Annotated in this window: 50 protein-coding genes and 15 tRNA genes (2 of these 65 running past the window's edge); 37 read left to right on the plus strand and 28 right to left on the minus strand. The window is 58.2% G+C overall.

Annotated features, from left to right (window positions below; translation table 11 throughout):
* The 9 genes from thrS to GQF02_RS01775 all read left to right on the plus strand — a co-directional run.
* Positions 1 to 340 carry the 3' end of a threonine--tRNA ligase gene (gene thrS / locus GQF02_RS01735; RefSeq protein ID WP_124734189.1) on the plus strand. Its footprint begins 1562 nt before the window's first position, so only the last 340 of its 1902 coding nucleotides appear in the window; the start codon falls outside the window, past its left edge; its stop codon occupies positions 338 to 340.
* A 36-nt stretch (positions 341 to 376) separates the two neighbouring features.
* A complete protein-coding gene (gene infC / locus GQF02_RS01740) occupies positions 377 to 901 on the plus strand; it encodes a translation initiation factor IF-3 (protein ID WP_124734190.1) in 525 nt (174 codons plus the stop codon).
* Between the two features lie 170 nt (positions 902 to 1071).
* The gene (rpmI, locus tag GQF02_RS01745; RefSeq protein WP_124734191.1) at positions 1072 to 1269 is read left to right on the plus strand and encodes a 50S ribosomal protein L35; all 198 of its coding nucleotides are present in this window, start codon (positions 1072 to 1074) and stop codon (positions 1267 to 1269) included.
* Between the two features lie 10 nt (positions 1270 to 1279).
* The gene (gene rplT, locus GQF02_RS01750; RefSeq protein WP_124734192.1) at positions 1280 to 1636 is read left to right on the plus strand and encodes a 50S ribosomal protein L20; all 357 of its coding nucleotides are present in this window, start codon (positions 1280 to 1282) and stop codon (positions 1634 to 1636) included.
* Positions 1637 to 1750: 114 nt separating this feature from the next.
* Positions 1751 to 2734, plus strand: coding sequence for a phenylalanine--tRNA ligase subunit alpha (pheS, locus tag GQF02_RS01755; protein ID WP_124734193.1), 984 nt, complete (start codon positions 1751 to 1753; stop codon positions 2732 to 2734).
* A gap of 19 nt (positions 2735 to 2753) precedes the next feature.
* Positions 2754 to 5114 (plus strand): phenylalanine--tRNA ligase subunit beta, encoded by a 2361-nt coding sequence (gene pheT / locus GQF02_RS01760; protein ID WP_160794384.1) that lies wholly within the window; start codon positions 2754 to 2756, stop codon positions 5112 to 5114.
* Between the two features lie 86 nt (positions 5115 to 5200).
* A complete protein-coding gene (locus GQF02_RS01765; protein ID WP_124734195.1) occupies positions 5201 to 5497 on the plus strand; it encodes an integration host factor subunit alpha in 297 nt (98 codons plus the stop codon).
* Positions 5484 to 5831 carry a MerR family transcriptional regulator gene (locus GQF02_RS01770; RefSeq protein WP_124734196.1) on the plus strand — a complete coding sequence of 116 codons (348 nt, stop codon included), beginning with the start codon at positions 5484 to 5486 and terminating at the stop codon, positions 5829 to 5831. Before GQF02_RS01765 ends, GQF02_RS01770 begins: the two co-directional genes overlap by 14 nt.
* Before the next feature lie 29 nt (positions 5832 to 5860).
* Positions 5861 to 5937, plus strand: a tRNA-Pro gene (locus GQF02_RS01775).
* Positions 5938 to 6000: 63 nt separating this feature from the next.
* Here the strand turns inward: GQF02_RS01775 and murI are convergent.
* Complete coding sequence (gene murI / locus GQF02_RS01780; RefSeq protein ID WP_160794386.1) at positions 6001 to 6783, minus strand: glutamate racemase; 783 nt, start codon at positions 6781 to 6783, stop codon at positions 6001 to 6003.
* Between the two features lie 69 nt (positions 6784 to 6852).
* Positions 6853 to 8004: an iron-sulfur cluster carrier protein ApbC gene (gene apbC / locus GQF02_RS01785; protein ID WP_235930013.1), complete on the minus strand. Its 1152-nt coding sequence runs from the start codon at positions 8002 to 8004 to the stop codon at positions 6853 to 6855.
* Between the two features lie 269 nt (positions 8005 to 8273).
* Here apbC and GQF02_RS01790 point away from each other — a divergent pair, with 269 nt between their 5' ends.
* The 5 genes from GQF02_RS01790 (at position 8274) to GQF02_RS01810 (ending at position 13764) form a co-directional block, all read left to right on the plus strand.
* Entirely contained in the window at positions 8274 to 9551 is a 1278-nt protein-coding gene (locus GQF02_RS01790; protein ID WP_160794388.1) for an MFS transporter, read from the plus strand.
* Positions 9552 to 9653: 102 nt separating this feature from the next.
* On the plus strand, positions 9654 to 11714 hold the full coding sequence (metG, locus tag GQF02_RS01795) for a methionine--tRNA ligase (RefSeq protein WP_160794396.1): 2061 nt from the start codon (positions 9654 to 9656) through the stop codon (positions 11712 to 11714).
* A 208-nt stretch (positions 11715 to 11922) separates the two neighbouring features.
* A complete protein-coding gene (locus GQF02_RS01800) occupies positions 11923 to 12114 on the plus strand; it encodes a hypothetical protein (protein WP_235930014.1) in 192 nt (63 codons plus the stop codon).
* A gap of 275 nt (positions 12115 to 12389) precedes the next feature.
* The gene (locus GQF02_RS01805) at positions 12390 to 12665 is read left to right on the plus strand and encodes an acylphosphatase (protein WP_124734200.1); all 276 of its coding nucleotides are present in this window, start codon (positions 12390 to 12392) and stop codon (positions 12663 to 12665) included.
* A gap of 103 nt (positions 12666 to 12768) precedes the next feature.
* A complete protein-coding gene (locus GQF02_RS01810; RefSeq protein ID WP_160794412.1) occupies positions 12769 to 13764 on the plus strand; it encodes a 2-hydroxyacid dehydrogenase in 996 nt (331 codons plus the stop codon).
* Here GQF02_RS01810 and yaaA read toward each other — a convergent pair.
* Positions 13759 to 14541: a peroxide stress protein YaaA gene (gene yaaA, locus GQF02_RS01815; protein WP_160794414.1), complete on the minus strand. Its 783-nt coding sequence runs from the start codon at positions 14539 to 14541 to the stop codon at positions 13759 to 13761. The genes GQF02_RS01810 and yaaA overlap by 6 nt on opposite strands.
* Positions 14542 to 14631: 90 nt before the next feature.
* Here yaaA and dtd point away from each other — a divergent pair, with 90 nt between their 5' ends.
* Positions 14632 to 15084 carry a D-aminoacyl-tRNA deacylase gene (dtd, locus tag GQF02_RS01820; protein ID WP_160794416.1) on the plus strand — a complete coding sequence of 151 codons (453 nt, stop codon included), beginning with the start codon at positions 14632 to 14634 and terminating at the stop codon, positions 15082 to 15084.
* Positions 15085 to 15086: 2 nt separating this feature from the next.
* Here the strand turns inward: dtd and GQF02_RS01825 are convergent, their stop codons facing one another.
* The 3 genes from GQF02_RS01825 to GQF02_RS01835 form a co-directional block, all read right to left on the minus strand.
* The gene (locus tag GQF02_RS01825; RefSeq protein ID WP_160794418.1) at positions 15087 to 17009 is read right to left on the minus strand and encodes a lytic transglycosylase; all 1923 of its coding nucleotides are present in this window, start codon (positions 17007 to 17009) and stop codon (positions 15087 to 15089) included.
* Positions 17010 to 17164: 155 nt separating this feature from the next.
* Positions 17165 to 17926 (minus strand): hydroxyacylglutathione hydrolase, encoded by a 762-nt coding sequence (gloB, locus tag GQF02_RS01830; protein ID WP_160794421.1) that lies wholly within the window; start codon positions 17924 to 17926, stop codon positions 17165 to 17167.
* A gap of 4 nt (positions 17927 to 17930) precedes the next feature.
* Positions 17931 to 18632 (minus strand): cysteine hydrolase family protein, encoded by a 702-nt coding sequence (locus tag GQF02_RS01835; RefSeq protein WP_220789273.1) that lies wholly within the window; start codon positions 18630 to 18632, stop codon positions 17931 to 17933.
* Positions 18633 to 19005: 373 nt separating this feature from the next.
* Here GQF02_RS01835 and eptB point away from each other — a divergent pair, with 373 nt between their 5' ends.
* Entirely contained in the window at positions 19006 to 20691 is a 1686-nt protein-coding gene (gene eptB / locus GQF02_RS01840; protein ID WP_160794423.1) for a kdo(2)-lipid A phosphoethanolamine 7''-transferase, read from the plus strand.
* Between the two features lie 26 nt (positions 20692 to 20717).
* Here the strand turns inward: eptB and GQF02_RS01845 are convergent, their stop codons facing one another.
* Both GQF02_RS01845 and guaB read right to left on the minus strand, forming a co-directional pair.
* A complete protein-coding gene (locus GQF02_RS01845) occupies positions 20718 to 21602 on the minus strand; it encodes an alpha/beta fold hydrolase (RefSeq protein WP_160794425.1) in 885 nt (294 codons plus the stop codon).
* A gap of 107 nt (positions 21603 to 21709) precedes the next feature.
* Positions 21710 to 23170, minus strand: coding sequence for an IMP dehydrogenase (guaB, locus tag GQF02_RS01850; protein WP_124734208.1), 1461 nt, complete (start codon positions 23168 to 23170; stop codon positions 21710 to 21712).
* Positions 23171 to 23311: 141 nt separating this feature from the next.
* On the opposite strand from guaB, the gene GQF02_RS01855 reads away from it, so the two are divergent.
* From GQF02_RS01855 to GQF02_RS01875, 5 genes are all read left to right on the plus strand, one after another.
* Entirely contained in the window at positions 23312 to 23722 is a 411-nt protein-coding gene (locus tag GQF02_RS01855; protein WP_124734209.1) for a DUF4124 domain-containing protein, read from the plus strand.
* Positions 23719 to 25518, plus strand: coding sequence for an excinuclease ABC subunit UvrC (gene uvrC, locus GQF02_RS01860; protein WP_328698583.1), 1800 nt, complete (start codon positions 23719 to 23721; stop codon positions 25516 to 25518). The genes GQF02_RS01855 and uvrC overlap by 4 nt, the downstream gene beginning before the upstream one ends.
* A gap of 16 nt (positions 25519 to 25534) precedes the next feature.
* Entirely contained in the window at positions 25535 to 26116 is a 582-nt protein-coding gene (pgsA, locus tag GQF02_RS01865; RefSeq protein ID WP_124734210.1) for a CDP-diacylglycerol--glycerol-3-phosphate 3-phosphatidyltransferase, read from the plus strand.
* A gap of 79 nt (positions 26117 to 26195) precedes the next feature.
* Positions 26196 to 26271, plus strand: a tRNA-Gly gene (locus GQF02_RS01870).
* Between the two features lie 32 nt (positions 26272 to 26303).
* Positions 26304 to 26373 (plus strand) — tRNA-Gly (locus GQF02_RS01875).
* 34 nt (positions 26374 to 26407) lie between these two features.
* Here the strand turns inward: GQF02_RS01875 and GQF02_RS01880 are convergent.
* A tRNA-Gly gene (locus GQF02_RS01880) sits at positions 26408 to 26480 on the minus strand.
* A 23-nt stretch (positions 26481 to 26503) separates the two neighbouring features.
* Between GQF02_RS01880 and GQF02_RS01885 the strand changes: the two genes are divergently transcribed.
* The 6 genes from GQF02_RS01885 (at position 26504) to GQF02_RS01910 (ending at position 27086) form a co-directional block, all read left to right on the plus strand.
* A tRNA-Gly gene (locus tag GQF02_RS01885) sits at positions 26504 to 26582 on the plus strand.
* 19 nt (positions 26583 to 26601) lie between these two features.
* Positions 26602 to 26677, plus strand: a tRNA-Gly gene (locus GQF02_RS01890).
* A gap of 19 nt (positions 26678 to 26696) precedes the next feature.
* A tRNA-Gly gene (locus GQF02_RS01895) sits at positions 26697 to 26772 on the plus strand.
* 19 nt (positions 26773 to 26791) lie between these two features.
* Positions 26792 to 26867: transfer RNA gene (locus tag GQF02_RS01900), tRNA-Gly, on the plus strand.
* A 30-nt stretch (positions 26868 to 26897) separates the two neighbouring features.
* Positions 26898 to 26973 (plus strand) — tRNA-Gly (locus tag GQF02_RS01905).
* Positions 26974 to 27012: 39 nt separating this feature from the next.
* A tRNA-Cys gene (locus tag GQF02_RS01910) sits at positions 27013 to 27086 on the plus strand.
* Between the two features lie 692 nt (positions 27087 to 27778).
* On the opposite strand, the gene GQF02_RS01920 is transcribed toward GQF02_RS01910, so the two are convergent.
* Positions 27779 to 28597, minus strand: coding sequence for an EAL domain-containing protein (locus GQF02_RS01920; protein WP_160794429.1), 819 nt, complete (start codon positions 28595 to 28597; stop codon positions 27779 to 27781).
* A 38-nt stretch (positions 28598 to 28635) separates the two neighbouring features.
* Complete coding sequence (locus GQF02_RS01925; protein WP_160794431.1) at positions 28636 to 29628, minus strand: sulfate ABC transporter substrate-binding protein; 993 nt, start codon at positions 29626 to 29628, stop codon at positions 28636 to 28638.
* A 586-nt stretch (positions 29629 to 30214) separates the two neighbouring features.
* On the opposite strand from GQF02_RS01925, the gene GQF02_RS01930 reads away from it, so the two are divergent.
* The gene (locus GQF02_RS01930) at positions 30215 to 31153 is read left to right on the plus strand and encodes a dihydroorotate oxidase (protein ID WP_160794433.1); all 939 of its coding nucleotides are present in this window, start codon (positions 30215 to 30217) and stop codon (positions 31151 to 31153) included.
* A gap of 243 nt (positions 31154 to 31396) precedes the next feature.
* Here the strand turns inward: GQF02_RS01930 and GQF02_RS01935 are convergent, their stop codons facing one another.
* Both GQF02_RS01935 and GQF02_RS01940 read right to left on the minus strand, forming a co-directional pair.
* Positions 31397 to 32827 (minus strand): catalase, encoded by a 1431-nt coding sequence (locus GQF02_RS01935; RefSeq protein WP_328698584.1) that lies wholly within the window; start codon positions 32825 to 32827, stop codon positions 31397 to 31399.
* Between the two features lie 217 nt (positions 32828 to 33044).
* Positions 33045 to 34049, minus strand: a complete 1005-nt coding sequence (locus tag GQF02_RS01940; protein ID WP_160794437.1) for a recombination-associated protein RdgC — start codon at positions 34047 to 34049, stop codon at positions 33045 to 33047.
* A gap of 87 nt (positions 34050 to 34136) precedes the next feature.
* On the opposite strand from GQF02_RS01940, the gene GQF02_RS01945 reads away from it, so the two are divergent.
* The 5 genes from GQF02_RS01945 (at position 34137) to GQF02_RS01965 (ending at position 34720) form a co-directional block, all read left to right on the plus strand.
* Positions 34137 to 34213 (plus strand) — tRNA-Pro (locus GQF02_RS01945).
* 31 nt (positions 34214 to 34244) lie between these two features.
* Positions 34245 to 34321: transfer RNA gene (locus GQF02_RS01950), tRNA-Pro, on the plus strand.
* A 32-nt stretch (positions 34322 to 34353) separates the two neighbouring features.
* Positions 34354 to 34430, plus strand: a tRNA-Pro gene (locus tag GQF02_RS01955).
* 83 nt (positions 34431 to 34513) lie between these two features.
* A tRNA-Pro gene (locus GQF02_RS01960) sits at positions 34514 to 34590 on the plus strand.
* 54 nt (positions 34591 to 34644) lie between these two features.
* Positions 34645 to 34720, plus strand: a tRNA-Thr gene (locus tag GQF02_RS01965).
* Positions 34721 to 34865: 145 nt separating this feature from the next.
* Here the strand turns inward: GQF02_RS01965 and GQF02_RS01970 are convergent.
* The 8 genes from GQF02_RS01970 to GQF02_RS02005 all read right to left on the minus strand — a co-directional run bounded on the left by GQF02_RS01970 (position 34866) and on the right by GQF02_RS02005 (position 42961).
* The gene (locus GQF02_RS01970; RefSeq protein ID WP_160794439.1) at positions 34866 to 36239 is read right to left on the minus strand and encodes an EAL and HDOD domain-containing protein; all 1374 of its coding nucleotides are present in this window, start codon (positions 36237 to 36239) and stop codon (positions 34866 to 34868) included.
* 31 nt (positions 36240 to 36270) lie between these two features.
* Positions 36271 to 37626, minus strand: coding sequence for an EAL and HDOD domain-containing protein (locus tag GQF02_RS01975; protein ID WP_160794441.1), 1356 nt, complete (start codon positions 37624 to 37626; stop codon positions 36271 to 36273).
* 23 nt (positions 37627 to 37649) lie between these two features.
* Positions 37650 to 38756, minus strand: a complete 1107-nt coding sequence (gene aroC / locus GQF02_RS01980; RefSeq protein WP_160794443.1) for a chorismate synthase — start codon at positions 38754 to 38756, stop codon at positions 37650 to 37652.
* A gap of 94 nt (positions 38757 to 38850) precedes the next feature.
* The gene (locus tag GQF02_RS01985) at positions 38851 to 39480 is read right to left on the minus strand and encodes a 2OG-Fe(II) oxygenase (protein WP_160794445.1); all 630 of its coding nucleotides are present in this window, start codon (positions 39478 to 39480) and stop codon (positions 38851 to 38853) included.
* Between the two features lie 69 nt (positions 39481 to 39549).
* On the minus strand, positions 39550 to 40476 hold the full coding sequence (locus GQF02_RS01990; RefSeq protein ID WP_124734221.1) for an alpha/beta hydrolase family protein: 927 nt from the start codon (positions 40474 to 40476) through the stop codon (positions 39550 to 39552).
* A gap of 76 nt (positions 40477 to 40552) precedes the next feature.
* Entirely contained in the window at positions 40553 to 41482 is a 930-nt protein-coding gene (locus GQF02_RS01995; RefSeq protein WP_160794447.1) for a GlxA family transcriptional regulator, read from the minus strand.
* Positions 41479 to 42369 carry an EamA family transporter gene (locus GQF02_RS02000; RefSeq protein WP_124734223.1) on the minus strand — a complete coding sequence of 297 codons (891 nt, stop codon included), beginning with the start codon at positions 42367 to 42369 and terminating at the stop codon, positions 41479 to 41481. Before GQF02_RS02000 ends, GQF02_RS01995 begins: the two co-directional genes overlap by 4 nt.
* A 31-nt stretch (positions 42370 to 42400) precedes the next feature.
* A complete protein-coding gene (locus GQF02_RS02005; RefSeq protein WP_124734224.1) occupies positions 42401 to 42961 on the minus strand; it encodes an isochorismatase family protein in 561 nt (186 codons plus the stop codon).
* Between the two features lie 158 nt (positions 42962 to 43119).
* Between GQF02_RS02005 and GQF02_RS02010 the strand changes: the two genes are divergently transcribed.
* Both GQF02_RS02010 and GQF02_RS02015 read left to right on the plus strand, forming a co-directional pair.
* A complete protein-coding gene (locus tag GQF02_RS02010; protein WP_160794449.1) occupies positions 43120 to 43542 on the plus strand; it encodes an acyl-CoA thioesterase in 423 nt (140 codons plus the stop codon).
* Positions 43543 to 43674: 132 nt separating this feature from the next.
* On the plus strand, positions 43675 to 45561 hold the full coding sequence (locus GQF02_RS02015; protein ID WP_160794451.1) for a methyl-accepting chemotaxis protein: 1887 nt from the start codon (positions 43675 to 43677) through the stop codon (positions 45559 to 45561).
* 81 nt (positions 45562 to 45642) lie between these two features.
* Here the strand turns inward: GQF02_RS02015 and mnmC are convergent, their stop codons facing one another.
* Entirely contained in the window at positions 45643 to 47622 is a 1980-nt protein-coding gene (gene mnmC, locus GQF02_RS02020; protein WP_160794453.1) for a bifunctional tRNA (5-methylaminomethyl-2-thiouridine)(34)-methyltransferase MnmD/FAD-dependent 5-carboxymethylaminomethyl-2-thiouridine(34) oxidoreductase MnmC, read from the minus strand.
* Positions 47619 to 48662, minus strand: coding sequence for a tRNA 2-selenouridine(34) synthase MnmH (mnmH, locus tag GQF02_RS02025; protein WP_160794455.1), 1044 nt, complete (start codon positions 48660 to 48662; stop codon positions 47619 to 47621). Before mnmH ends, mnmC begins: the two co-directional genes overlap by 4 nt.
* A gap of 18 nt (positions 48663 to 48680) precedes the next feature.
* On the opposite strand from mnmH, the gene selD reads away from it, so the two are divergent.
* A complete protein-coding gene (selD, locus tag GQF02_RS02030; RefSeq protein WP_407924820.1) occupies positions 48681 to 49724 on the plus strand; it encodes a selenide, water dikinase SelD in 1044 nt (347 codons plus the stop codon).
* Positions 49725 to 49851: 127 nt separating this feature from the next.
* Here selD and GQF02_RS02035 read toward each other — a convergent pair whose 3' ends face one another.
* Positions 49852 to 50469, minus strand: coding sequence for a LysE family translocator (locus tag GQF02_RS02035; RefSeq protein WP_160794457.1), 618 nt, complete (start codon positions 50467 to 50469; stop codon positions 49852 to 49854).
* 129 nt (positions 50470 to 50598) lie between these two features.
* On the opposite strand from GQF02_RS02035, the gene GQF02_RS02040 reads away from it, so the two are divergent.
* Positions 50599 to 51045, plus strand: coding sequence for an Lrp/AsnC family transcriptional regulator (locus GQF02_RS02040; protein WP_160794459.1), 447 nt, complete (start codon positions 50599 to 50601; stop codon positions 51043 to 51045).
* Positions 51046 to 51202: 157 nt separating this feature from the next.
* Here the strand turns inward: GQF02_RS02040 and GQF02_RS02045 are convergent, their stop codons facing one another.
* The 4 genes from GQF02_RS02045 to GQF02_RS02065 all read right to left on the minus strand — a co-directional run.
* On the minus strand, positions 51203 to 52120 hold the full coding sequence (locus GQF02_RS02045; protein WP_220789275.1) for an SDR family NAD(P)-dependent oxidoreductase: 918 nt from the start codon (positions 52118 to 52120) through the stop codon (positions 51203 to 51205).
* Between the two features lie 89 nt (positions 52121 to 52209).
* Positions 52210 to 53961: an alginate export family protein gene (locus GQF02_RS02050; protein WP_160794461.1), complete on the minus strand. Its 1752-nt coding sequence runs from the start codon at positions 53959 to 53961 to the stop codon at positions 52210 to 52212.
* A 223-nt stretch (positions 53962 to 54184) separates the two neighbouring features.
* Positions 54185 to 54694, minus strand: a complete 510-nt coding sequence (locus GQF02_RS02055) for a DUF4440 domain-containing protein (RefSeq protein ID WP_220789276.1) — start codon at positions 54692 to 54694, stop codon at positions 54185 to 54187.
* A gap of 389 nt (positions 54695 to 55083) precedes the next feature.
* Positions 55084 to 56197, minus strand: partial view of a tetratricopeptide repeat protein gene (locus GQF02_RS02065; protein ID WP_160794465.1) — the 3' portion only. It continues 323 nt past the right edge of the window; the window shows 1114 of its 1437 coding nt (coding positions 324-1437); the start codon falls outside the window, past its right edge; its stop codon occupies positions 55084 to 55086.

Here is a 56197-nt window from a genome sequence, read left to right on the forward strand (position 1 = left end):
CGGCATCCTGATCGAAAACCATGCCGGTGCATTCCCTCTGTGGCTGGCGCCAGTGCAGATGGTGGTGATGAATATCACCGAAGCGCAGGCCGATTATGCGACCGAAGTGGTCGAAACATTGAAGAAGCAAGGCTTCCGCGTCGATCTTGACTTGAGAAACGAGAAGATCGGTTATAAAATCCGCGAGCACAGCCTGCAGAAGTTGCCGTATCAGATTATTGTCGGCGACAAGGAAAAGGCAGAAGGACTGGTGGCCGTACGGGCACGTGGCGAAGACTTGGGGCAACTCACGCTTTCCGCGTTTATCGACCGGCTTAAGGCAGAGATGCCAGCAGCCTGAATCGGCACCAGCACGATAGATTAATGTATAGGAGATTTGGCCATAGCTCAGGAACGCGAACCACGGATTAACGGCGAGATTACCGCTCGCGAAATTCGTTTGGTAGGTAATGAAGGTGAGCAGCTCGGTATTGTGAGTCTGCGCGAGGCACTGGCACTTGCTGAAGAGCAGGATGTTGACTTGGTAGAGATTTCTCCCAATGCGCAACCGCCGGTTGTGAAGTTGATGGACTACGGCAAGTTCAAATACGAGCTGTCCAAAAAGCGTCAGGAAGCCAAGTCCAAGCAGAAGCAGATCCAGATCAAGGAAGTCAAATTCCGTCCTGGCACCGATGATGGCGACTACAACGTCAAGATGCGTAACCTGATTCGCTTCCTGGAAGATGGTGACAAGGCCAAGATTACCTTGCGCTTCCGCGGTCGCGAAATGGCGCACCAGGATATCGGTCTTGCGCTGTTGCGCCGTGTCGAGGCAGATTTGCTCGATATTGGTGTGGTTGAGCAGTTTCCGCGCCTTGAAGGTCGTCAGATGGTCATGATGATTGCCCCGAAAAAGAAATAATCGGGTATAATCATCACCTTGACGCGACAGGCTAGTCCTGTCGCGTTGGTTTTATAGCCCCCTGCGGGCTATTAAAAGCGTGATGTATGGGTTCCCAAGTGTCAGGCAGGCTTAGGTTTGCCGGTCCACCTTGCATCTAATCTAACTCAGTTTCAGCAGGAGTCTTCCTAATGCCGAAGATGAAAACCAAGTCGGGCGCCAAAAAGCGTCTGAAGGTTCTGGGCAATGGTGGTGTCAAGCGTTCTTACGCTTTCAAGCGTCACATCCTGACCAAGAAGACCACCAAGACCAAACGTCAATTGCGCGGTACTACCATGGTAGATGCCAGCAATATGCCGTCTGTTCGTGCAATGTTGCCCTACGCCTAAGGAGTTATAAATGCCACGTGTAAAACGCGGTGTCACCGCTCGCGCCCGTCACAAGAAAATCCTCGCTCTGGCGAAAGGCTATCGCGGCCGTCGCAAGAACGTCTACCGCGTTGCCAAGCAAGCGGTAATGAAAGCTGGACAGTACGCTTATCGTGACCGTCGTCAGAAAAAGCGTCAGTTCCGCCGTCTGTGGATTGCCCGTATCAACGCCGCTGCGCGTGAATGCGGTCTGTCCTACAGCAAGTTCATGAACGGCCTGAAGAAAGCCGCTATCGAGATCGACCGTAAGGTTCTGTCCGATATGGCTATCTTCGACAAGCCGGCTTTTGCCCAGATCGTCGAGATCGCAAAAACCAAGCTTGCTTAATCGTCAGATGATTTAAAGGGAGGCTTAAGCCTCCCTTTTTTTCGTAAAACTTTCCAAGAACGCTGACCAGACGCCCAAGCGTGTGGTCAGTTTTCTTCACATTGGATCCCGATAATGAACAACGTGGATGTGATTCTCGAGTCGGCACTGTCGGCGCTGGCGACGGTGGCTGATCTGGTCGAGCTGGAGCAGGTCAAGGCGAAATATCTGGGTAAAAGCGGCGAGCTGACCGGCTTGCTCAAGCAGTTGGGTGCGCTGGCACCTGACGAGCGCAAGAGCGCCGGTGCGGTGATCAATGCCGCCAAGCAGGCATTTGAAGCCGCGCACAATGCGCGCCGCGATGCGATCAATGCCGCCAAGCTCGAGCAGCAGCTGGCTGCAGAAGCGCTGGATGTCACCATGCCCGGTCGCGGCATGGGTACGGGTGGTCTGCATCCGGTGACGCTGACGCTGGAGCGTATTACCGAGTTGTTCCGCTCCATGGGCTTTGAAGTGGCCGACGGCCCGGAAATCGAGACCGATTTTCACAACTTCCAGGCGCTGAATATTCCGGAAGACCACCCTGCGCGCGCCATGCAGGATACCTTCTATGTGGAAGGTGGCGATGTGCTGCGTACCCACACCTCGCCGATCCAGGTGCGTTACATGCTGGACAACCAGCCGCCGATCAAGATTATCGCACCGGGCCGTGTTTATCGCGTCGACTCCGATGCCACGCACTCGCCGATGTTCCACCAGATGGAAGGTTTGTGGGTGGATGAGGATGTCAGCTTTGCCGATCTGAAAGCCACCATCACCGACTTCCTGCGCCGCTTCTTCGAGCGCGAAGACCTGCAGGTGCGCTTCCGTCCATCGTTCTTCCCGTTTACCGAACCGTCGGCCGAAATCGACGTGCTGGGCGAGAAGGGCTGGCTGGAAGTGGGCGGCTGCGGCATGGTGCACCCGAATGTATTGGCCAATGTCGGTATCGATGCCGAGCGTTATACCGGCTTTGCCTTCGGTATCGGTCTGGACCGCTTTGCCATGCTGCGCTATGGCGTGAACGATCTGCGTCTCTTCTTCGAGAACGATCTGTCCTTCCTTAAACAGTTCAACTGAGCGCGGAGCCGACAAGACTATGCAATTTTCCGAACAGTGGCTGAGAAGCTGGGTCAATCCGTCGATTTCCAGCGATGAACTCTCTTATTTGCTGACCATGGCCGGCCTCGAGGTCGAGGAAACCACGCCTGCGGCACCGGCGTTCTCTGGTGTGGTGGTGGCCGAAGTCAAGGAAGTGGTCAAGCACGAAAACGCCGACCGTCTGCGCGTGACCAAGGTCGATGTGGGTAGCGGCGAACTGGTGCAGATCGTTTGCGGTGCGCCCAATGTGGCCGTCGGCCTGAAAGTGCCGTGCGCCATGTCCGGTGCCGTCCTGCCAGGCGACTTCAAGATCAAGCCGACCAAGATGCGTGGTGTCGAGTCCAACGGTATGTTGTGCTCGGGCAAGGAGCTGGGTGTGCCGGACGAGGTTGACGGCTTGCTGGTGCTGCCGGCCGATGCGCCGGTAGGTAGCAGTATCCGCGACTATCTGGGGCTGGACGACACCCTGTTTACCCTGAAAATCACCCCTAACCGTGCCGACTGCTTGTCGATCAAGGGCCTGGCGCGCGAAGTGTCGGCGCTGACGGCAACGGCGCAGCAGCCGTTTGCCATTGCTCCGGTTGCGGCCGTTCATGACGAAGTGCGCGCGGTGAAACTGGCCGCCGGCAAGGCTTGCGGTCGCTATATCGGCCGTGTGCTGAAAAATGTCGATGCGGCCGCGGCGACGCCTGAGTGGATGCGCCGTCGTCTTGAACGCTCCGGCTTGCGTTCCATCTCGGCCATTGTCGATATCACCAACTATGTGCTGCTTGAACAGGGTCAGCCCATGCATGCTTTTGACCTGGCCAAGGTCGATGGCGGCATTACCGTGCGCTTCGCGCAAGCGGGCGAAACGCTGGTCTGTCTGAATGAAAAAGAAGTCGCGCTTGCGTCTGACACCATGGTCATTGCCGACGACAGCAAGGCGCTGGCGATTGCCGGCATCATGGGGGGGCTGGACAGTGGCGTGACTACCGCCAGCCGCGACATCTTCCTCGAAAGCGCATTCTTTGCGCCGGAAGCCATTGCCGGCAAGGCGCGGACGCTGGGCTTTGGCTCGGATTCTTCCTTCCGATACGAGCGTGGGGTGGATTTCGAACTGCAGCGCGATGCGATGGAGCGTGCGACGGCACTGGTGCTGGAAATTTGCGGCGGCGAAGCCGGGCCGCTGACCGAAGCGGTGGGCGAATTGCCGGTGCGCAATGATGTGATGGTACGTACCGCGCGTGTAGCGCGGGTGCTGGGCATTTCGCTGTCGGCTGACGAAATCGGCCAGACCCTGTCGCGCCTGGGGTTGCCATATCAGGCGACGGCGGAAGGCTTTGCCGTTGCCGCGCCTAGCTTCCGTTTCGATATCGAGATCGAAGTCGATCTGATCGAAGAAATTGCCCGCGTCTATGGCTACGATGCCATTCCGTCCGATGCACCACGCTCGCGCCAGTCCATGCTGCCGCTGCCGGAAAACCGCCGCCCGCGTGCGGCTGTGCGCCACTTTATGGCTGGCCGCGATTATCAGGAAGTGGTCAGCTACGCCTTTGTCGAAGAAAAGTGGGAAGCCGATTTTGCCGCCAACCTCGACCCGGTGCGCCTGATTAATCCGATCGCCAGCCAGATGAGCGTGATGCGCTCGACGCTGATCGGTGGTCTGGTCGATGTGCTGTCGTCCAATATCAACCGCAAACAGCCGCGCGTGCGTGTGTTTGAGGTGGCGCGTGTGTTCTCCAAGGCTGCGGGCGGCTTCGCCCAGCCGGAAAAGATTGCAGCGCTGGCCTGGGGGCCGCGTGCGGCCGAGCAGTGGTCGCTCAAGGCCGAGCGTGTCGATTTTTATGATGTGAAGGCCGATGTCGAGGCTTTGCTGGCACCGCGCCGGCCAAGTTTCCGTGCCGCCACGCATGCCGCGCTGCATCCGGGCCGTTGCGCCGAGGTGTTGCTGGATGGTCAGGTGATCGGCTTGATCGGTGAGCTGCATCCGCGCTGGGTGCAGGCTTATGACCTGCCATCGGCACCGGTGCTGTTCGAGATCGACTTTGCCGCCGCGCAGGATGTGGTGCCGGTGAAGGCGCAGGCTGTTTCGCGCTTCCAGGCGGTACGTCGCGATCTGGCCTTGCTGGTGGATGAGCGCGTTGAAGTCGAAGCCATGCTGGAGAGCTTTGCCTGTGCCTCAAGCCCTATTGTGAGCGAAGTGGCGCTGTTCGATGTGTATCGCGGCAAGGGCGTGGAAGAGGGCAAGAAGAGCCTGGCTTTCCGTATCCAGTTGCAGGACATGACGCGCACGCTGACCGACGAGGATGTCGAGCCGGTGATTGCGGCCATGCTGTCTGCCGTTGCTGCCGATCATCAGGCAAGCCTTCGCGCCTGATATCCTGTATCCTTTTGTTTTCCTGAAGTATTCCCCCGCCTGCGAGCGGGGGATGATTTTGTTATCGTTGTTTCTGAGGTGTGTTCATGACTTTGACCAAAGCCGAGTTGGCCGACCTGTTGTTTGACCGGGTGGGCTTGAACAAACGCGAAGCCAAGGACATGGTGGAATCGTTTTTTGAGGAAATCCGTGTCGCCCTTGAAGTCGGAGACAGTGTCAAACTGTCCGGCTTCGGTAATTTTCAACTGCGCGACAAGCCGCAGCGTCCCGGACGTAACCCCAAAACCGGCGAGGAGATTCCCATCACCGCGCGCCGTGTGGTAACGTTTCATGCAAGTCAGAAACTGAAGGGCATGGTTGAACAGAATAATGACAACTGTTGAACTGCCGGCAATCCCGGCCAAGCGTTACTTCACCATTGGTGAAGTGAGTGAACTGTCGGGGGTCAAGCCCCATGTGTTGCGTTACTGGGAGCAGGAGTTTCTCCAGCTGGGTCAGATCAAGCGCAGGGGTAACCGTCGCTACTACCAGCATCAGGAAGTGTTGCTGATCAGGCGCATTCGTGGCCTGCTGTACGATGACGGTTTTACTATCCAGGGCGCACGGCAGCGCCTGCAGCAGCAAAGCGGGGCGCCGGCAACGATGACTGCCGGCGAGGTGCGCAAAGAGCTGCAATCCATCCTGGCTTGGCTTGATTTGGGTATTGGCAAGGATTGATTTACCCAATATAATAGCCGCTCTTTAGTCGGGGTATGGCGCAGTCCGGTAGCGCACTTGCATGGGGTGCAAGGGGTCGTAGGTTCGAATCCTACTATCCCGACCAAAAGACACAATCAATCAGGCCATCTGTTCCGATGGCCTTTTTTGCGTCCGCATTTTCCTTGCTTCAGGCGAGTGTCAGTGGCTCGACTTCTGTTTCTATGTCCAGTACCCGGGCGATAAAATCCTGCATGCCGGTGTGTTCTGCGGTGCTGACAAAGCGGTAGCTTGCCTGCTGCGCTAGAGGGCTGCCCAAGTGGTGGGTTTCCAGTTGGCGGCGTATCTGGCGGCAGACTGCACCGGCAGGGTCTATGAGTTCGGCCTGTGGCCAGGCGCTGGCCAGCAACGGGGCGAGGAAGGGATAGTGGGTGCAACCCAGTACAATCTGGTCGACATCGCTATCAGCGAGGTCTGCCAAAGCTTGCTTGACCGTGTTGCGGGTTTGGGGGCTATCTAGTTCGCCGGCTTCCACCTGCTCGACAAAGCCATCACCAGGTAAAAATGTAATCCGTACATGCTCGTGATAGTGGGCCGCCAGACGTTGCAGCTTTTCACCCGACAGCGTGGCGCGAGTCGCCAGTACCGCGATATGGCCGCTGCGGGAGGCGAGTGCTGCCGGCTTGATGGCGGGCTCCATGCCGATGATGGGCAGGCCGGGGTAGTGGCGGCGCAACTTGGCCGCTGCCGCGCTGGTGGCGGTGTTGCAGGCAATAACAATGCTGGTCGCGCCTTGTGCCAGCAGCCACTCGACAACGCGTGTGCTACGCGCTTCGATTTCACCGTGGCTGCGCGGCCCGTACGGGCACCAGGCGCGGTCGGCCAGATAGATGACCGATTCGTGTGGTAGTTGTCTGGCAAGCTCGCGCCAGACCGACAGGCCGCCCAGACCCGAGTCGAACATGCCTATCATGCAAACTCCAGATGGGTACTCAATGGAAACTGGCCTGCACGGGGCAGGCCAGCGGGGCAAACAGCCGGCTTAGCTGTTCTGGATCACGATCTTGGGGAAGCGGCCGGAGAAATCCTGTGCCTTTTCACCGATTTTGACCGCAACTTTGCGCGCAATCGCCTTGTAGGTCGCGGCAATCGCGCTGTCCGGTTCGGCAGCCAGTGTCGGCTTGCCAGCGTCGACGGCGGCACGGATGCTGATATCCAGTGGTAGCGAGCCCAATAGTTCGATGCCGAAGTCCGCCCCCATTTTGGCTGCGCCGCCTTCACCGAAGATATGTTCGGCATGGCCGCAATTGGAGCAGATATGGATGGCCATGTTTTCCACCAGTCCCAGCACCGGCACGCCGACCTTTTCAAACATGGTGTAGCCCTTGCGCGCATCCAGTAGTGCGATGTCTTGCGGCGTGGTGACGATGATGGCGCCGGTGACCGGCACTTTCTGCGACAGGGTCAACTGGATGTCGCCGGTTCCTGGCGGCATGTCCACGACCAGATAGTCCAGATTATCCCACTGGGTGTCGCTCAGTAGTTGCTGCAGCGCCTGGCTGACCATGGGGCCACGCCATACCATAGCCTGATCGGTGTCGACCAGATAGCCGATGGACATGGTCTGTACGCCGTAGTTTTCTACCGGCTTGAGTCCCTTGCCTTCGATGACTTCGGGTTTTGCATCGGCCACTCCCATCATCAGTGGCTGCGACGGGCCATAGATATCCGCATCCAGAAGGCCGACGCGTGCGCCCTCGGCCGAGAGCGCCAGCGCCAGATTGACTGCAGTTGTGGATTTTCCGACGCCACCCTTGCCCGAGGCGACGACGATGATGTTCTTGACGCCATTAAGCAAAGGCACGCCGCGCTGGGCTGCATGACTGACGATCTGGCTGCTGACGGCAATTTCTATTCGGCGACCTTGCGCAAAGGGTTGCAGCGCATCGCTAAACTGAGCACGGATGGCTTCGAACTGGCTTTGAGCCGGATAGGACAGGACAACAGCCAGCGAAATGCAGTCATCGCTGACTGACAGTTTGCGTATGGCTTTGGCCGCGCTATAGGGCTTGCCGGTATTGCTGTCGATCAGCCCGGCAACGCTGTCTTGCAGCTGGGTTTCAGTCACGGTCATGGTGTTGTTTTTCTCCTCGCGGGCGTGGGGGCTGAAGTAGCTGCTGATTTTGGAAAACATGGATGGCATTCGTCAAGTCGGAGAATGGATTGCGCGAAGTACGCTTGTTGTTTTGCGGATGATACGCGCTAGTCCCGGCTAAGGCGATGCTTGCCCGGTTTGACCGGGGTGTGAGGACACAAGGGTAAAACCGGTTACATGCTGGTATATCAGTGCCGGCTGAAGTAGAATCGCCCCCTTTTCTGCGTTTGGCCGTATGCCAAACCCGCCTTTATCCGGCGCCCTTGTGGCGCCGTTGCTGTTTGATTTGAAAGGTTTTGTTCTTTTATATGCACGCAAAACACACTCTTTCCGGGCGTGCGGCTCTGTTGTTCCCGCTTGCGCTGGTGCTGTTCGAGTTCGCCGTTTACATCTGTAACGATATGGTGCAACCCGCCATGCTGGCGGTGACGCGCGAATTTATGGTGGACTCATCCTGGGTGCCAACCTCGATGACGGCATTTCTGGCCGGCGGCGCCTTGCTGCCATGGTTGACCGGCCCTCTGTCTGACCGTATCGGCCGTCGTCCGGTGCTGTTGGCCGGGGTTGCGTATTTTACGCTGACTTGTCTGGCCACCTATCTGGTGAGCAGCATTGAGGCATTTATCGCCTTGCGCGTGCTGCAAGGGGTCGGCCTGTGCTTTATCAATGCGGTGGGTTACGCCGCCGTGCAGGAAGCCTTCAAGGAAAAAACCGCCGTCAAGGTCATGGCCTTGATGGCCAATGTGGCCTTGATTGCACCCTTGCTTGGCCCATTGGCCGGCGCTGCCTTGCTTGAGCTGGCGCCATGGCGCGCCAGCTTCCTGCTGATTGCGGCGTTGTCTTTTGTTTCGCTGATTGGTCTGCTGCTGTGCATGCCGGAAACGGTCAAGCCCAGCCATGAGAAGCTGCCGCTGTCGCAGATCGGGCACGATTATCTGGCTGTATTCCGCAACCGCCGCTTTGTGCTGTCGGCCTTGTGCATTCCGCTGCTGGCCTTGCCGCTGATGGGCTGGATCGCGCTGTCGCCGGTGCTGCTGGTGCAGGATCTGGGAATGACGACTGTCGAATATGGCCTGATGCAGATCCCGGTGTTTGGCGGCCTGATTGCCGGCAACCTGTTTCTGGCTATGGTAGCCGAGCGCTGGCCGCTTGGGCGCTCGGTGCAGCTGGGCATGTGGCCGATTGTTGCCGGTCTTGCCTTGATGCTGGGTGGCGTGCTGTTTGTTGATGCGCCGCAGTACACCATGGTAGCCGGCATGAGTCTGATGGCTTTTGGCGAAGGCATGGCGTTCGGTGTATTGTACCGTTTTGCCCTGATGTCCTGTCCCGAAGGCAAGGGCACGGTTTCCGCCAGTATGAGCATGATTTCGATGCTGGGTTACGCGCTGGGGATCGAGTGCTTTACCCTGGTCTATAAAGCTGGCGGGATGACGGGTTTTGCCTTGCTGTCGCTGGTGACCTCGCTGGTGTTCGTCTGTCTGGCCAGCCGCATGGTGGCGCTGGCCATGGCCGAGCGCGCCGAGGCAGAAGCCAGGACGTCCGAGCGGGAGAATCAGCAGCCGGAACTTGCCAGTCAGGGCGCTTAAGACAAATTTGTCTGATGAAAAGGCAGGGCCGGGTCGGTTTCGATCCTGCCCTGCCTTTATTGTTATAATCGATGGCTTGAAATCGAATCCAGGGGCTTTCCGATGACGAAACGCAAGATTTTGGTGACGAGCGCGCTGCCTTATGCGAACGGCGCGATCCACCTTGGCCATATGGTCGAACACATCCAGACCGATGTCTGGGTACGCTTTCAGAAGATGCGTGGGCACGACTGCCATTATGTATGTGCGGATGATACCCACGGCTCGCCCATTATGCTGGCAGCCGAGAAGCAGGGCATTACCCCCGAGGCGTTGATCGCACGCGTGAAGGACGAGCATCTGGCCGACTTCACCGGTTTTCATATCGGCTACGACAATTACTACTCGACCAATAGTCCGGAAAACAAGGCCTATGCCGAGACGGTGTATAAGGCTTTGCGTGCCGACGGCAAGATTTCCTCGCGTACCATCGAGCAGTTGTACGACCCGGAAAAGCAGATGTTCCTGCCTGACCGCTTCGTCAAGGGTGAGTGCCCTAAGTGCGGTGCCAAGGACCAGTATGGCGACAACTGCGAGGTGTGCGGTGCCACCTATAGCCCGACCGAGCTGAAGAACCCGTACTCGGCCGTATCCGGTGCGACGCCGGTCTTGCGCAGCTCCGAGCATTATTTCTTCAAGCTGGGCGATTGCGCCGACTTCCTGAAGGCGTGGACTGGCGGCAGCTCCCTGCGCGCCGACGGCGTACAGCAGATGCATTTGCAGGCCGAATCGCTGAACAAGATGAACGAGTGGATCGAGGGTGGCCTGCAGGACTGGGACATCTCGCGTGACGCACCGTATTTCGGCTTCGAGATTCCGGATGCACCGGGCAAGTATTTCTATGTCTGGCTGGATGCACCTATCGGCTATATGGCTTCGTTCAAGAATTTGTGCGACCGAACCGGCATCGATTTCGATGAGTACTTCAAGGCCGATTCCAGTACCGAGCTGTATCACTTTATTGGCAAGGACATTCTGTACTTCCATGCGCTGTTCTGGCCGGCGATGCTGAAGTACGCCGGCTACCGCGCGCCGACCGGCGTGTTCGCGCACGGCTTTTTGACCGTGGATGGGCAGAAAATGTCCAAGTCGCGTGGCACTTTCATTACCGCCAAGTCCTACCTTGACTGCGGGCTGAATCCGGAGTGGATGCGTTACTACATCGCCGCCAAACTCAATGCCCGCATCGAAGACATCGATCTCTCGCTCGATGATTTTATCGCCCGGGTTAACTCGGATCTGGTGGGCAAGTTTGTCAATATCGCCAGCCGCGCCGCCGGCTTTATCGCCAAGCGCTTTGACGGCAAGCTGGCCGACGGCATCTCCGACCTGGAGCTGTTGACCCGTTTGCAGGCCGAAGGCGCCAATATCGCCACCGCCTTTGAAGCACGCGAGTACGCCAAGGCATTGCGCGATGTGATGGCGCTGGCCGATCTGGTCAATGCTTACGTCGATGCCAACAAGCCGTGGGAACTGGCGCGCCAGGAAGGGCAGGACGCCCGCCTGCAGGAAGTGTGCTCGGTACTGATCAACGCTTTCCGCCTGCTGACTATCTACCTCAAACCGGTATTGCCCAAGCTGGCCGAGGGTGTCGAAGCCTTCCTGAATCTGGAAAAACTGCAGTGGTCCGACAGCGAGACGCTGCTGTTGGCTCATGTGATCAATCCTTATCAGCATCTGATGCAGCGCATCGATCCGGTGCTGATCGAGAAACTGATAGAAGCGAACAAGCAAAGCATGGAACAGCAAGCACCAGCCGCCGCAGCGGCACAGTACGAGCCTCTGGCTGATACCATTACCATCGATGACTTTGCCAAGGTCGACCTGCGCATCGGCAAGGTACTGGACTGCAAGTTTATTGACGGCTCGGACAAGCTGTTGCAGTTCACTGTCGATCTGGGTTTTGAGACGCGCAATATCTTCTCCGGTATCCGCAAGGCGTATGGCGAGCCGGAAAAGCTGATCGGGCGCAATGTGGTGGTGGTTGCCAATCTGGCGCCACGCAAGATGCGTTTTGGCGTATCGGCCGGCATGATAGTCTGCGGCTCGGGTACGGAAGATAGCCAGGGCCTGTTCCTGCTGGATGCTGACGAGGGTGTACTGCCAGGCATGCGCGTGGGCTAATTATTCAGTGGTGGTGTAGCAAAAAAGCACTACAAAAGCATTTTCGCATTTGTAGTGCTTTCATTTTGGGTATTTAATGAATGTGTAATGAATGAGTGCTATCGTATTCTTGACGAGTAAAGAATTTTAGTATTTACTGATAAATATTTATTTTTATATAAGATAAAAGGGTTGGTTAATGGGGATTGTTGATAAAGGAGGTCAGACAATGATGATAAAAGTAAGCCAGTTGCAGCCAGGGTTCCAGATACACGAGCAAAAAGACAATGGCGAAGTAGATCGCTACGAGGTGGTTGAGGTTGCACCGGTCGGCCGCAAGTTTCAGGTCACTTTCCGCTCACTGCTTGGTGTTGAAAGCGCAGTCTATCCGGCGGATGCCTATCTGAATGCCAGTTGCTAAGCAGTGCTGCTTAGATGATCGTATAGTCTATTTCGGGTAGTTTAAGTTTGAGCATCCATTGTGGATATGGTTTGCAGCGGCAGGGCTGCCGTCCAGTGGGTGTTGTCAGATCGGGTATGGGGCCGCTTCAATAGCGGCCCAAATTTTTTCAAGTCTTAGCTTTAGGCATGCTATAGCGTCATGAGACCAGTCAGGTTTTGTGTATCGCCGTCTGCGTCTGCCTTTATTCTGGATACTTGCTATCCCTGATCCATTCTTTGTCGGAAATCATCACCATGATTGCGCGTCTGTTGCGTATTTACGGAAAGGTACAGGGTGTGTACTTCCGTGATAGTGCTGTCATGTTAAGTGGTGAGCTCGGCTTGAATGGCTGGGTCAGGAATCGTTGTGACGGTACGGTTGAAGTCTTGCTTGAGGGAGAACCTGCAGCGGTTGATGCATTTATCCTTTGGGCGCAGCGGGGGCCGACAGCGGCCAGAGTTGACAAGGTTTGCGTGATCGAACTGGGTTTACAAGCTTGTAAGGGATTTATCCCGCGCCCGACCCTGTAAGGTGGGCGTTTTTATTTTTCTATCTATATCCCGGTCCTAACGGGGTCACTTGCTACGATACAGTCAGCTTCACCATCGTTATTCATCCCGCAAAGGGGCTGATATGCGCATCGCTGTTTTCGATACTAAACATTATGACCGTCAGGCACTGGAGTCGGCCAATGTCGCTTTTGGTCATGAATTGACTTTTTTCGAACCGCGCCTGAATGCGCAAACCGTGAGTCTGGTGCTGGGCTTTGATGCAGTCTGCCCCTTCGTTAATGATTGCATAGACGATAGCGTGGTTGAGCGGATGGCCGCAGCGGGGGTGATGCTGGTGACGCTGCGCTGTGCAGGTTACAACGGGGTGGATTTGGCTGCGTGTGCCCGGTATGGCGTGGCGGTGACACGGGTGCCGGCTTATTCGCCGGAAGCGGTCGCCGAACACGCTTTTGCCCTGCTGTTAAGCGTGGTGCGCCATACGCACAAGGCCTATGCACGCGTGCGCGAGCTGAATTTTGCGCTGGATGGACTCGTTGGTTTCAATTTGCAGGGCAAGACATTTGGCGTACTGGGCACCGGGCGCATAGGCTTGGCGGCCATTCGCATTGCCCGTGGTTTTGGCATGCGTGTGCTGGCGTGCGATCCTCGGCCGCAAGTGGAGGAAGCGGCCAGTCTGGGCTTTGAGTATTGCAGTATGGCGCGTCTGCTGGGTGAGAGTGATGTACTTAGCCTGCATCTGCCGCTTAGCGTAGCTACGCACCATATCATCAACGCCAAGGCGCTGGCGGCGATGAAGCCTATGGCTGTGTTGATTAATACCAGCCGCGGCGGGCTGGTGGATACGTCTGCGCTGATTGATGCGCTCAAGGCAGGCCATCTGACGGGGGTCGGGCTGGATGTGTACGAGATGGAGGAGGGTGTGTTTTTCCAGGATTTGTCCGCAGCCTGCCTGCAGGATGACCAGTTGGCGCGGCTGCTGACTTTCCCCAATGTGCTGGTGACATCCCATCAGGGGTTTTTGACACAGGAAGCCTTGGCGGCTATTGCCCGAACGACACTGGAAAATGCGCAGGCCTATGAGCGCGGCGAGCATCTGCTGAACGAGGTTTTGCTATAAGCCGCCTGCTGAGTCGCGGCGGAATACCCACTCAAGTTCGCTCGATGCAACGGCATCAAAGGCATAGCCTTCACTGTCAAAGCGACGCAGATCTTGCGCCTGTTCGATCTTGTGTTTCAACGCCCAGCGCACCATCAGCCCGCGGGCGCGTTTGGCGTAAAAGCTGATGATTTTATACTGGCCGTTTTTCTTGTCCTGAAACACAGGCGTGATAATGGCTGCATTGATGGCCTGGCGTTTGACTGACTTGAAATACTCTTCCGAGGCCAGATTGATTAACACCGGGTCGGTGTCTTGTGCCAGGCGCCGGTTGATGGTGTCGGTGATGATGTCGCCCCAGAAGGCATACAGATTATGGCCCCGCGCATTGGCCAGACGCGTACCCATCTCCAGTCTGTAGGGCTGCATCAGGTCCAGTGGTCTTAATACGCCATATAAACCGGACAGGATGCGCAACCTGTCTTGCAGCCATAGCAACTCGTCCTGATTCATCTGCTGCGCACCCAGCCCCTCGTATACATCCCCCATAAACGTCAGTACAGCCTGCTTTGCATTGCTGCTGGTAAAGGGGGGTTGCCAGCTATCAAAGCGGCCGGCATTGAGGATGGCGAGGGTGTCGCTGATCTTCATTAGCTGAGACAGTTGTTGCGGGCTTAATTCGCGCAGCGTGGGCATCAAGGCAGCACTATCTGCCAGCAGCTCAGGCTGGGTACAGGGTATGCCTTCCGGAGGGGGGGTGTTGTCCAGAGTCTTGGCCGGCGAGATCAGCATTAGCATGGAGTAATGGCCTTTGAAAGCATACGCAATTTCAGGATTGTATCCTAAAGCCCGTAAAATACAGCTTTTCGAAAAGCTGGGGTGCAAGGAATGCGCGTGTTGCTGCAAAGGGTGAGCGAGGCCAGTGTCACGGTGGATGGCGAGGTGGTGGGAGCCATCGCTGGCGGCCTGTTATTGCTGGTTGGGATAGAGGAGCCGGACGCTGCGAGTGATATCGACTGGCTGGTGCGCAAGATTAGTCAGCTACGGGTGTTCAACGATGAGTCCGGGGTGATGAACCGTTCGCTGCTGGACTGCGGGGGTGACGTGCTGGCGGTCAGTCAGTTTACCTTGATGGCCAGTATGAAGAAGGGCAACCGGCCAAGCTATAGCCGCGCTGCCCGTCCCGAGCTATCCCGCCCCTTGTTTGATACTTTTGTCGAGCGCCTGTCTGCCATGTTGGGCCGGCCGGTTGAAACCGGCCGTTTTGGCGCAGAGATGAAGGTCAGTCTGGTCAATGATGGGCCGGTGACCTTGTGGCTGGATAGCCGCCTGCCCGAATAGGCTTACAAGCCCTGAATCAGCAGGCGCTGACCAGGTTGCAGGCTGGCTTGTTGCCCGATATCGTTCCAGCGCTGGATGTCGGCATGGTTCAGGCCCAGCTTGCGGGCAATGCCGAAAACGGTATCGCCGCTCTGTACCACATACTCGCGGCTGACTTTTTTGAAGGTGGCGGGCTGATCCAGTTGTGCCAGTTGGGCGATGGCTTCACTGCTGGCCGGGACGGGCCTGGCCAAAATGGGTGTACCACTGATTTTGAGACTTTGCCCCAGACGCAGTGTGGTGTTGTCCAGTCCGTTTAGTGCTTGCAGCTCACTCACGCTCATCTGGTAGCGGCGCGAAATATTGTAAAGCGTATCGCCCGTGCCAACGATGTGCTGGCCATTTTGCAATTGCGGCATGGCCGCTTGCTGGGCTTGGGACAGTGCTTGTACGGCGACTGATGCTTGCAGTGCAGGAGTCGTTCTGATTGTCAGGCTAGGGGCGGCTGTCTCGGCCGTGACGGCGATAGGCTGAGCGGTGGGGCTTGCCGCTTGCAAGCCGGAAACCGCGGCGGTTGTTGTCACGACGGGTGCAATGGCGGACGTCGGTGTGATGCGCGTGGCGACGAGCACTGGCGCTACAGGGGGGGGTACGATAGGCGCTGCTTGCTGGATGGCCGGCGTCAGCACCGTGCGCTCGGTTGTATCTGCTTGAGCTGGCGCGGCGTCATCGCGACCGATGGCGGCGACCATGGGCGTTTCCAGTGCAGAGGCGCGTCCGGCGCTGGATACCCGTAGTGCGACGGGGCTTGCATTACTGTTGTTGGCAGCTACGAGGACCGGTTGCCCTGCGGCAAAGCGGCCGTTGCGCTGGTTGTTGACCCGGATCAGCTCGTTCGCATCCATATTGAACTGCTGGGCCAGACTCTGTGCATCGGTACTGCTGTCCGGCATGTACACGTCCCAGTTCAGTAGCGGCTTGTCCCATGCCGCCAGGTTGCGCTCGAAGCGGTGCAGCTTGCTGGCGGGCAGCAGCATCTGGCGACCGCTTTTGTGTGCGTAAACCGGCAAGTTGAATGCGGGGTTTAGCTCGCGGAATTCTGCGCTGGATACCTCGGCCAGCCGTGCCGCTACATCTATATCCATATGGCGGCCAGTGGAAACGGCGACAAAGTAGGGCTTGTTGGGAAAGGCGGCCAGGTTGAGTCCGAATTTTTCCGGCTCGGCAATCAGATTGCGCACGGCCAGCAACTTGGGTACATAGTTGCGGGTTTCATTTGGCAGGCGCAGGTTTTCGTAAGTTTCGACCTGGCCTTGGGCCCTGACGCGGGCGATGGCACGCGAGACATTGCCTTCACCCCAGTTGTAGGCAGCCAGGGCAAAGCCCCAATCGCCAAATCGTCCGTGCAGATATTGCAGGTAATCGAGCGCGGCATGGGTGGCGTCGATAACATCGCGGCGGCCGTCATACCACCAGGTCTGTTCCAGTCCGTACTGGCGGCCGGTTGCCGGCATGAACTGCCACAAACCGGCCGCACCGACGTGGGATTGTGCCGTTGGCAGGAAGGCACTCTCCACGACAGGCAGCAAGGCAAGCTCTGTCGGCATGCCGCGCTTTTCGACTTCATTCATGATGAAGAACAGGTATTTTTGACTGCGGGCCATACTGCGCTGTAATCCGGCAGGATTGGCCGCATATTGGCGCTCTATCTTGCGGATCAGCTCCGGGTTGACCTCGGCCATCTGAAAGCCTTCGCGCGCACGAAACAACAGATTGTCGCCATTTCTGAGCAAGCTGGTGTTTAGCAGCATCATGTCCAGACCTGCAGCCATCGCCTCGTCTACCGAGGCTCCTGCGGGTTTGCCAAACAGTGTCCCAGCCTGTACTGGTGCCTTAAATGCGGAAAAGGCGAGAGCCAGGGAAAGTGCAAGCGTGAGTTTTTTCATTTCGAGGAGAGCCCGGTATTCGATATTTCATTCCGTGCCGATGCTACCACGCAAGAGGGGGCTGTCAACGCAATAAATCAATTGAAATCAACAATATTGCGATAAATGCACACGGTTTGCAGTGTGATGCATTTGTTATTAATGGAGCATGATTGCTATCTAACGAACTCGTTTTTCCATTGCCGCAAAATGGTAAAGGTTTCCAGGCCCGGCTTGACTGCATGTCCTGCACGGCTGGACGCTGCCGCCACAAGCGTTGGAAGCGAGGCGCGCAGGAAGGGGTTGCTGGCTTTTTCTGCACTGAGCAGAACCGGCAGCGTGGGGGTGCTGGACTCCATGCATTGTTGCGCCCATACCAGCCTGTCCTTGATGGTCCGATTGTCCGGCTCGCATGCTTGGGCAAAATAGAGGTTGGCCAGTGTGTACTCATGGGCAGGATAGAGGCGTGTAGTGTCGGGCAAGCCTGCCAGTCGGGATAGCGACTGGTACATCATGGCTGGTGTGCCTTCGAATAGGCGCCCGCAGCCTGCGGCAAACAGTGTGTCTCCGGTAAAGGCAAAGTCAGGACCCAGATAGATCAGATGATCCAGTGTGTGGCCGGGTGTAGCGATAACATCCAGTGCCAGTTCGCCCAGACTGATTTGCCCGCCCTCGCGTACCGGGTGGGTGACACCTGCAATGGAGGCTGGACCATACACTTGCACTTCGGGGAAGTGCTCGCGCAGGCGGGCTAGTCCGCCTATATGGTCGGGGTGGTGATGGGTGAGCAGGATGGCCGTCAGTGGCTGTCGCTTTTCTGCCAGCCAAGCAAGCAAGGGTCTTGGGTCACCCGGATCGACTGCGCATATGCCATTTCCACTTTGGAAGACCCAGATATAGTTGTCGTTGAATGCTTTGATAGGCTGGATTTCAGGCATGGTGTCACTCCTTTGGCTGACTTGTTGCTGTCAATTGGCTTAAGTCCAGTGCACTACTGTGCACACTGTGCATGCCCCGTGCGCCCATCTTGCTCATGAATGTTTCTGCGATGGTTTCAAAACCCGGTACCGGGCTTGAGCAATCGCTTAGCAGCCACATTTTTTGCAGGTAGGGCTCGCCCAGCTGTGTCGGCAAATCTTCTATGGTGCTGGCTACGCAGTGTGATAGTGCCTGGCCGGCAATGAGGAGGGCGTCGGCGCGAGCGAGCATCGCTATCCACGTTTTGTCGACTTGGCTTGCCGGGTCTGCGGGGTCGGGCACTTCCGCCTGAATGGCCGAATAATGCTCTGTGTTCGGGTTATAACCTTTATGGATGTAATTCACTTTAAGACCGTGGCTGTTTTCCCATTCGGCAAGACTCTTGGCCAGCCCGTTATGGACTTGCTGTCCCCAGCTGCCTTGCAGGCAATGTTCCGGCCAGACCATGAGTTGATAACGCCCGCTTTGGGCGAGTGCCTTTACATAGGCGAGGCTGTGATCTTGTTGCTGCGGATTACGCGCTTGCCAGATACCGTTTTCAATATCAGTAATCGAAATCTGGGTGAAGGGAGGCGGCGCTTCGCATGATGTATTGCACCACCAGCTCGGGTGGGCGATATCCAGTTGCTGATGTGTGTCCAGCGTAACATGGATGGCATCAAGCAAATGGCCCTGTGTTTGTATCAGACGGCTTAGTCGCAGCATGTCCGCCGTGGCGCCGGGGACGGGCAGGGCCGCAGATGGCAGGTCGCAAAAATCGTTTTGCGGGTCGATGATCAGCAGTTGTCGTTTGAGTGTGGTCACGGAGGAAGGGGGCTCGCTAAAATCGGTCTGGAAACGGCATGCGCTCAATTATCACTGTTTTGCACAGGGGGTTGAAGTGCACCTATGCCGATGCATAGGCAAGCCCATGATTTTATTGAGTGTTGGTTCCTTTGGTCGGCATTGATATGCCAAAGCCAATTTTTTTATTTTTCCAACTGACCAGCTTAATAAATTTAGTTATGATCCATTATTCTTAAAAGTTGAAAAGTTGCCGATGCGCAAACTGCTCACCCTGTCCCAGTTTCAACTGTCCTTGTTGTTATCCCTTTATATTGGCGTGCTACTTAATGCGAATGTATTTCTGCGGCATATAGTGCCAGCCAGCGCGGGAGAGTTCGTTTCGATCGGGGTTGAGGTCGTCGCCGTGCTGGCATTCAGTTACTTGTTATTTGCATTGGCTGGTTTGGGTGGACGTCTGGTCTACCGCGTACTGGGAAGCCTGCTGCTGTTGTTTTCTGCGGCAGCCAGCTACTACATGACGCTATTTAATGTGGTGGTTGGCTACGGTGTGATGGTGTCTGTGCTGACGACCGACACTGATCTTGCGCGCGAATCGATAGGTTGGGACTTTGTTTTGTGGCTGGTCGTTACGGCGCTTCCACCTCTTGCCTTGCTGTGGAAAACCAAGCTAGAGCGCAATATGTGGCAGGCGTTGAAAACACCAGGTCAGCGAGCTTTGCCGCTATGGACGACAGTACTGGCGTTTGTGCTGGCTGTATTTCCCCTGCGTCAGCTGGACAGGTATGAAGAAGCCAAAGCGCAGGCGAATAATACCTATAGCCCCAGCCGCGCAGGTGCGGTGGCGCATAGTTATTTGCCCAGTAACTGGATCGCGGGCCTAGGTATGGTGGCTTATAACCGGGCCGCTGAAGCGCAAAGTAACGGCAAACTGCTGGATCCTGCGACGGCATTTAGCTGGAAAAGCAGTCCCGGCCTTGAGGACACGACCATCGTGTTCGTGATTGGCGAAACCACACGCGGGCGTAATACCGGTTTGCTAGGGTACGGGCGCGATACCACGCCGCGTTTGGGGGGCGAAAAAAACGTACTGGCATTTCAGGGGCGTTCCTGCGATACCGCGACCAAGCTATCGTTGCGCTGCATGTTTGTGCGTGAAGGTGGTGTTTCCGACAATGCACAGCGTACGCTCAAGGAGCGTAATGTCTTTGCCGTGCTGAAGTCACTGGGTTACAGCAGTGAGTTGTATTCCATGCAAAGCGAACTGTGGTTTTATAACAGCATGAAAGCCGATCAGTATGCGCTGCGCGAAATGGTGGTGTCGGACAAGCTCAGTAGCGGCAAGCACACGGGCGATATGCTGTTGCTGCCCCAGTTGGAGCGCTCGTTGGCGACCCATCCCAAGGGTAAGCATCTGGTGGTGTTGCATACCAAGGGTTCCCATTACCAGTATTCACAGCGTTATCCGCGCGAATTTGCCCGCTATACCCCGGAATGCACCAGCATTGACGATGCGTGCAGCAAAGCCTCGCTGATCAATGCGTTTGATAATAGTGTGCTGTACACCGACCATGTGCTGGCCGAGGTGATTGCGCGCCTTAAAGGGCGCAAGGCGCTGATGGTTTATGTGCCGGACCATGGCGAGTCGATTGAGGAAAATAGTCATTTCCATGCCACGCCGCGTGACATCGCTCCGCCCGAGCAGTTTGATGTGCCGGTGGTGATGTGGGCGTCTGATGCCTATCTTGCTCAGCCCGAGGGGGCGCGTGCCTTTGCCGCGCTACGTAAGCTGCAGGCATCGGGGCGGGTGCTGCGGCATGAGGAAATCTTCGATAGCGTGCTGGGCTGTCTGGGTTACAGCTCGCCCGATGGTGGTATTCGTGCGCGCAATAACTGGTGTGCCCAGCCGCAGCCTGTATCGGTAATGCAGCTTAAGTCCTGAGTCTGATGCAGTGGCCAGCGTGGGCGCTAGGCGGATGGCTGGCTGAAAAAGTCATGCATGGTCTGCGCCAGCGCTTGCGGTTGCTCCCATTGCACCATATGTCCTGCCTGATGGATGGTGACTTCCTGCAGTAGGCGGAAGCAGGTGCGCCGCTCGTCCAGTGTGTCGAGCACGCCCTTGGCCATGGGGTGATCCCACATATCGCCACCTAGCACCCATTGCACCGGCGCATTGATCTTGCGCCAGCAAGCCTTGGCCTCTTCCAGCCGGTACAGAATGGGGTTGACGCCTTTGTGGCGCGGGTCGGCACGGTAGTGCAATGCCCCGTCGGCAAGGCGGGTCAATTGCTCGGCCATATAGCTTGCGTGTTCGGCCTGCATGCGCGGATTGCGCTCTTGCAGTTTGTCCGCGAGTTTGGACGTGCTTTCCAGTTGGCCAAATGCGGGGGGCTGGTTTTGCTCTTTCAGCCAGCGCGCATAGCGCCCGGGAGCTTCTTCGGGGCGTGTTTGTGCAAGACCAAAACCTTCTATCAGCATAAGCCTGTCTATACGCTCCGGGCGAATGCCGGCATAAAGCCCCGCTATCATGGCGCCCATGCTGTGTCCGGCCAGCATGACGGCTTTGCCCGGGCTGAGTGCATCCAGTAGTGCGTCCAGGTCCGCCAGATAGTCTGGAAAATAGTAGCTGCTGTGATTCCACGAACTGTCGCCAAAACCGCGCAAATCCGGCGCGACGAGGTGCCAGTGTGTAGCCAGATGATCGGCGACAAACTGGAAAGTCGCTGCGCTATCCATCCAGCCGTGTAGCAATACCAGAAGCGGCTTATCAGGGTTTCCCCAGTGCAGGATGCGGGTGCGGTGTTTGTCGCGCTGGTGTAGTTCCGAGCGGGCGTTCTGGAGTGGCGTGTACATGGCGGGTAGGGGGGGGCTGAATAAGGTGTTATTTTAACGTCATTATGAGTGGCGTAAAAAAACCGCACCCTGATCTTGGGTGCGGTATCCGGCAACAGCGGAGGGTTTTAGCCTACGTTGTAGTTTGGTGCTTCTTTGGTGATCTGCACATCGTGGACATGGCTTTCGCGCATGCCAGCGGAGGTGATTTCAACAAAGCCGGCTTTCTCGTGCATCTCGGCAATGGTGGCGCAGCCCAGATAGCCCATGGAGGAGCGCAGGCCGCCCATCAGCTGGTGAATGACCTGTGCAATCGGGCCTTTGTAAGGAACGCGGCCTTCGATGCCTTCCGGTACGAACTTGTCGGCATTGGCCTCGTTGTCCTGGAAGTAGCGGTCCGACGAGCCTTGTGCCATTGCGCCCAGTGAACCCATGCCACGGTAGGACTTGTACGAGCGGCCCTGATACAGTTCGACTTCACCCGGTGCCTCTTCGGTGCCGGCAAACATGCCACCCAGCATCACGCAGTTGGCGCCGGCAGCCAGTGCCTTGGAAATGTCACCGGAGAAGCGGATGCCGCCGTCGGCAATCATCGGTACACCACTGCCTTTGAGGGCTTCGGAGACATTGTGGATCGCGGTCAGCTGCGGCACGCCGACGCCGGCCACGATACGGGTGGTGCAGATCGAGCCCGGACCGATACCGACCTTGACGCCGTCTGCGCCGGCTGCAACCAGTGCCAGGGCGGCTTCTGCCGTGGCGATATTGCCGCCGATCACGTCAACTTGCGGGTAGTTGTCCTTGACCCAGCGTACGCGGTTGATCACGCCCTGGCTGTGGCCATGCGCGGTATCCACTACGATCACATCCACGCCAGCAGCAACCAGTGCGGCAACGCGCTCTTCGGTGTCACCACCGGTGCCTACCGCGGCGCCTACACGCAAGCGACCCTGTGCATCCTTGTTGGCGCGCGGGTGTTCGCTAGTCTTGATGATGTCCTTGACCGTGATCAGGCCTTTGAGCTCCCAGGCATCGTTGACGACCAGTACGCGCTCCAGTTTGTGGAAGTGCATCAGTTCGCGGGCTTCGTCGATACTGGCGCCTTCCTTGACCGTGATCAGGCGATCGCGCGGGGTCATGATGGAGGCGACTTGCTGGTCAAGACGTGTTTCGAAGCGCAGGTCACGGTTGGTGACGATGCCGACGACCTTGCCTGCTTCGATGACTGGCAGGCCGGAAATCTTGTGCTGACGGGTCAGTAGCACCAGATCGCGGATCAGCATATCGGGCGCGATGGTAATCGGATCCTTGACCACGCCGCTTTCATGGCGTTTGACCTTGGAAACTTTCATCGCCTGTCGCTCTACGCTCATGTTTTTGTGTACGATGCCGATACCGCCTTCTTGCGCCATCGAAATGGCCAGACGGGATTCGGTTACCGTATCCATGGCGGCAGACACCAGAGGCAGGTTCAGCTGGATATTACGGGTAAGAACGGTAGAAAGGGTGACGTCGCGCGGCAGGACTGAGGAATGGGCCGGCACGAGGAGAACGTCGTCGAAGGTGTAGGCTTTTTCGATGATACGCATCTGGCGCTTCCTTGGCAGCAAAAGCAGATTATACAGGCGAATCCGGTTGCTAGGCAAAGACTAGCCGGGCCTATTTTGTGGTGGTATGCCGGTAGCAGGCGTGCTTGGGGGATAGGTTGTTTACGCAGTTTCGGGGGGAGTATGAATTTCAGAGTGGTTTTATGTGGCGCTACATTGCTGCTGGCTTCGTTTTCCGCTGTGGCGGAAGTTTATAAGTGGAAAGATGCCAGCGGGCGTACGGTCTATTCCGACCGGCCTCCAGCTGGCGCTCAGGCGCAGAAGATGGATGTGCGTACGGGTGTGGCGGTTGCGCGCGAAGCGAGCGCGCCGGCAGTCGGTCAAGCTGTGACGCCGGCGGCTGCCTCGGCGGCAAGTCTGCAGGATGAGGCAGCGCAGCTGAATAAAAAGGTTGAAGACTATAACCGGCGCATGCGTGCGGATAACTGCAGTCGCGCCAAAACCAATCTTGAGCGGGCGGAAGCGGCCAAGCCGCGTAGCGAAGCGGTCCTGACAACGGCCCGCAAGGATGTGAAAGAGTGGTGCGGTTCGTGAACGTATCTGATGTGGCCGAGTTTCTGCGCGGTCTGCCATCTTTGCCTGGCGTCTATCGCATGCTGGATGCTGCCGGCAAGGTTCTGTATGTCGGCAAGGCCATAGACCTCAAGCGCCGCGTCAGTTCTTATTTTCAGAAGTCGGATCTGAGTCCGCGCATTCAGTTGATGGTGCGCCAGATTGCTGCGATTGAAACCACGGTAACGCGCTCGGAGGCTGAGGCGCTGGTTCTGGAGAACAATCTGATCAAAGCACTGGCGCCGCGTTACAACATTCTGTTTCGCGACGACAAAACTTACCCTTATCTGATGATTTCTGCTCATGCCTTTCCGCAACTGGCGTACTTTCGTGGTGAGCCCAAAAAACCGCACCAGTATTTCGGGCCGTTTCCCAATGGCTATGCAGTGCGCGAAAGTATCCAGATCTTGCAGAAGGTGTTCCGCCTGCGCACCTGTGAAGACTCGGTGTTTGCCAACCGTTCGCGTCCCTGCCTGTTATTCCAGATCAAGCGTTGTACTGCGCCTTGTGTGGACAAAATCAGTGCCGGGGCTTACGCGCAGGACGTGGCCAGTGCTGCTGCTTTTTTGTCGGGCAAGCAAAGTGAGCTGATTGATGGTTTGTCGCAGCGCATGCTGCAGGCGGCCGAGGCGCTGGAGTTCGAGTTGGCGGCCGAACTGCGCGATCAGGTGCAGGCCTTGTCGCGCGTGCAGGAGCAGCAGTTCGTGTCCAGTAACACCTCGCAACTTGATGTCGATGTGGTGGTGGCTGTTCTGGAGGCAGGGGTGGCCTGCGTCAATCTGGTGATGGTGCGTGGCGGACGTCATCTGGGTGACAAAAGCTTTTTTCCTGTTAATGCCGAAGATAGCGATGCTTCAGTCATGTTGGAGGCTTTTCTAGGTCAGCATTATCTGACGGCGCCTTTGCCTGCCGTGCTGGTGGTCAATCATGCCATTCCGGAGGTGGTGAGTGATGCGTTGCAGGCGCGTGCAGGACATGCCTTGCATATTGTGAGTCATCCGATAGGTGAGCGGCGGGTCTGGTTGGAAATGGCCGAGAAAAATGCAACGCTTGCCTGTGCGCAGCGTGCGGGCAGCAAGGCTAGTCAATCGGCGCGTTTGGCTGCGCTGGCCGAGGTGCTGGAACTGGATGGGGTGGCGCGGCTGGAGTGTTACGATATTTCGCACACCATGGGCGAGGCGACGGTAGCTTCCTGTGTGGTGTACGACAAAGGGGGGATGCAGCCTGCCGAGTACCGGCGCTTCAATATTGCAACGGCTAAGGCAGGAGATGATTATGCTGCGATGCGCGAGGCGCTGACCCGGCGCTACAGCAAACTGGCCGAAGGCGAGGGCAAGTTGCCGGATGTGTTGCTGATAGATGGCGGCAAGGGGCAGGTGGGTGTCGCACTGGAGGTGATGCAGGAGTTGGGTCTTGTGCTGCCTATTGTTGGGGTGGCCAAGGGTGAGGCGCGCAAACCCGGCCTGGAGACGCTAATCCTCCCTTATCTGCAAAAGACGTTACAATTACCCAGCGATCATCCTGCGCTGCACTTGATTCAGACTGTGCGCGATGAGGCGCACCGCTTTGCCATTACCGGGCATCGGGCGCGCCGCGCCAAGGCGCGCACCATGTCGACGCTGGAAGAAGTTCCTGGTGTCGGTGCCAAGCGTCGTCAGCAGTTGTTAACCCGTTTTGGTGGGCTGCGCGGCGTAAAGGCTGCCAGTATTGATGACCTTGCCCGGGTCGAAGGAATCAGCCACAAGCTGGCCGAATTGATTTATAACGCCTTGCACTAATAACAAAGATCACCCCATGCCGTTCAATCTGCCTATCTTCCTGACCTGGCTCAGGGTTGCCCTGATCCCCATTTTCGTGGCGATCTTTTTTCTGCCGCCTAGCCTGATGTCTTCGCATGTTGCCAATGTGACCGGCGCTGTGATTTTCTTTTTGGCGGCGGTGACCGACTGGCTGGATGGCTTTCTGGCGCGCAGGTTGGGCCAGACTTCGGCATTTGGTGCTTTTCTGGATCCGGTGGCCGATAAGCTGATTGTGGCGGCTTCGCTCATTTTGTTGGTGGAGCTGGGGCGGACCGAGGGCTGGATGGCCATGATTATCATTGGGCGGGAAATCACCATCTCTGCGCTGCGGGAGTGGATGGCCGAGATGGGCGCGCGCAAGAGTGTGGCCGTGGCGAGCATAGGCAAGCTTAAAACCATGGCGCAAATGGCGGCTATCTTGCTGTTGCTGTATGCGGATCCTGTTTTTCCGTTTGTAAGTACGCTGGTAATCGGAAATTTATTTATGGTTGTGGCCGTAATTTTAACTTTGTGGTCAATGGTTTACTATCTGCGCATGGCGGCAAAAGAGTTCGCGGATAAAAAAATGGATGCATGAAGTGTTGACAGGCTTCGGAAAATCCTTATAATTCGCATTCTCTTGAAGACGGCAACGTTAGCAAGACAAGAAATGTGATGCGGGAATAGCTCAGTTGGTAGAGCGCAACCTTGCCAAGGTTGAGGTCGCGAGTTCGAGCCTCGTTTCCCGCTCCAGGCAAATTTCTTGAATAAAAGTAAGTGGTTATGCGGGAATAGCTCAGTTGGTAGAGCGCAACCTTGCCAAGGTTGCGCTCTACCTACTGAGCTATTCCCGCATAACCACTTACTTTTATTCAAGAAATTTGCCTGCAGCGGGAAACGAGGCTCGAACGCGCGACCTCAACCTTGGCCAGGTTGCGCTCTACCAACTAAGCTATTCCCGCAAACCGGTCAAGCGGTGTGTGGAGCGGGAAACGAGGCGCGAACTCGCGACCTCAACCTTGCCAAGGTTGAGGTCGCGAGTTCGAGCCTCGTTTCCCGCTCCACACACAGATTGACCGGTTTGCGGGAATAGCTCAGTTGGTAGAGCGCAACCTTGCCAAGGTTGAGGGCGCGAGTTCGAGCCTCGTTTCCCGCTCCACACACAGATTGACCGGTTTGCGGGAATAGCTCAGTTGGTAGAGCGCAACCTGGCCAAGGTTGAGGTCGCGAGTTCGAGCCTCGTTTCCCGCTCCACACACAGATTGACCGGTTTGCGGGAATAGCTCAGTTGGTAGAGCGCAACCTGGCCAAGGTTGAGGTCGCGAGTTCGAGCCTCGTTTCCCGCTCCAAAATCGACAGTTTGTGAAGTTTTACCCAATGCGGGAATAGCTCAGTTGGTAGAGCGCAACCTTGCCAAGGTTGAGGTCGCGAGTTCGAGCCTCGTTTCCCGCTCCAGTTATTAGGAATAAACGCAAGTTTGTTCCCACCCCTTATGGCGGGGTAGCAAAGTGGTTATGCAGCGGCCTGCAAAGCCGTCTACGCCGGTTCGATTCCGACCCCCGCCTCCAATAAAAACCCGTAGATCAATGATCTACGGGTTTTTTGCTTTTATTTCGTCTCTCCATTTATCACCGTTTTTCATCGAAATATGGGGTGTAACCACTCCATAAAACAGGCGTACCATCCGTAGTCCATATAGTTTGCCGATTGCGCGAATAAAGCCATGGCTACAAAACGGCAACGCTCCAGCGGAAGTTGGGAATTCATCGTCCGGCGCAAAGGGGAGGCTTTCCGCCCCGTATCACTGACTTTCAGCACCGAGACAGAGGGGATATATCGTGCCCGTCTGGAATGCCTGCGCGATCAGGGTATTGTTACTCCAGAGCTCATTGACCTAAAGCCGATGGGGCCGGGTGGGCGCTGGAGTTGATGCCGCGCGGCACGGTGCCGGCGGCCGTGTCGCCGGAGGGGCTAAAGATCATGATCTGTTCGCCCGCGTAGGGCGGCTCCCCGTCGCGGCGGGTGCCGGCTCGGGTATGCAGCTATGGTAGCCAGTCGGTCAGTGGTGATTCGCTGGTTACGCACGCGGGCACGGCCTGGGTCGATTTCGGCAATCGTGCCCAGGCGAATCAGGTTTTCAATACGGCGTAAAAAGTTGGCAAGGTCCATGCCTGAGAGTGTGGCGTCTCAGGGCTGGGTGATCATGCTGGGCTAGTTGTGGCGGAGGCTTGGTGAGCTTGGTGTTGGTTCGGGATACTTGCTATGCAGCCTCCTTGGCGTTTGCAGCTATTTTGTATTTAGGTTTGGATTGAGGACGCCCAAGGTGGAAGCCTTGCAGTAGGTTTGCCCCAGCCAGATAGGCTCGGGAGGCCTCATCAGCCGTTTCTATGCCTTCCATCACGGATAAGGCACCGAGTTCCCTAACCGCGCGAATCAATCGTGGTAAGACTATGGGGTTGCTGATATGCAGCAGACTCCGGTCAAATTTAACAATGTGAGGCTTCAGCTGGAATAGGCGGTCAACCGTATGTGTATCGCTGTTCTGGCCAAAGTCATCTAATGCAACCAAAAATCCGTGTGATTTGAATTCTAGTACTGCACGAGCGAGACGTTTTTCGTCGTCAGTGCAGTGCTCCAGTACTTCAAGCACGATCCGGTCCGTGGGTATGCCGGCCAGTGCCGCCACTTCGGAAAAAGCCGCGCCAAATGTTCCTTCTACACTGAGCAGGTGGCGAGGGTGCAGATTGAGGAACAGGTAGCCATTTCCATTGGCCAATACGAAGTTAGCCAGATGCAGGCAGCGGCAAATACGGTCGATACGTGCCATTTCCTGACCAACGGAAAAGTCGTCGAAAAATACCGGAGGCGGCATAGCTGTGCCATCAGGAAGGAATGGCCGAACTAACCCCTCCCAACCTTGTTCTTGCTGATTATTTGCGCGAACAATGGGCTGGAATGCGCTCTGCAGGCGAATATTCCCGACTTGGGCTTCTACGCTGTGATTGCGCAAGGTAAAGACTGGCGCGCCATCGGAAAAGCGTGCATTCAGTCCTTCAAGTAGCTTGATTATCCGGTTCATTCGGATTCCTCCTTCGGCACAGCCTGTCAACAATAAGCTTATTTGGTAGAAATCTTGTCAAATACGCCCCCATCGTCAAAGTGCTTGGCCTGCAGTTTTGTCCAGCCGCCAAGCTGATCGATGGTGACTAGCTTTAGTTTGGGGAAATTCGCTGCGGTTTCCTTGGCAACCGCAGGGTTGGTTGGCCGGTAATAATGCTTGGCTGCGGCACGCTGTGCTTCCGGTGTGTACAGGTATTTCAGGTAGGCTTCAGCCTGTTTGCGAGTGCCGTGCTTGTCGACAATTTTGTCTAGCAGCGCGACGGGTGGTTCAGCCTTGATCGACAGGGGAGGGACGATGATGTCGACCTTGTCTGGACCCAGTTCTTGTTTGGCCAGTAAGGCTTCATTTTCCCAGGCCAGCAATACATCGCCGATACCACGTTGCACGAAAGTCATGGTCGAGCCGCGTGCACCGGTATCAAGCACCGGTACATTTGCATACAGCTTCTTTAGGAAATTCTGTGCAGATGCTTCGGTCGCACCTGGCTGTTTTAGCGCCCAAGCGTAAGCCGCAAGATAATTCCAGCGAGCACCACCTGAAGTTTTCGGGCTAGGTGTAATCACTTGGATACCCGGTTTTACCAGATCGCCCCAGTCTTTGATGTTTTTAGGATTTCCCTTGCGAACGAGAAGCACAATGGTCGAATTGAATGGGGTGCTGTTCTGCGGTAAACGCTTTTGCCATTCTGGCGGTAGCAGCTTGGCATGGCTGGCAATCTCGTCAATGTCTGCAGCCAGTGCCAGTGTAACGACATCTGCCTCCAAACCATCGATGACTGATCTGGCCTGTTTGCCAGATCCACCATGCGACTGCTTGATGATTACGCTTTCGCCGGTCTTCTTCTGCCAGTCTTGGGCAAAACCCTGATTAATATCTTTGTAAAGTTCACGCGTAGGATCGTATGACGCATTGAGTAAGGTAATGTCTGCCAGGGCGTGGCCTGCGAATGCGAGTGATAGCAGGGCTGCTAATAATTTGGTGGTCTTCATGGTTGCGCTCCTTGTCAATGTCATTTGGTGAATTGATTATGGTGCGTGTTTGTTAGTACGTTAAGTAATTAATAATGCATTCATAATTACTTTTTGGAATTAATAGCATTGCGTAGGAGTGCGCACACCATGGCGTCTTTGTATCCTCAAGCTTGTGTTTCTCGCTGCGTCATTGGTTTAACGTATTTTCATTGTCATGGTTATTTGCTTGTGCGCTGGCAGGCTCGACTCGGTTTCGGCCGGTTTGCTTGGCGCGGTGGCGTGCGGCATCTGTCTGGGTGATTGGTCTGGCAGGGGGGGGGCTGTGTGCGTCAGGTAGCAGGCTGGCAGTGCCGATGCTGGCGGTGAGACTGCTCTTCGGGTGCTCTGGCGGTGGCGATGCCGGTTAGTCTGTCAGTGGTCAATTACTTTCAGTCTGGTGCATAGATGCTGTAGGTGAGGTGGGGTCCAATCCCATTGCTTGCTTTTATTTTCGTTTTACCGGGTATTGCTGTTTGCAGTTTTGATCCTGATCAGTGCATTTAGGGTGTACTGGCTATTAAAATAGAAAGGTTTAAGTCCGGTTTTTATTTTGAGGGAATCAAGCATGGCCGTCGATCTGTCCGTCTCCTGGTTGGGTGTCAATATGGAGAACCCCCTGTACAACGCGTCCGGCGTGATGTGCCGCTCGCGCGAAGAGCTGGACGCAGTCGCCGCTTCCGCCGCCGGGGCCGTTGTCACCAAGAGCTGCACCTTGTCGCCGCGCGAGGGCAACCCCGAGCCGCGCTATGCCCGTGCGCCGCACGGCAGCATCAACTCGATGGGCCTGCCCAATGCAGGCTACGAGTACTATCTCGATTACGCCAAAAACTACGACCACGCCAGCGGCAAGCCGCTGTTTGTTTCGGTGTCGGGCATGACGCTGGAAGAGAACCTGACCATGCTCAAGGCGTTTCGCGATGCCGATCTGCCGTGCCTGGTCGAGCTGAACCTCAGTTGCCCGAACCTGCCGGGCAAGGCGCAGATCGGCTACGACTTTGCCGCGTCCAGCCATGTCCTCTCCGAAGTGGTCAAGGTGTATGACAAGCCGTTTGGCGTGAAGCTGCCGCCTTACTTCGATCCGGTCCATTTCGCCGAGATGGCATCTGTGCTCAACAGCTTTCCTTCGCTCAAGTACGTGACCTGCATCAACTCGGTTGGCAATGGGCTGGTGATCGATATCGACAGTGAATCGGTGGTGATCAAGCCCAAGGCTGGGCTGGGTGGCCTGGGGGGTGACTATGTGCTGCCGACGGCGCTGGCCAATGTGCGCGAATTCTCGCGTCTCTTGGATGGCAAGCATGTGATCGGTTGTGGCGGCATCAAGAGCGGGCGCGAGGCTTTTATGCACATCCTGGCCGGTGCGACAGCAGTGCAGGTCGGCACCTGTCTGTACGAGGAAGGTGCCGGCTGTTTCGCGCGCATCCGTGACGAGCTGGCGGCAATCATGGAAGAGAAGGGCTACCGCACGCTGGCGGACTTCCGCGGCAAGCTGCTGACCATGTAAACCAACCGGCTGCTCACGCAACAACGCCCCGCAGTGCGGGGCGTTGTCGTATCGGCTTCAGTGGCAGAGCAGGCTGAGCCAGCCGGCGATGAAGATGGCAAGACCGCTGCTGCGTTGCAGCGGGTGACGTCTGATCCAAGCAAACATGGTGCTGAGTCTCCTTGCTGGTTTATTTAATGATATTAATTCTCATTTATAAGCCGGTCAATTCCGCACCATGCCAGCGTCTGCTTAGCCTGGCGCTTACAGACCGAGTGCGCGGGCGACACCTGCGCCGTAGGCTGGATCGGCCTGAGTGCAGTTGGCGACATGGCGGCGCTTGATTTCGATATCGGCGTCGCCCATGGCGCGGGCGGTGTTGTCGAACAGGCGCTGTTGCTCCTCCGCGCTCATCAGCTGGAATAGTGCGCGCGGCTGGCTGTAGTCGTCGCTGTCATCGCGATGGTTCCAGCGCTGCGCGGCACCCGAGAGCTGTAGCGGCGGCTCGCTGAAGTCCGGCTGTTCCTGCCACTGGCCGTAGCTGTTTGGCTCGTAGGCGAGCGTGCTGCCGTGGTTGCCGTCCATGCGCATTGCGCCATCGCGGTGGTAGTTGTGGAACGGGCAGCGCGGCGCGTTGACCGGAATCTGGCCGTGGTTGACGCCCAAGCGGTAACGCTGCGCATCGCCGTAGGAAAATAGCCGACCCTGCAACATGCGGTCAGGCGAGAAGCTGATGCCGGGCACCACATTGGCCGGGTTGAACGCCGCCTGTTCGACCTCGGCGAAGTAGTTGGCCGGGTTGCGGTTGAGCTCGAACTCGCCGACCTCGATCAGCGGGTAGTCGCCATGCGGCCACACCTTGGACAGGTCAAACGGGTTGAACGGGCATTCGGCGGCCTGCTGCTCGCTCATGATCTGGATGAGCATCGTCCAGCGCGGATAGTCGCCGTTGTCGATGCTGTCCAACAGGTCGCGCTGCGCGCTTTCGCGGTCGCGGCCAATCTGTGCTTGCGCTTCGGCGTCGCTCAGGTTCCTGATGCCCTGCTGGGTGCGGAAGTGGAACTTCACCCAGTGGTGCTTGTTCGCGGCATTGATCAGGCTGAAGGTATGGCTGCCAAAGCCATGCATATGGCGGTAGCTCGCCGGGATGCCGCGGTCGCCCATCACATAGGTGATCTGGTGCAGCGCCTCCGGCAGTAGTGTCCAGAAGTCCCAGTTATTGTTGGCGCTGCGCATATTGGTGCGCGGGTCGCGCTTGACCGCGTGGTTGAGGTCGGGGAATTTCAGCGGGTCGCGCAGGAAGAATACAGGCGTGTTGTTGCCGACCAAGTCCCAGTTGCCTTCCTCGGTGTAGAACTTCAGCGCAAAGCCGCGGATGTCGCGTTCGGCATCCGCCGCATCGCGCTCGCCGGCGACAGTCGAGAAGCGGGCGAACATCTCGGTCTTCTTGCCGATGGTCGAGAACAATTTGGCGCGGGTGTAGCGGCTGATGTCATGGGTGACGGTGAGGGTGCCGAAAGCGCCCGAGCCTTTGGTATGCATGCGCCGTTCGGGGATTACTTCGCGGTCGAAGTGGGCGAGCTTCTCCAAAAACCACACATCCTGCAGCAGCATCGGGCCTCGTGGGCCGGCGGTCATTACATTCTGGTTGTCGGGGACCGGTGCGCCGGCTTGAGTAGTGAGTTTTGTCATCATTCGCTCCATCGGGTTTATTGCAGCCAGACCAGGTTCGCGTACAGCTCGAACCAGATGTCTAGCCAGTTGCTGTTGTGGCTCATGGCTATGTCCTGCAGTTGATGGGGCGATTATGGTTGCGAGTTATAGTTTTGTTAAATTGATTGTGTATTTTTGATAGCTAGCTTTTAGCTATCGATAAAAAAGGAGGCATAGCCTCCTTGCGGTTTACCCTTGTTTAATTCCACGGCACATCATCGTCGCCACCATCCGGTGTCGAGGGTGTACTGCCGGTTTCGGGGTTGGCTGGTGTAGCGACCGGCTGGCTGGTCGCCTCCAGTTGCTCGTCAGTCAAACCGTCCAGCGATTCGACCAGTGCCTCGACGATATCGCCCAGTTCTTCGCTCATCAAGGTGAAGGTCGCTTCGAACAGGCTTTCCATATCGTCGCCCGCGCCGCTGGCTTCTTCTTGCAGGACATCAAGAAACTGGATGCGCTTCAGTTGCAGCGCATCGGTCAGTACAAAACGTACGCGCTCGCGCCAGATCAGACCGACGCGTGTCACCAGCATGCCGTTGGCGATGTGCTGTTTGATGTCGTCGCTGGTCAGATCCATGCGCGTACAGCGGATGATGGCGCCGTTCTCGCCCGGATCTTTCAGTTCGCACTCGGCATCCAGTTCGAAGCCATATGGCGCTTCGCCATCGGCGACCCAGCTAGTCATCGCGGTATGTGGTGCCAGCTTGGTGCGCGGCAAGGCGGCGGGGAAGGGCGGGAGTGCATCGCGCAGTTGCGAAACGAGTGCTTCGGCCTTGCTGGCGGTGCCGCTGTCGACCATTAGCCATTGGCGGCGCGTGTCCAGATAAGCCGTCAGCCGGCCGGAGCGGGTGAAGGCGCGCGGCAACAGGTCATCGGTAATCTGCTCTTTTAACTCCAGCTTTTCCTTGCGTCCTATTTTGCGTAGCTCGGTGTTTTCGATCTCGCTGATCTTGGCATCGAGAAAGTCACGAATCACGCCGGCCGGCAGCACCTTGTCTTCGCGCTTGAGCGCGACCATCAGGCAATCGCGTACCGGATAGACCGGATCGACCAGAAAACCTGCGGGCGGCACCCAGCCTTCGCTGAACCAATCCAGACCCATGCAGTGGGAGAAGGGACGTTTTTCCAGTACTTCCGACAGTTTGCCGGTAGAAGGAATCGAATTTTCGCTTAGGCGATAAAAAGAGAGTTGCTTAAACCACATATTTAATAGATAATGCTCGTCCTCAGAAGCAATTATTGTACCGCAATCAAACGGGCAAAGTAGCAACTGGGGAAATAAAGTTGAAAGCGGAGTGTGGCGCAGTCCGGTAGCGCACCTGGTTTGGGACCAGGGGGTCCAAGGTTCGAATCCTTGTACTCCGACCACAATTTGACAAGTTAGCAGCATGATTTTAGGCGGAGTGTGGCGCAGTCCGGTAGCGCACCTGGTTTGGGACCAGGGGGTCCAAGGTTCGAATCCTTGTACTCCGACCATCACGCAGCAGCTTGTGTTTTGAAGTTCATGACGGAGTGTGGCGCAGTCCGGTAGCGCACCTGGTTTGGGACCAGGGGGTCCAAGGTTCGAATCCTTGTACTCCGACCATTACTTCAAGTTTTACCAGTGTTGAAACTTCGATAAGTTTGCGGTAGATTTTGACTTGTAAAAATAGTCTTCACCGTAAAAATCGGAGTGTAGCTTAGCCTGGTAGAGCGCTACGTTCGGGACGTAGAGGCCGGAGGTTCGAATCCTCTCACTCCGACCAGAATTCAAAAGCCTTGATCGTTTTAATCATCAAGGCTTTTTTACAAGTTGGTTCGCCGGTATAGCTCAGTTGGTAGAGCAGCGCATTCGTAATGCGAAGGTCGGGGGTTCAACTCCTCTTACCGGCACCATAAAAATCAAGGACTTAGCCCGTCGGGCTAGGTCCTTTTTTATTTCCTCTTTGCCTGAGCATGATGGATATGCTTTGAGTCCACAGGACAAGGCACGCCAGCGGCTTATACCGGGCCGCTGGCACATTCCCGCTTTATTTCTTTTTTATGGCTGATCCCCATTCGCCACCGATTCTGCCCATGCCATGGCTTGCAGTTGCAGGCGGTTGACCTGTTCGACGGCGAGTCCAAGCTCACTGGACAGGGTGCGGATACGTTCGTCCTGTTCTTGTTCCAGACCCAGGGTCAGGTTGAGGTAGGGGGCAAACAGGCCGTTGCCGTCAATCAGGGCACTGGCGACAGTAGGTGGTAGCGATAAGGGCTGTAAGGCTTCTTTTAGCGGTTGCTGCAGCAGGGCATCGAGCATGGAGAACATGCCGGTCAGAAACAGGTGCTCGCATTCCAGCCGGTTTTTGCCGCCAGCCGTGCCCAGGGTCTCCATAAAACGTGCGCGCCACAGTGAGCGTTCCAGCAAAACCAGACTGCGGTTATCGTCTTTGTTGCTGGTAAACAACAGCAGGGTCAGCCACTTGAACAGGGTTTCCCGTCCGAGTAGCAGCAGGCTTTCATCCAGCGTCGAGATCTTGCGGTTTAAGCCGTTGGCCGGAGAGTTGATAAAGCGCAGCAGTTTGAACAGCAATATCGAGTCGAGCTTGAACTGTTCATTCAGCGCCTTGCTGTCGGCACCGCTGCGCAACAGGCGCAGGATCTCCATCACGCGCAGCCGGCCAGCGTCGGTCTGTACACCCTCTATCTTGCGCACCTGGGTGATGAATGGCCCCTGGAACAGGACAAAGCGTTCGTGCGCAGCACTGCTGCGCAGGCAGACTTCGTACGCCTCCATCGAGTTGATATTGCGCGCATACCAGCGTGCGCGCGGGAAGCGCGCGGGCAGTTTGTCCAGAAACGGGATCAGTACCTCTTCGGCCGAGGCGGAAAAATCGAGTATCAGATAGTCCATCAGCCCGAACAGATCGTTTTGCAACGAGGGGGTCAGCTGTCCTTCTCCGAACTGTGTCGGCTCCAGCGCAAAGCATAGCCCTTGCTGTTTGAGCTGCTGTATCTGAGCCAGTTCTGCTTGCCCGATGCGTTCTCCGGCCGAGGGGTTGAGTATGCAGATGACGCGCTGTGCGGCCAGGGTAGCCAGTTGCGGGTTGTTCAACACGCTCAGTGACAGGTTGATAAAGGCACGGCGTTTGGCTAGCAGGCTGAATACGTCCAGATTCAGCAGCGTGCCCAGCATCAGTTGATCATATTGCGCGTACTGGCTGGTACCGGCCTCGCTACGCTGCACGGCATCGCAGGCAACAAATTCGTAGGCCACCAGCTTTTGCTGGCTATCGTAGACCGGCTGGTGGGTAATAAAGCCGAAGGAGGGCGGCAGGCGATCGGCGTTGTCTGGCGGCGCGGGTACTGCTTTGCTGTCTTCTGTCTTTTCGGTGGTTTTGCCGGTCAGGCTGCCAAACAGGTTTTTAAACATCGGGATGTGTCCATCAGGGATACGATTGGGTTTAATGGCTAGCGTCGGTGCAGCTTATATTTTCGGCCCACTGCATGGCTTGCATACCCAGACTGTTGACCTGCTCCAGCGGGATGCCCAGCATCTGACTGAGTCGGTCTATCTCCTGGCTGTTATGGTTTTCCATTGCCTGCGCCAGTGCAAGATAGGGCGCGAACAGGCCACGTCCCTCCAGCAGGGCTTGCACGACGGTCGTGGGGAGCTCCAATGGCGCAATCGCCTGTTCCAGTGGTTGCTTCAGTAGTGCGCCCAGCATGGAAAACATACCGGTCAGAAACAGGTGCTCACTCTCGACCTTATTGCCACCGCGCGCATAGCCCAGGCTTTCCATAAAGCGGGCACGCGACAGCGACTGCTCCAGCAGGGCCTGACTGCGTCCGTTGTCCTTGTGTGAATTGAACAGCAAGAGTGTCAGCCACTTGAATAAGGTCTCTCGTCCCAGCAGCAACAGCGTTTCATCCAGCGTGACGATTTTGCGCGCGATACCGTTGGCGGAAGAGTTGATAAAACGCAGCAGCTTGAACAGCAAGGTTGAGTCGAGCTTGAACTGGGTATTCAGTTCGCTGATAGGGGCGTCGCTGCGCAGCAGGCGCATGATTTCCATCACGCGCAGCTGGCTCGGGCTGGTTTGCCCTTGGGTCTGGTCTGGCTGGCTCTGAGCCATAAACGGGCCATGAAACAGGGCAAAACGATGGCCGCCGCGATGGCGGCAGGTTTCGTAGTCCTCGTATGAGGCGATATTGCGTGCGTAAGCAACAATATGGGGCAGCGTCGGGTTTAGTAATGGAGCCAGGACGCCTTCGGTCGAAGAGGAAAAATCAACCACGATAAAATCGCACTGCGCCAGCAAGGGGTGATTGCGTGGCGTATCTTGCTGCCGGTACAGCGTGTCGGTGCCCAGTGCCAGGCGGTAGCCTTGTTCCTTGAGAACAAGCAGTTGCTGCAAGACCTCGGCCGTCAGTGTTTCGCCGGGAGCGGGGCGCAGAAACAGGATAATGCGTTCGGCTGGCAGGCCGGCCAGCTCGGGCGCAGCGAGCGAGGTCAGCGACGACAGATGGATGATGGCTGCGCGGCGCGACAACTGGCCGAAAACATTCAGATTGAGCAGCGTGCTCAGCATCAGCCGGTCGAACTGCCCTGGCTCTTTGGTTCGTGCCGAGCCTGTGCGCATGGCATGGCTGAGCAAAAACTCATTGGCAACCAGGTTCTGCCGGGCATCGTAAACCGGCTGATGGGTGACGACCCCGAGCGAGGCGGGGAGGGGGGATGCCGTCATGTCTGCACCGGCTGATGCAGCGGGTGCATCTGGCGTTTTGGTGCGGAAACCGGAAAACAGGGATTTCAGCATGATGTACTCGGTGCAGGCTTTGTTTAAATGGAGCGGGCCGGGCCGGCAATGCGCGGCGTATCGACCTGTACGTCCATGCACTGGGCGCGATGGCGCAGCGCGTGATCGATCAGGGTCAGCGCCAGCATGGCTTCGGCAATCGGGGTGGCGCGAATGCCGACGCACGGGTCGTGCCGGCCGTGGGTTTCCATCAGGATGGCGTTGCCTGCCTTGTCTATCGAATGGCGGCTTTGCGCGATGCTGGATGTAGGCTTGATGGCAAGGCTGACTTCGATGTTCTGTCCGGTCGAAATGCCGCCCAAGATACCGCCGGCGTGGTTGCTGGCAAAGCCGTCGGGGGTGAGCTCGTCGCTGTGCTCCGAGCCTTTTTGCGTCACGCTGCCAAAGCCTGCGCCGATTTCCACGCCCTTGACCGCGTTGATATTCATCATCGCCCAGGCGATATCGGCGTCCAGCCGGTCATAAACCGGCTCGCCCCAGCCTACCGGTACATTTTCCGCCACCACGCGCAGGCGTGCGCCGACCGAATCCAGCGATTTGCGGATGCTGTCCATATAGGCTTCCAGCGCCGGTACTACGCTGTCGTCGGCGGCGAAGAAGGGGTTGTTCGCGGTGGTCTCCCAGTCTTTGAACGGGATGACGATGTCGCCGATCTGCGTCATATGGCCGCGGATCACGATGCCGAATTTTTCGTGTAGCCATTTCTTGGCGATGGCGCCGGCGGCGACGCGTACCGCGGTTTCGCGCGCGCTGGAACGTCCGCCACCGCGTGGATCGCGCACGCCGTACTTGTGCCAGTAGCTATAGTCGGCGTGCCCGGGGCGGAAGGTGTCGGCGATATTGCCGTAATCTTTGCTGCGCTGGTCGGTGTTGCGGATCAATAGCGCGATCGGCGTGCCGGTGGTCTTGCCTTCGAATACGCCGGACAGGATCTCGACCTGGTCAGGCTCGCGGCGCTGGGTCACATGGCGGCTGGTGCCGGGCTTGCGCCGGTCCAGTTCCTGCTGGATGTCCGCCTCGCTGATGGCGAGTCCGGGCGGGCAGCCGTCGACGATACAGCCTATGGCCGGGCCATGGCTTTCGCCGAAAGACGTGACGGTAAACAACAACCCCATGCTATTGCCGGACATGCATTTCCCCTGTTTTTTGCCGCAGCGCGCGGTGCGCCAGCCAGTTTATTGCGCACAATTCTACCATGGCGTGCGCCGATCGCAGATTGCATTGTCATGAGCGGCGGCGAAACCAGCCGGTAATGGACAGGCGCTGTTGTGTTGCCGGCAGCACTTCGTGCCAGAAGCGGTCGGACAGAAAAAGCACCAGCGTGCCGGCCTCGGGCCGAATATCCCTATATGTCTGGCAGTCGGGGTCAAGATAAAGCCTGAGCTGGCCGCCGGATGCCTCGGGCCAGTCCTGGTTCAGATACAGCACCGCACTTAAGGTGCGGGTGTCGTCGTCGCGGAAACGATCCAGATGCTTCTGGTAGAAGCTGCCGGCGGGATAGACGGCAAAGTGCGCTTCCAGCTCAGCCAGGCCCAGATAGAGTTCGCGGTTCACTGCACTACGCAGGCGCTGCATCGTGGTGAAGTAATGGCTGACGGCGGGCGACGCATCAGATTCGTCCAGCCACAGCACCGAGTCGGAGCGGATTTCGCTGCGCCGTGCTGCGTTCAGGCCGCGCCCGATGGCAGCCTGATGAAAGCGGCCGTCTTCCCATTCGCTCAGGCAGGCGCTGCGCAGGGCGCGGATATCTGCCGGCGAGAACAGATTGTGTACCGTGCACCAGCCTTGTTCGGCCAGTTGTTCGGCGATAGCGGATAGCTCATGACCTGCATCTTGTTTGACAGGCAAATCCATGCTGCACCTTGTTATCAATATCGGTGCTATTTATTACCACGGTATTGCATATAAGGTGAAGCAGTTGAATCAAATGTTCTCTGTAATATCCTGGCGGCAGCCGCTTAGCCAGTCAGCCACCATGGGGAAGTGGTCGGTCATGGCGTCGGGGTGGGTGAGCAGGCTGACGTGATCGTAATCGTGGCGATGGCCGGTTTTTTGCGCCAGCAGATGAACGCGCGAGAAGTGGGGGCCGGATTCGGCGCGAAAACGCCGGACATCATCGACATGGCCACGGCACGGGTCGCGCATGGCGGCCAGATAGAGCGTCGGTGGCAGCGTCACGCTTTGGGCCGCAGTGCGATAGTCGAAGCCGTCATCGGCATCGACCCACGGTGCCACCTTGGCCCACAGTTTGCTGTGCAGATGGCTCTTGTCGCTTTCATTGTCCGCGCCCAGGCCTATGCGTCTGGCCGGCAGATAGCCGCAAGTGCGGATGATCAGACGCGAGGCCAGATTCCACATCAGGTCGACTTCGATCAGCTTGCTGAGGTTTTTCACATGCACGCTGCGCTTGCTGCCGAAGTAGACCACGCTTTCTATATGGGCAAGCAGTGCTGGGTAGCGCACCAGGCAGCTGGTCATATGCACGCCGCCCCAGGAGTGGGCGAGCCAGTGCATGGGACGGTCCGGGCGCAGGCGGCGGATCAGCTCGAATGCTGCCGGCAGATCCTGGGTAATGGTCTCGGTCTGGCCATGGCGGCTGGCACGGCTGATTTTGGGCGTGCTCTGGCCGCGCCCGCGCAAGTCGAGCACGAAGCAGTCGTAGCCTTGCGCCGCCAGCCACGGCGCCAGCCCCTTGCCCGAGTCGCTATAGAAAATGCGGCCGTTGCCCATCACCCCGTGCAACAGCAGCACCGGCGCACCATCGTCGCGTGTGGCGTGGCGGATGCGGCGCAGGTGCAGGGTATCGCCACCGGATACCGGCAGATACAGGCTTTGTTCGTGGTAGGGCATGATCGCGTCCATACGCCCGTGGGCGGGCATGGTTCAAACGCATGATTGAACCATGCCCTTGTATTGGAGGCGAACGCTATCGCTTGGCAGGCGTGCCGCCAACGATTTGCTTCCATACCCGGCGCAGGGTACGCGCCGAGCCAAATCCGGCTGCTTCAGCTGCTGTCTCCACGGTCGCACCGAGGGCGAGCCGGTCGCGGGCAACTTCTATTTGCAGTGCCTGACGGTAGGCAACCACGCTGCTGGCGGTATGGGTGCGAAATAGCCGGCACAGATGGCGCTCGCTGATATGGACGCGTTCGGCCAGATTCGACAGTGTCCAGTGCTGGGCGGGGTCGGCCGCAATCAGATCCTGCGCCTTGTGCAGTGCCGGGTTGAGGTGGTTGCGGTGTGCCATAAATGGCGACAGCTGGGCAGCCGTGCCATCGCGCCGTGCGTAGACCACCATGCGCCGTGCGACGCGGGCTGCGAGCGCTGCGCCGGCCTGCTGTTCGATCAGCCATAGCGCCAGATCGATGCCGGCTGTGATGCCCGCCGAGGTGGCGATTGGGCCGTCTTCGACAAAAATGCGGTCCTGTTCGACCCGTGCGCCGGGGGCGAGAGCCGCAAGCTTGCTGGTCAAAGCGTGATGGGTGGTGCAGCGCCGCCCGTTGAGCAGCCCTGCCATCGCGGCCAGTAGCGCGCCCGAGCAGATGCAGGCGATGCGGGTGTCGGCGCGTACGCTTTGCGCTAGCCACGCGACCAGTTGTTGCGCCGGCGCTGTGCTGTAATCGCGGTCTTCGTCAACGGTGCCGACCAGCACCAGCAACGCGTGCTTTGGCAGTTTTTCAGGCAGGGGCGCGACGTGGCTGACCAGCCCCAAGGAGCTGACGCATTCGGCCGCCGGCCCTACGGTATGCAGCCGCAGCCGCGCACCTTCATCGATGGCGATACGCATGGCTTCGGCCGGGCCTGCGTGATCCAGCGCCAGATAGTTCGGCGTCAGGATGAAAAAGACCTCATTCATGTGTTCACCCCGCGCAGTCGGGCCAGCAGGCGCTGCCCCAGGCTGCCGATGGCCAGCCCGACAACCAACAGCGCACCGCCTGCCAGTTGCAAGCTGCTCAGGCGCTCGCCCAGAAACAGGCTGGCCGACAATACACCGAAAAACGGTACCAGCAGGCTATAAGGCGCAACCACATTGGCCGAGTGGCGCGACAGCAGCCGGCTCCACTGGCCATAGCCGAACAGGGTGGCGACCAGCGCCAGATAGGCGACCGCCGCCGCACTTTTGAGAGTCAGTACCGCCGACCAGTCGGTAGTGGGGGCCTCGAACAGTGCCCACATGGCAAGAAAGGGCAGGATGGGCATCAGGCTGGAATACACCACCAGCGACAGCATATCCGGCGCGCTGCCGTGACTGACAATACGCCGTACCACCAGATTCGACGTCGCCCAGCACACTGCGCCGGCCAGCGTCAGCAGCAGCCCGGAAAGTGGCAGCGACTGGCCGCTGCTCAGGCCGATCAGCAGCAGGCCGCCGCTGCCGACGACCAGACCGGCCAGCTGTGCCGCGCTGAAGCGCTCGCCCAGCCATAGCGCGCCCAAAAGCAAGGTGAAAAAGGCCTGGCTTTGCAGCACGATGGAGGCGAGCGACGCCGGCATACCGGCCTTGATCGCGGAAAACAGGAAGGCGAACTGGCCAAAGCCGACTGTCAGCCCGTATGCCGCCAGCGCGCGCCACGGCAGCTTGGGGCGGCGCACGAACAGCAAGCCGACGCTGGCGGCGCAGGCAAAGCGCAGCGCACCCAGCAAAAAGGGCGGCACGCCGGCGACGCCCCACTTGATGACCACGAAGTTGAAACCCCACACGGCAACGATGGCCAGTGCGATCAATCGGTCGGTAAAAGGCATGGGCGGCTCCGGTTAGTTTCCGATTATGCCATCAGTTTTGTGCGGGCAGCGTGGCAAGGCAGCTTGCGACGCTGTGCAAGGTCGCAAAGCGTCCGGCCAGTACCAGCTCGGTGTGCTCACGCACTTCCCTGGCCGTGTAAGTGCGCCCGCTACGCGGGTGCGTCATGGCAAAAGTCAGGGTGGCTTCGCTGACGAAATCGACGGCATAGCCTAAGTCAGAGGCCACGCGGGCGGTGGTTTCGCAGCACTGCTCGGTACGGATGCCGGCAATAATCAGCCGTGTGATGGCGTGCTGTTGCAGCCATTCGCGCAAGCCGCTGTCTGTGAGTGCATTGTGTACATGCTTGGTAAAGGTGGCGTCGGCATTGTCCGGCAGCCAGTCCATGAGGCGCACCAGCCCCGAGGCAGCGGCAAACGGCCCGTCGCCATCTTCGTGCAGGATATGCACCACGGGCACGCCTTGCGCACGGCACCCGGCAATCAGGGCGAGCAGCTTGTCGCGAAAGGCGGGCAAGGCGCACTCATCCCAATAGGGTCGATGTAAAAAAGACTGTTGAACATCAATCACGATCAGCGCGCAGCGTGGCGACATGGCAGGGCTCCTTGTTTGGGGTGTCGTGCCATGATGCCGCATGGGCAAAGACAGGCGTGATGCCGTTTATGGACAGAGAGGGGGGCAGATCCGGACAGGATGCATGGTCAGAGGCGTGTATTTACGCTACCCTTTTTGCATTAATCATGGGGGTGGGAATGGAAAAGCATTATCCGGTTTTGAGTGAAAAAAGCATTGTGATGCGCTGGGGCGATATGGACGCCATCGGCCACCTTAACAACGCGGTGTACTTCCGCTATCTGGAGCAGATCCGTATCGACTGGCTGGAGGAGGCAGGCTTCCCGATTACGCCGGATGGCATCGGCCCGGTCATCGCGCATACCGCCTGCCATTTCAAGCGTGAAATCAGCTATCCGGCCACCTTGCATATCACCATTGAGCTTGAGCATCTGGGGCGTAGCAGCCTGAAGCTGCGCCACCGTTTCTTTTGTGGCGAGGATCGCACGACAGTGTACGCAGTCGGTGAGGTGACGCTGGTGTGGGTGGATTACCGCGCGGGCAAGAGCGTGCCGATTCCGCAGGCTCTACGCGACATGGCTGGGGCGGCAAACCCAGTTTGATGGCGGAAGGAAAGCCGCCATCTTGATCCAATAGAGAACGGGTAGGTTAAATAGCAACTATATTTTATTTTCATTTATTATATAAGAGTTTGTTAAAATTCACGCCATTCGTTTATCTGGCGGGAAAATTTCATGCGTTCCCTACGTAGCAAGCTGACTCTGTTGACGGCAGCAGCCATGCTGTTTGTCGCACTGAGTATTACCCTGATTGTCTGTTTTAACCTGATGCGTAACGCCAAGCAGGAAGCCTTGCGCGAGATGCAGCAGGTGACCCATGCCCAGGCGCAGTATGTGTCCGAGTGGCTGGGGGTACGCAAAAAAATCATCAGCAGCAGCCTTGAGCGCGCGGCAGACCCTCAGGTCAGCTACTACCTCAAACAGTTGGCTGAATCCGGTGGTTTCAGCATCATCTATGCAGGTAATGGCGCAACCGAGGATATGCAGTACTCGGTGCCTGGCCGTCCCAAGCCCAGTGCAGAGTACCGTCCGTCGCAGCGGCCATGGTTTCAGCAGTCAAAATCGCAAAACGGCATCATCGTGACCGAGCCGTATCCGGACTCCGAGCCGGAAACCAGAGGGCAACTGGTCATCACTATCGCCGACAGTGTCAAAGGACAGCCTTTGGTTGTGGGTGGCGACATCCTGATCGAGCAGTTGGTGCAGTCCATTCTGGCAGTCGAGATGGAAGGGCAAGGCCATGTGTTCCTGATGATGAAGGATGGCAAGGTCATCGCCTATCCGAAAGACGGCACGGCACTCAAGCCGATTGCCGAAGTGATCCCGGCGCTGGATGGCACGACGATAGCCGCGATGGCAGCATCCTTGCAGCCACGCGCAATGGAGATCGGCGGCAAGGACTTTCTGGTCGAGCTCAAACCGGTCGCCGGCAGCGACTGGGTGCTGGGCGTCGCCATGGACCAGGCTGAAATCGATGCGCCGCTGCATCGCATGCTGCTGATGATCGTCGGCGCTGTGGTGCTGGTGTGTGCGCTGGTGTTGCTGCTGTGCTCGGTCTATCTGGGGCGTTTGTTGCTGGGCCTGTTCCGGGTGCGCGATGCGATGCGCGAGATTTCGGCGGGCGAGGGTGACCTGACCCGCCGCATCGAGGTGGCCGGCGATGACGAGGTGGCGCAGACCGCGCAGGCATTCAACCAGTTTGTGTCGCGCCTGAACGGCATGTTCCGTGAATTGCAGGGCGAGGCCGTGGCGCTGGGGCAGGGCGTGGTGCAGGTGGGGGCAATGGTGGACAAGGTAGCCGCTGACTCGCATGCGCTGGCCGATATCTCCAGTGCCAATGCTGCCGCCATCGAGGAGGTGAGCGTGAGCATCGCGCATATTGCCGAGGCGACCCGCGAAACCGACGAGCTGGCCCGCGTATCAGGACAGGCGGCCGACGCCGGTGCCGCCGACATGCTGCATATCAGCGACAAAATGGCGCAGACCAGCCAGTCGGTTGGCGACCTGGCCCGTTTGCTGGGCTCGCTGGAGCTGCGTTCGCAGGAGATTTCCAAGATCACCGGCGTGATCAGCGATATCGCCGATCAGACCAATCTGCTGGCGCTGAATGCGGCGATCGAGGCGGCGCGTGCCGGCGAGCAGGGGCGCGGCTTCGCGGTGGTGGCGGACGAGGTACGCAAGCTGGCCGAACGCACGGTGCGGGCGACGGTGGAAATCCGCAGCATGATCCAGACCATACTCGCCGAGACCGGCCAGGCGGTCGGCAGCATGCAGCAGACCTCGCGCTCGGTTGGCGACAGTGTGGAGCTGACGCAGGGCGCACGCGAGCGCATGCAGCAGATTACCGGCACCATGAGCCAGGTGATGGAGCGCATCGGCGGCATCGCGCTGTCGACCAGCGAGCAGCACAATGCGACGACGGCGATGGCGCAAAGTACCGAATCGATCAACGGCCGTATCGTCCATTCCGATACCGACTTGCAGCAGGCGCGTGCGACGCTGCTGCAACTGGCGCAGCTGGTGCAGGCGATGGAAGCCGCGTTTGCCCGCTTCAGGCTGTAAAACCAACAGGCTATAGCCGCAAAAAAGCCCGTCAGGCTGGGTCTGACGGGCTTTTTGCATGCCGTGTGGCAGCGCTTGCTTTCAAGATTGACGGCCCTTGGCTGCGCGGATGCGTGCGCGCAGCAAGAAACGGTTGGGCGACAGCGCATCGACTACCGGCTTGGGCAGTGGCAGCGTTTCGCCGCAGGCGAGGCTGGCAATCAGCTCGCCCGCCAGCGGCGCGCTGACCATGCCGCGCGAACCATGGCCGCTGCTGATATACAGGCCATCCAGCCAAGGCATCGGTGTCGTCAGCTTGAGGCTGGCATCGCGTCCCAGGTCGGCGTAGGCCGCTTCAAACGCGTCCTGGTCGGCAAGCATGCCGACCAGCGGCAGGTAGTCGGGCGTGGTCGCGCGCAAGGCGGCGCGCCCGCCCAAGGTGGCCGGCGAGAGTGTGTCGCCATCCAGCGCCTGATAGAGCGCCGGGCTCAGCTCGGCGAGCATGGCCAGATTGCCCGTGTGCTCATCGGCCGAGACTTCGCTGTCGCTGCGTTCGAAATTGAAGCTGGCACCAAAGGTGTGGGCATCATCAGCCGCCGGTGCGATATAGCCTTCACCGCACAGCACGGTTTTCAGTTGCCGGCTCGCCCCGGTGGCTGCGGCTACCGACACCTGACCGCGTATCGGCTTGAGCGGCAGGTGTGCGCTTTGTGTAAACAGGGCGCTGGCATTGGCGCAGGCGATGACTACCATATCCGCGCTGCAGCTCCCGCCGTCCGCCAGTTCTGCCTGCCAGCCCTTGTCCGTTCTGTCCAGGCTCTGCACTGCGGCGCCATAGCGGCAGCTCACGCCCGGAGTAGCCAGCAAGGCCGCAACCAGCCGTGGCGGCTTGATCCAGCCGCCTTCGGGGAAAAAAAGCCCATCTTGGTTAAGCGGCAAACCGGCGAGTACGCCGGCTGCAGCGGCTGAGACCGGATGCAGCAAGCTTGCGGGAAAGGCCGCTGCCAGTTGCGCCTGACGTTTGCGCGTGGCGTCGTCGTGTGCCAGTTGCAGTACGCCGCAATCATCCCAGTCTGTGCCTTTTTGCTGGCAGGCATAAAGCGTGCGCAGGTTATAGCCGTAGCCGGCGAGCAATAGCCGGGTTTGCGGGGTAAGGTGGGCCGACAGTTTGAGGTAAAGCACGCCTTGCGGATTGCCCGAGGCTTCTTGTGCGGGCACCGCGTGGCGCTCCAGTACCGTCACGCTAAAGCCGCGCCGGGCGAGGCTGGCGGCGGCGCTGGCACCGGCAATGCCAGCGCCAATCACGATGGCGCGCCGGCCACCCGTCTGGGGCGGGCGGGATAGCCAGGGTGCTTGCCAGGGCAAGGTGCCGGCGGCAAGGCGCGTGCCCACGGTCATTTCCCGTTTGCTGCCAAAGCCCGGTACTTTCTTGACGGCAAAGCCAGCAGCGCTCAGGCCGCGGCGCACAAAGCCGGCGCAGGTAAAGGTTGCCAGCGTGGCGTCGGGTGCGGACAGGCGTGCAAGCTGTTCGAATAGCGGCAACTGCCACATGTCCGGATTTTTCGACGGGGAAAAGCCGTCGAGAAACCAGGCATCGACGCGAGTATCCAGCTCGGGCAGGGTGTCCAGCGCATCGCCGATGAGCAGGCTCAGGCTGACACGCCCGCCATCCAGCAACAGGCGCTGGTGTCCGGTTTCCATGCCGTGATACAGCGCAAGCAGCGCCGCTGCTTCGCTGGCAAGTTCAGGCCAGGCTTGCAGTGCACGGCTAAGGTCGGCATGGCTAAGCGGGTGTTTCTCGGTGCTGACAAAATCCAGCCGTGCGCCGGCGGGTGCACAGGCCTTGAAGAGCTGCCAGGCACACAGAAAGTTGAGGCCGGTGCCAAAGCCGGTTTCGCCCACAGTAAAGTGTGCCTGCTGCGGCAGTGCGGCAAAGCGCTCGGCCAGACGGTTGCCGGCCAGAAACACATGGCGTGTTTCATGCAGCCCGCTGTCGCGCGAGAAGTACACATCGCCATAGTCCAGCGACGAGGGTTGCCCGTCCTGCCACTCAAGACGGGCGTGAAGTGGCGCGGCCGTCATGCCGCTTGCAGCGTGGCGGCGACGCCGGCCAGCACATCGGGCGCGAGCGAAGGCAGCGCGATTTTTTGCGCTTGCGCCAGATGGGTGTAATGGCGGTCCATCGAGCGCAGATAGAGCGGGTCGTAATGCAAGGTCAGCAGCTCGCCGACCAGCAGGCCGAATTCACCGCTACGGATCAGCGCCGACCAGTGCCCCAGCTGCTCCTTGGAGTGCACCGCCTTGAGAAAGCCCAGTTGCTTGATCAGGCTTTCCGGGTCGGACACATAAAAATCGTAGTCTTCCAGCAAGAAACGCACGCGCTCTGCCAGCGGTACATCCACCAGCAGGCAAGGGCTCTGGTGCATGCGCTCGAACAGCGACAAGGGCAGGGTGACCTGGCCGACTTTCTTGCTTTCCGACTCGATAAATACCGGGCGGGAAAAATCCAGCTTGCGCATGGCGGCCAGCAGTTGCGAGTCGAATGATTTCTGGCTGGGTTGCGGCGAGCCTGGCAGCTTGCCCAGGACCGAGCCTCTATGGTTGGCCAGCCCTTCCAGATCCAGCACCTGATGGCCGGCGTGTGCCAGCGCATCCAGCAGCCGGCTCTTGCCCGACCCGGTTGGTCCGCACACCACGCGCAAGTCCAGCGTGGATGGCAGGTTTTCCAGCTGCGCCAGCACTTCGTGGCGATAGGCCTTATAGCCGCCTTGCAGCTGGTAAACCGGCCAGCCGACCTGTGCGAACACGGTCGCCATGGCGCCGGAGCGCTGTCCGCCGCGCCAGCAATAAATCAGCGGCCGCCAGTTGCGCGGCTTGTCGGCGAACTGTTCTTCCAGCGCCAGCGCGATATTGCGCGACACCAAGGCCGCGCCGACCTTGCGTGCTTCAAACGGCGACACCTGCTTGTACAGCGTGCCGACTTCGTGGCGTTGCGCGTCATCCAGCACCGGGCAATTGATGGCGCCGGGGATGTGGTCTTCGGCAAATTCGGCAGGGGACCGCACGTCGATCACCTCGTCAAATTGCCCCAGTTGTGCTACGGTCGCGGGCTTGAAAAGCATAGTATTTGGAAGGACTTTATCGTGTCCGTAATCAGATTGACCCAATTGTCTCACGGCGGTGGTTGCGGTTGCAAAATCGCGCCGTCAGTGCTCGAAACCATACTCGCCAGTACCCGCGAGAAGATGGTCTTCCCTAATTTGCTGGTCGGCACCGAAACGGCTGACGACGCAGCGGTATACAAACTGAACGAGTCGCAGGCGCTGGTCGCCACTACCGACTTCTTCATGCCCATTGTGGACGATGCCTTCGATTTTGGCCGGATTGCTGCAACCAACGCGATTTCCGACATCTACGCCATGGGCGCGACTCCCATCATGGCGCTGGCGATTGTAGGCATGCCGGTGAACGTGTTGCCGGTAGAAACCATACGCGACATCCTCGCCGGCGGTGAGTCGGTGTGCCACGCAGCCGGTATCCCGATTGCCGGCGGCCACTCCATCGATGCGCCCGAGCCTATTTATGGTCTGGTGGCCATGGGCATCGTGCACCCCGACCAGCTCAAGCGTAACGACGACGCCCAAGAGGGCGATGTACTGATTCTGGGCAAGGGGCTGGGAGTCGGCATTCTGGCGCAGGCGATGAAGCGCGGCGAACTGGACGAGGCCGGCTATGCGGCACTGATCGCCTCGACGACCCAGCTCAATACGGTGGGCGCCAAGCTGGCCGCCTTGCCTGAGGTGCATGCGCTGACCGACGTGACCGGTTTTGGCCTGATGGGCCACCTGCTGGAAGTCTGTCGCGGTGCCAAGCTTGCGGCCGAGGTCGAATTCGACAAGGTGCCGGTCATTACTGAAGCGCGCCCGTTTGCCGAAGCCGGCATCGGCCCCGGCGCGATTGAGCGCAATCAGGCCAGCTTCGGCCATGATGTCGATTTTGCCGAGGGTTTGGCACAGTGGAAGCGCCGGCTGCTGGTCGACCCGCAAACCAGCGGTGGCTTGCTGGCGGCCGTTGCGCCGGAAAAAGCCGACGCCGTGCTGGCCATGTTCCGCGAAGCGGGCTTTGGCTACGCCTCGGTGATTGGCAAGCTGCAAGCCGGCGATGCGCGGGTCAGCGTGATTTAACGCAGCAGGGTGGGTGAGGCCGCAGGCCATAACCCGCCCGCTCAAACAGAGGGCCGTACGCATTCGCGTGTGGCCCTTTGCTTTTATGGGGGCGAAGAGGGTGCCGGCATGCTGCGCGTGATCGTCCTCAGATGGCCAGTTGCGCGAGCTTATAAAGCGCGAAGGCGACCAGCACCGCGCCGGCTGCGCGGTTGATTCCGCTGCGTATCTGCAGGTTGATGCGATGGCGCAGCGCCGCGCAGCCGAAGCTCAATACGACCCACCATAGTGCCGACCCGATAAAGACACCGCTGACAAACACCGCCGTCCCGCCTGCGACGGCTTGCTGGCTGCCCAATGCCGCAAAGATGGCGATAAAGGTGGTCACCGTCATCGGGTTGGTTGCCGTGAGTGCCAGTACCGATGCGTAAGCGGCAGGCAGTCCTGTGGTGCGGGGTGTCTTGGCCGGGTCACTGGCGGTGGGAGCACGCAGCATGCCCACGCCCAGCCACAGCATAAATAAAGCGCCAGCCAGCGCGAGTGGCCCAGCGATGCCGGTAAATGCATGCATCAGGGCGTTGGTGCCAAGCGCGCCTAATAGCGCATATAAGGCGTCAGCGCTGGCTGCGCCCAGCCCGCTGACCAGACCATAACGGGCACCGGACTCAAGCGCGCGCTGCATGCACAACAAACCGATCGGCCCCAGCGGTGCCGCTACCGAAAGCCCGATCAGGGCAGATTGCAGAAATAGAGTGCCGGACGACATGGGATACCTTCTTTGCGGGTGTAGATAAAGGTATTTTCATGCTTGTGGCCTGGGCTTTGAATGCGATAATTCAGGTAAATCGATTGCTTTCCTTAAAAAGTAATGATTAACACGAGGATGACTTAAAAAATGGAAATAGATGGCAAGGCGTGGGCGCTCTTGCAGGCGATCCAGCAGGATGCCCGCATGTCGTTGACCGAACTGGCTGCGCGTGTCGGCCTGTCAGTACCGGCAACATCGGAGCGCATGAAACGGCTGGAAGAGGCGGGCGTGATCCGCGCTTATCGCGCGCACGTTGATCCGGTGCTTGTGGGTTACGGTGTGCAGGCCTTGATCGGTATGACCACGCCGCAGCCGGGCAAGCAAAAGCTGTTGGCCAAATTGGGTGAAATGCCGGAAGTGATCGAGTGCCTGCATGTGACCGGCGAGGATTCCTACAGACTGCGCGTGGTCGCGCACGACATCGCCCACCTTGAGGCGCTGGTTGGTGCGATCAACCACTTCGGTGAAACCCGCACCTCTATCATCATGTCGACGCCGATCCCGCTGCGGCCGCTGGCGCCGCCAGTACGGTGATGTGGCTGCGCTGGTGGGCCATACCCACCAGCAGCCAGGCGCCCGGTACCGGCTGACGCCGCAGACTGGCCACTAGCCCACCTTGTGCCTTGGTGCAACGCCTAAGGGGCGGGACCGGGATGGTCCTGGTCCCGCGCGAGCCGCAGATGCAGCGGGCTCAGTATGCCGTCCAGCCGCCATCGGTTGCGTAAATGGCACCGGTGAGGTTGGAAGCTTCATCGGATAGCAGGAAGCAGATCACGGCCGCCTGTTCCCACACCGTGGATTGACGCTTTTTACTGTCGGCGTAGGCCAGAAGGCTGAGCGTCTTGGTGCGCCCCATATTGGGCACTTCGGTGTTTGGGTTGTCCTTGCTGGCGGCCATGACATATTTTATGGCCATGTCGGTCATTGCTGTTTCGGTTGCGGCCATATTGACCGAATTGACGCGGATACCATACGGGGCGTAGTCGATAGCACCATTGCGGGTCAGGCCATTACAGGCGTGCTTGCTGGCGACATAGGCCGAGTTGCCAGCCAGGCCGGTGAGGCCTGCAATCGAGCAAATATTCACGATCGCTCCACCCTTGCCCTGTTTCAGCATCGGCTTCAGTTCCGCGCGCATGGACTTAAATACACCTGTCGCATTGACATCCATCAGCGTGTCAAAGTACTCGTCACCCGCATCCGCAATGGCACTAGGAAGCAGGTTTTTTTGCTTTTGATAATCAAACACCGCATCGGGCGCCATGGCAGCCATGATTCCGGCTGAATTCAAGGCGCCATTGATTTCACCGTAAGTACGCAGGGTCAGGTCGACGGCTTTTTGCAAATCCTCGTTACTGCGCACATCGCCTTTCACGAACTCGGCTTTCCCGCCTTCCTTGCGGATCTGGGCTACCGTTTCCTTGCCGTCTTTGTCTAGCACGTCGAAAATCACCACGTTAGCCCCTTCACGAGCCAGGCGGATGGCAGATGCCGCACCGATGCCACGGGCTCCGCCGGTAATAAAGTAGGTTCGCCCTTCATGGCGTTTTGGAATGAAATAAGCCGGATCAATCGGCTTGATGTCGACAGGTTTGTAGTTTTCAGCCAATGCCGGTGTGGCCAGCAGGGTTCCGCTCAAAAGCAGCAGGCCTAGCGATTTTTTGATGGTATGCATGACAGTTCCTCGACGGTGATGAATCAGAAGCGGGCGATCATGAGCGCGCTGGCACTAAACCAGTTTTGGTAGTCGCCGTTCAATGCACGGCGTATCGCCGTGCCAGGTATGGTATAGGCAGCGGACATGACAAAAATCAGCTTCGGGTTGGCCACGTAACGCGCGGTCAGGTTAATTTCCTTGCCCAGATCGCGCGAGCTGAGCACCGACAGTGCCTGCGCGCCGCCCAGGTTGTTCAGCGTATCGGCCTTGAACAACCAGAATTGCGGGGTCAGCTCCCAGCGTGGCGAAGGGTTCAGCCTGGCCATAAAACGGTGGGCGATCACGTTGGAAGTCTGCACCACCTTGTACTGGTTGAGCCCCTGCACCCATTCGTCACCGGCACCACCCGCGTACAGCGGATCCCAGCGCTCGAAGGCCTTGGTGTCGGGGTTGTCGCCGGTGAATTTCGAATAGCGGTAGCTGAGCGTCGGGCGCCAGGCGATGTCACGGAACTGCCAGCCGGCCTCCGCATAGCCGCCCCAGGCGTCCATGTCGAAATTCTCGTTGCTCTGGTGTGCGATTTCCGCCCGCGCGTACAGGCTGGACTGGCCGGGAGCAGGCTCGTAGGCCGCCCGCAGGTCCGCCACCCGCAGGCCCTCGCGCGAATACACAGCGTCTGGCGTGAAATAGGAAGCCCTCGACTTGGGTACCTGCAGCCACATGGCGCCCAGCCGCAACTCGGGCAGCACCCGCCCTTCGTAATTGACGCCATTGATCACGGTGCCGGTGTCGAGTTCCTCAAGCTCGTCCGGGTCCAGCCTGAAGAACTCGAGCTTGTGGCGGTCGTAGACAAACATGGCGTGGGCCAGCGGATTGGCGGCGTCGCGCGGGTTGGACTGCAACGCAGCCCGCTCGCCGCCGTTAGCCGAAGCCAGCCTGAGGATCATGCCGTTATCGACCTGAAAAGGCTTCCTGCCGTAGAGCAGGCTGAAGACGCGCAGGCCACCCTGATCGGTCGTATCGCGGCCGACAAAGCCGAGGTAGGCGTCTTCCACTCCGCCATGCGCGCGCGTCTCGTCAGTGAACAGCTCCGGCCCCCACGAGCCCGACACGATATAGCTCGCACCGCCAAACACCGAGATCCGGTCGCTGAGCGCACTCAGGCCGTACAAGCCGGCTTCCACGCTGCTCTCGAGCCAGGTGTCGGTGCCGTCACTACCGGAAGGCACCCGCGCCAGCGGATTGCCCGCCGTCAGCACCTCGGGGCGGCCGAAAAAGGCGTGGGTATTGGAAAACACCATCGTCTTGTTTTCCAGCTTGGCCAGCAGTGCCGAGCGGTCGTCCGCGTACAGGGTCGGGAAGTCCTGCCAGCCGCGGCCGCGCAATACGCCGATCGGCACCTCATCCAGCGGCCTTGCCACATCGCTGAGGGCGACGTCGACGACCAGCTCCAGCGAGCCATTGCCGCCCAGACGCGCCTGATAGCTTGCATCCTTGACGAACGCCAGCCGGCGGACCTGGTTGAGCATCAGGTCGCTGCGCGACGGGTCGTACAGGTCACCCGAAAACGCGCCAAAAGCCTTGAGTACGGCGTCGCGGTAAGCAGCGTTTTCCTTCTGGCCGCCGTCGAACACGACCTGGACAGCCCCGATCCGCCGTCCTGAATAATCGCCGTCGCTGCCTGCCATGGCTGGCGAGAAAAATGGCGAAATCGCCCACACCAGCACGACCCACTGCAGTACCCGCCGGCACCCCCGGCCTGCCACTGCCCACCAGCTTTTCCAGTCAAGCATCGCCTCTCCTCGTGCCCGGTACCCTATGCCAGCCTGCCTTGCCCAGATATGGTCCTTGTCATTGCAGGTAACACTGTAAATGCCAGTCTAGGTCAATCTATCGGTATGGCTTGGGGTTTGTGTGAAACGGACGAACCCAGTGTTGCGTGCGTGGTAACACCGGCCCGGGAAGCAAGCCTGTAGCATGAGCAAGGCCACCCGCAGGTGGCCATTGAAGTGAATGCTAGTTTTTCTCCGGCATCGCGGAGGAGTGGTGGCTGGTGATGAGCCACTCATGGCCATCCCAGCGATAGGTGTAGCTGTACCGGCCGCTGACCGTTTCCCCTGTCTTGCCAAAGGTGAAGGTGTAGAGTCCCGCATCCAGTGCCGTATTGCAGCCTGTCTCTATCATCCGCTGGTCGATCTTGCCGGAAGGCCGGTCTTTCAGGAAATAGCGGAAATAGTCTTCCTTTTCAGATGGCGTGAGCCGCGGCTTGTTTGATACGGTAGGCAACAGAATGGAGCGCTCTGCATAGTTGGCAACTACCTGATGGGGGTCTCCTGTCTGAAGCGACTGATTCCAGCGATCAAATAGCGCCGCGACCTCGGCTTCGGATATCGGCTTGCAACTTTCGGTATGGGCCTCCTGTTGTCTCGCCTGGGAGGGCGGACCCGAGGCGCAGCCAGCAAGAGCCGTCGCAACGAAAAGCAGACTCAACATTCTCATGTTCTGGTTCTCCAGTACTTTTCGCATCTTTGGCCGCCGGTAGCGGCAGCATATGGCGCGGCAAGCGAGTTGTAGATTTACAGCATGGCTGGCGCCCGGAGCGTGCTATCCATTTCATGTCGCGATAGGTATCTGCAGCTTCGGTGGCATCCTGCACCACGCAGGAACTCTAGCACCTCGTCACAGGACAAGATCCCGTTTTTCCGGGTTCGGCGGGTATTTGTCTGGCAATCCCTTTGCCGCTGAGGGGGCGCAGATAGCGGGGCGGGAGGTAAGACACCGGCCACCCTTAGGCCGCCGGCATCTTGTTTAGCTACCAGGAAACAAAAACGGGTGGATGCCGCTGCGGACAAAGCCTTCTTCTTCGATGGCGGCGTCGGGCATTAGCGTCGCCAGATCGTCGGCCACCCTACGCGCTACAGGGTGGCCGTCGCTTCTTCCTGAGCGAGGGTAGGGGTGTGCGTTTGGCTGGTCGATTGCTGCTGGTGTTCGTTCCATAAGCGCTCGACCATCGCCCGGAAGTCTGCATCTTCCGCAATGGGGTGCTGGTCAATATCAGTCAGCGTGTCTTTGTAGAGATTTTTGCCACCATTATTTGGTGAGTCGAGGGCGGTACGGAAGGATTTCTCGGCGGCTGCGCGCTCGTCGAGCAACCATTGGACGTAGGCCAGGTTGCTGAGGGCGGAGCCTTCATTCTCGTTGAGTTGCAAGCTTTTTAGCAGGTTTTCTTTTGCCGTGTTCAGTATGGTCAGCGTCTGTGTTTTGTCTTGCCATGACTGCTTAGCTTGCATTAATAGCGTAAAACCTATGCCGTTGAAGGCATGCGCCACCTGCTTGCGGATGGTGGGCGTGTCGTCAGATGAGTAGTTTTCAATAAGTCTCTTGCAGATGGAGATCAACTCGTCTGGTTTCTGCATTTTTTCGAGGGTGACAGCCATATTGGCCATGGCCTTGGCGACTTGTTCGCGGATGGCGGGTGTATTGTCTAACGAGTATCTATCGATAAGCTCTCGGTAGGTGGCACACGCTTCATCGTTACGTCGCAAATGATTTAATGTGAGTGCTCGATTGAGGAGGGCTTGTGCGGTGTTACCTGCTCCGGCATTTGGAATGCAGCTTGCGTGCTTCCAGTACTGGGCTGCGTCTTCGTATTTCTCAGTGTTATATGCGTCAAATGCCCGGGTGTTCCAGTCGTCGAAAGAGTAGCTGGCTTCCGGTTTTTCTCGAATGTGTTCGGCGTCTTGTTTGAGGGCTTCTTTTTCCTGTGCGCTGATGCGGGGCGTACCGATCTTTGAGTCACCCATATTTTTCTGAATTTCAGCCATTGCCTGGCTCGAATGCTGCTTTACTCCGTCGACTTCGTCATCGATGTTGCCGTGTGCTTGTTTGGCTTTTAGCTTCAGTTCTTCAATTGTCTCTAGCAGAGTATTGTTGTTGTTCTTGAACCATTCTTGGCTGGCTTGTTCTGCTATTTTTCCGGATTCTTTTTGCGCCTCTTCCCTAGCTTCCCTTTTGGCTTTTTGAGCGACT

This window comes from Craterilacuibacter sinensis (assembly GCF_009831765.1).
Classification (GTDB): Bacteria; Pseudomonadota; Gammaproteobacteria; order Burkholderiales; family Chromobacteriaceae; genus Craterilacuibacter; species Craterilacuibacter sinensis.

Bases quoted from the DNA above. Each gene is read 5' to 3' on its own strand.
- rpmI (WP_124734191.1), top strand. From the start codon at position 1,072: ATGCCGAAGATGAAAACCAAGTCGGGCGCCAAAAAGCGTCTGAAGGTT.
- rplT (WP_124734192.1), top strand. From the start codon at position 1,280: ATGCCACGTGTAAAACGCGGTGTCACCGCTCGCGCCCGTCACAAGAAA.
- pheS (WP_124734193.1), top strand. From the start codon at position 1,751: ATGAACAACGTGGATGTGATTCTCGAGTCGGCACTGTCGGCGCTGGCG.
- pheT (WP_160794384.1), top strand. From the start codon at position 2,754: ATGCAATTTTCCGAACAGTGGCTGAGAAGCTGGGTCAATCCGTCGATT.
- GQF02_RS01765 (WP_124734195.1), top strand. From the start codon at position 5,201: ATGACTTTGACCAAAGCCGAGTTGGCCGACCTGTTGTTTGACCGGGTG.
- GQF02_RS01770 (WP_124734196.1), top strand. From the start codon at position 5,484: ATGACAACTGTTGAACTGCCGGCAATCCCGGCCAAGCGTTACTTCACC.
- murI (WP_160794386.1), bottom strand. From the start codon at position 6,783: ATGATAGGCATGTTCGACTCGGGTCTGGGCGGCCTGTCGGTCTGGCGC.
- apbC (WP_235930013.1), bottom strand. From the start codon at position 8,004: ATGTTTTCCAAAATCAGCAGCTACTTCAGCCCCCACGCCCGCGAGGAG.
- GQF02_RS01790 (WP_160794388.1), top strand. From the start codon at position 8,274: ATGCACGCAAAACACACTCTTTCCGGGCGTGCGGCTCTGTTGTTCCCG.
- metG (WP_160794396.1), top strand. From the start codon at position 9,654: ATGACGAAACGCAAGATTTTGGTGACGAGCGCGCTGCCTTATGCGAAC.
- GQF02_RS01800 (WP_235930014.1), top strand. From the start codon at position 11,923: ATGATGATAAAAGTAAGCCAGTTGCAGCCAGGGTTCCAGATACACGAG.
- GQF02_RS01805 (WP_124734200.1), top strand. From the start codon at position 12,390: ATGATTGCGCGTCTGTTGCGTATTTACGGAAAGGTACAGGGTGTGTAC.
- GQF02_RS01810 (WP_160794412.1), top strand. From the start codon at position 12,769: ATGCGCATCGCTGTTTTCGATACTAAACATTATGACCGTCAGGCACTG.
- yaaA (WP_160794414.1), bottom strand. From the start codon at position 14,541: ATGCTAATGCTGATCTCGCCGGCCAAGACTCTGGACAACACCCCCCCT.
- dtd (WP_160794416.1), top strand. From the start codon at position 14,632: ATGCGCGTGTTGCTGCAAAGGGTGAGCGAGGCCAGTGTCACGGTGGAT.
- GQF02_RS01825 (WP_160794418.1), bottom strand. From the start codon at position 17,009: ATGAAAAAACTCACGCTTGCACTTTCCCTGGCTCTCGCCTTTTCCGCA.
- gloB (WP_160794421.1), bottom strand. From the start codon at position 17,926: ATGCCTGAAATCCAGCCTATCAAAGCATTCAACGACAACTATATCTGG.
- eptB (WP_160794423.1), top strand. From the start codon at position 19,006: ATGCGCAAACTGCTCACCCTGTCCCAGTTTCAACTGTCCTTGTTGTTA.
- GQF02_RS01845 (WP_160794425.1), bottom strand. From the start codon at position 21,602: ATGTACACGCCACTCCAGAACGCCCGCTCGGAACTACACCAGCGCGAC.
- guaB (WP_124734208.1), bottom strand. From the start codon at position 23,170: ATGCGTATCATCGAAAAAGCCTACACCTTCGACGACGTTCTCCTCGTG.
- GQF02_RS01855 (WP_124734209.1), top strand. From the start codon at position 23,312: ATGAATTTCAGAGTGGTTTTATGTGGCGCTACATTGCTGCTGGCTTCG.
- pgsA (WP_124734210.1), top strand. From the start codon at position 25,535: ATGCCGTTCAATCTGCCTATCTTCCTGACCTGGCTCAGGGTTGCCCTG.
- GQF02_RS01920 (WP_160794429.1), bottom strand. From the start codon at position 28,597: ATGAACCGGATAATCAAGCTACTTGAAGGACTGAATGCACGCTTTTCC.
- GQF02_RS01925 (WP_160794431.1), bottom strand. From the start codon at position 29,628: ATGAAGACCACCAAATTATTAGCAGCCCTGCTATCACTCGCATTCGCA.
- GQF02_RS01930 (WP_160794433.1), top strand. From the start codon at position 30,215: ATGGCCGTCGATCTGTCCGTCTCCTGGTTGGGTGTCAATATGGAGAAC.
- GQF02_RS01935 (WP_328698584.1), bottom strand. From the start codon at position 32,827: ATGATGACAAAACTCACTACTCAAGCCGGCGCACCGGTCCCCGACAAC.
- GQF02_RS01940 (WP_160794437.1), bottom strand. From the start codon at position 34,049: ATGTGGTTTAAGCAACTCTCTTTTTATCGCCTAAGCGAAAATTCGATT.
- GQF02_RS01970 (WP_160794439.1), bottom strand. From the start codon at position 36,239: ATGTTTAAAAACCTGTTTGGCAGCCTGACCGGCAAAACCACCGAAAAG.
- GQF02_RS01975 (WP_160794441.1), bottom strand. From the start codon at position 37,626: ATGCTGAAATCCCTGTTTTCCGGTTTCCGCACCAAAACGCCAGATGCA.
- aroC (WP_160794443.1), bottom strand. From the start codon at position 38,756: ATGTCCGGCAATAGCATGGGGTTGTTGTTTACCGTCACGTCTTTCGGC.
- GQF02_RS01985 (WP_160794445.1), bottom strand. From the start codon at position 39,480: ATGGATTTGCCTGTCAAACAAGATGCAGGTCATGAGCTATCCGCTATC.
- GQF02_RS01990 (WP_124734221.1), bottom strand. From the start codon at position 40,476: ATGCCCTACCACGAACAAAGCCTGTATCTGCCGGTATCCGGTGGCGAT.
- GQF02_RS01995 (WP_160794447.1), bottom strand. From the start codon at position 41,482: ATGAATGAGGTCTTTTTCATCCTGACGCCGAACTATCTGGCGCTGGAT.
- GQF02_RS02000 (WP_124734223.1), bottom strand. From the start codon at position 42,369: ATGCCTTTTACCGACCGATTGATCGCACTGGCCATCGTTGCCGTGTGG.
- GQF02_RS02005 (WP_124734224.1), bottom strand. From the start codon at position 42,961: ATGTCGCCACGCTGCGCGCTGATCGTGATTGATGTTCAACAGTCTTTT.
- GQF02_RS02010 (WP_160794449.1), top strand. From the start codon at position 43,120: ATGGAAAAGCATTATCCGGTTTTGAGTGAAAAAAGCATTGTGATGCGC.
- GQF02_RS02015 (WP_160794451.1), top strand. From the start codon at position 43,675: ATGCGTTCCCTACGTAGCAAGCTGACTCTGTTGACGGCAGCAGCCATG.
- mnmC (WP_160794453.1), bottom strand. From the start codon at position 47,622: ATGACGGCCGCGCCACTTCACGCCCGTCTTGAGTGGCAGGACGGGCAA.
- mnmH (WP_160794455.1), bottom strand. From the start codon at position 48,662: ATGCTTTTCAAGCCCGCGACCGTAGCACAACTGGGGCAATTTGACGAG.
- GQF02_RS02035 (WP_160794457.1), bottom strand. From the start codon at position 50,469: ATGTCGTCCGGCACTCTATTTCTGCAATCTGCCCTGATCGGGCTTTCG.
- GQF02_RS02040 (WP_160794459.1), top strand. From the start codon at position 50,599: ATGGAAATAGATGGCAAGGCGTGGGCGCTCTTGCAGGCGATCCAGCAG.
- GQF02_RS02050 (WP_160794461.1), bottom strand. From the start codon at position 53,961: ATGCTTGACTGGAAAAGCTGGTGGGCAGTGGCAGGCCGGGGGTGCCGG.
- GQF02_RS02055 (WP_220789276.1), bottom strand. From the start codon at position 54,694: ATGCGAAAAGTACTGGAGAACCAGAACATGAGAATGTTGAGTCTGCTT.